The organism is Paraburkholderia sediminicola (genome assembly GCF_046027825.1).
In the GTDB taxonomy this organism is placed as follows: Bacteria; Pseudomonadota; Gammaproteobacteria; order Burkholderiales; family Burkholderiaceae; genus Paraburkholderia; species Paraburkholderia sediminicola_D.
This window is the reverse complement of the sequence record NZ_JAQQDU010000038.1, coordinates 1-57,671: the sequence shown is the minus strand read 5'-3', so window position 1 is coordinate 57,671 and position 57,671 is coordinate 1. Positions and strand designations below refer to the sequence as shown.

Here is a 57,671-nt window from a genome sequence, read left to right as displayed (position 1 = left end):
GCCCGTGCCTGGTGCGCTCGCCACCTGCTGGATCTCATCCGCACCGCCTTTGCGGGAGGGCGAAATTTTCCAGTTCGCCTTACCGGTTCTGGCGAGCACCAGGGCGCCGCTCTTGCCGTCGTCCGTGGCGTATTGCATGGCATCCAGGGACTGCTGGGCCGGCATCAGGATTTCCGTGGCCGGTCCGCTGTAGGAACCCATTGGGGCGGTGGCGTCGACGGTCATAAACAGGACCGGGCCCGGCACGCCATGCAACGGCGCGGTTTCCACGCGTGCGAGCGGATAGTCCAGTTGCCGCGTCGCCGCGATCGCGCCCGATGCCGACACCAACCGCAATTGCGCTTTCGCGAGCGGCTTCAGGTCCTTTCCGGGCAGACCTTCCTCGGCGGCGCCGCTGCCCCACATTTGCTGCTGCAGAGCCGGCGTGATGCGCTCGTCTTCGAGGAGTTCGATGGTGTCGCCCGCTGCGCCCGGCACGCGTTGCGCGACCCAATAGCCGGACGGCACGGCAGCGGCCGATGTTTGCGTGGTGGTCTGTGATCGGTCTTCCGCTTGAACTTGCGCCGTAGTTTGCGATGCCGCTGAGTCGTCGGTGAAAACCGGTGTGAAATCGATGTTCGGGATCACGAAGGTTTCGCTCGTCGCCGATCCGGGCTGCTGGTAGGTGACCACCGACGTATTCTTGTGCGCCGTCTGCACGTTGACCGTGATGCCCGGTTGAATATCGATGCAACCGCCCGATTGCGCCAGCGCCTGTTGAGCGGGTGTTGCCGCGGCCTCGTGGCTGCGGCTGTCGCCGTTGGGCAGCGTGAGCTGTGCGAGCGCCTGGGCCGATGCGCACATCACGCCTGGTTTGGTGGCGATCAGGTCGTCCGCCATGGCTTGATTGCCTAGCAAAACGGCCCCGGCGAGGAGCAAGGCAAAACGGGTATGCGACATCTACTGCCTTTTGTTGTAGGGTCCAGGCGCGGATTATAGAAAATACACACCGGCGCAACAAGGACGCTACCGGGGCGCGGCGAGCATGCGGCAAGCACGCAACAGGCGCGGATCCGCTTGCATGCTACGATGCTTCGCTCGTTGAAAAGAACGTCGGAGACATAGATGCGTCCAGAGAGTGCAGCCCGTTTCGATGAAGAGTTTGCGCCTCGCATCGCCGAGGCCATTGCCGCATGTTTTGCCACCACCGTGCATACCGAAGTGCTGCCGTTCGGTGGGCACGGGCATCCCACACGCGTGCGGATTCATGCCGTGCCGATCGAAGACCTGCGCCATTACCCGCATCCTTTGAATTTGTTCCTGACCTGGGATAGCGACGAGATTGAACGGCTGATGGGTGCGGAAGGGCCGGCGCGCTTTGCCGGCTATCTGGCTGCGTTGCCGCGCAAGCTCGAAGCCTGGCGCCATGTGCGCGAACTGGATTTTGTCTCGCACACACAGGCCGAGCCGGCGGTATTGCTCGGCGGCCTCGACTTCGAGTCGTAAGCGGCGTGTAATCGGCGTCGCGCAACGGGCAGCGTGCCACGAATGCTGTGCCGCGAGCACGACGCGGGAAGCACCGCGCAATTCACGCGCGGCGTTGATTCATCGGAGGGTTACGCCGCTGCGCCGATCTGGAAGAAGCTCACGCTTTGCACCAGACCCGATGCCTTGCTCTGCACCGCATCGGCAGCCGCGGCCGCTTGCTCCACCAAAGCCGCATTGCTTTGCGTCACCTGATCCATCTGCGTGACCGCATCGTTCACTTCCGCAATGCCCGCTGCCTGATCCACGCTGGCGGTCGCGATCGCCTCGACGATGCGCGTCACGCTGCCCGCGCTTTGCACCACGCCATCCATCGTATTGCTCGCGTGGTTGATCAACTGCGTACCGGCGTCGATCGTGGCAACCGACTCGCGAATCAGTGCCTTGATCTCGCGCGCGGCATCGGCTGAGCGTTGGGCGAGACTACGCACTTCGCTCGCGACAACCGCAAAGCCACGCCCCTGCGTGCCGGCACGCGCGGCTTCAACGGCCGCGTTGAGCGCCAGAATATTGGTCTGCGCGGCAATCGCTTCGACCACGGCGATGATATCGACGATGCGTTTGGACGCCGCGTCGATCTGGCCCATTGTGCGTACCGCGTCGGTCATCACGCTGCCGCCGTCGCGCGCCGCTTGCGCAGCGGTTTGCGCGAGTGTGGTGGCTTCGCGCGCGTTGCTGGCGTTGCGCTGAACCGAGTCGGTGAAATGCTGCATCGACGCGGCGGTTTCTTCGAGCGACGCGGCCTGTTGTTCGGTGCGCGCCGACAGGTCGAGGTTGCCCGCGGCAATCTCCTGCGTCGCCGACGAGATCGTGTGCGCGCCTTCGCGAATCTCGCTGACGATATGGCGCAAACGCTGGTTCATTTCATTGAGTGCGACCAGCAACTGGCCGGTTTCGTCGCGGCTCACCACGGTGACATCGGCGCGCAGATCACCTGCCGCAACCGCTTGCGCGACCCCCACCGCCTGCCTGACCGGCAATGTGATGCTGCGGCTCAGGAACCAGATCGCGAAGGTGCCCACGCCGAGCGCGCAGATCACAACCGACAGCAGCAGCGTGCAGGCGAGCGTGTACGCGCGTTCGGCGGCCTCGCTCGTGCGCACGTTGGAGTCCTGCGCCTGCTGCATCACCGAGGCGACGATGTCGTCGATAGCGGCGGTCGGCGCGCGGTCGATACCTTTGACCAGGCCGTCGACGACGTGCGCCGTATTCGGATCGGCCGCGTCATAGTGCTTGAGCGCGTCGAGGTAGCTATCCTGCAACGAGGCGTGTGTGGCGAGCGCCTTGTCGACGCCGTCCACGTTGGCGCCTAGTGCATTCAACTGATCTTTCAGTCGCAGCAGGGCGGCGTGCGTCGTGCCGCTTTCCTTGCTGAAGGCGTCGCGGTGTTGGGTGAACGAAGCGGGATCAGCGCCGCGCAGCAACAGGTCTTTCCATTCCTGCACCTGCTTCTTGAATTCGACCTGCGCGACCCGTGCGGTGTCGGCGGCTTGCGCATACTGGCCGAGCGTTTGCGCGGACTGAATTTGCAACGCATGCGTATTGGACAATGCATGCCAGCCTTCGAGACCTACCACCATCGTGGCGGCGAGCAGCACAGCGCCGAGCAGTGCCAACTTAACGGCGATCTTCAGATTTCTATAGAACGTCACTACGATTTCCTTTGGCGAACCTTAGTCCAGCTTGAATTGCGTCACGGCATTGGCAAGACTCACGGCCTGGCTTTGCAAGGCAGCGGCGGCGGCCGTGGATTCTTCGACCAATGCGGCGTTCTGTTGAACCATTTCGTCCAGTTGGCTGACCGCGCGGTTCACTTCCTGAATCCCACGTGTTTGCTCGTTGGCCGCCTGGGTGATTTCGGAAATGATGGTCGTCACGTTGGCGACGTTGCTGACGATCTCCGTCATCGTCGCGCCGGCCTGGCGCACCTGGCCCGAACCGGAGGTGACGCTCGCCACGGTCGATTCGATCAGCGCCTTGATTTCCTTTGCCGCCTGCGCGCTGCGTTGCGCGAGGCTGCGCACTTCACCGGCCACCACGGCGAAGCCGCGGCCCTGTTCGCCGGCGCGTGCGGCTTCCACCGCGGCGTTCAACGCGAGGATGTTGGTCTGGAACGCGATGCCGTCGATCACACCGATGATGTCGGAGATCTTCACCGACGCATGTTCGATCTCGCCCATCGTCGTAATCACTTCGGAGATCACCACGCCGCCGCGCGAGGCGACCTGCGATGCGGACACGGCCGTATCGTCGGCCTGCTTCGCGGCGCTGGCCGATTGCGTGACCGTCGAGGTGATTTCTTCCATCGACGCCGCCGTCTGTTGCAGGCTGGCCGCTGCGGATTCGGTGCGGCCCGACAAGTCGACGTTGCCCGCGGCAATTTCATTGGCGGCGACGCGCACCGATTCGCTGGCATCGCGAATCTGGCGCATCACGTGGCTGAGTTTGTCGATGAAGGTGTTGAACGAACGCGCGATCTGCGCGACTTCGTCGTTGCCGACGGCCGGCAGGCGTTGTGTCAGATCGCCTTCCCCCGAGCCGATCGCGTCCATCGCATCACGTACTTTCGACAGGCGCTGGAACGACACGGCGGTGACCGCGGCCACGATCGCGGCGGCGATGGCGGCGATCACGATCAAGGCGATCACTGAGGCGGTCAACAGCGATCGCATGCCCGCCGTCGCTTCCGATTTGTCGAGCGCAACGACCGCATACCAGTCGGTGCCGGGAATGGCCTCGGCGCGCAGCAGCTTCGTGCTGCCGCTCACGTTGACTTCGACCGGGTGCCCGGCGCTGAAGAACGCGGCCAGCTTGTCGCCGGTAAGCGCGGGCGCGAGGTCCGTTACGGGCTTCAAGGTCAGCCTGGCGTCCGGGTGCGCGACGATATGGCCGCTCGCGTCGATCAACATGCCGAAGCTCGCGGGCGTCGGATGAATCGCCTTGACGTTGGCAATCACGCTGTCCATTGCGACGTCGCCGGACACCACGCCTTTCACCACGCCGTCGCGTACCACGGGCGCAGCGAATGCGACCACCAGCTTGCCCGTGCCCACATCGACATACGGTGGCGTCACCACCGGCTTGCCGGCGGCTGCGGCCTGCTTGTACCAGGGGCGGCCGGTCGGATCGTAGTCGGGCGGAATGCCGGTCGGGTCGGAGAACTTCGCGGTCTTGTCCGCGTAGCCGACGTACACATTGGTGAACTTGCCGGCTGCTGCGATCTGCTTCAACGCGGCGGACGGATCGGGCTGCAGCACAGCGTCTTGCAGCGAATTGATCATCTGACTATTGGATGCGATCCAGTCTTCGATACCGTCTGCATGACCGCTTTCGACAGCGTTCAAACTGCTTTCAATAGCATCGGCGTTGTACGAGTTGGCGACGACATAGTTGAGAACCGCGTTAGCAGCGAGCGCAACCACAACGATGGCGACGCACAGGGCGACGATGCGCGCGCGAATGGAGGAGAACATGTCGGGAGTCTTTCGGAGTAAGCAGTGAGCCGTAGTCGGTGAGGCGGGGGCCTCATACGCGGTATACGGCGCGGCCAGTGGGGACTTGAGCGGGAAAATCTTACAGTTTGGGACGCTTACCGGGAAAACCGCTTGTGGCGGCGCGTCGCGATGCTTCACACTTTTTCTTTCGAAGCGGCTTTTTCAATAGATGCCGAAACAGCGGCTCTGTGATGGTCTGCCAGGCGCTGTATTCGTATGACAATAACGGTGGGCACGGCGCACGACGACGCGAATGCATAAAAAAAAACGGCCGCTGCTTTTTATCGCAGCGGCCGTTTTTTTGGCTACGGACTGAATTGAAAATTAGCTTCCCAGCGCCGGATCGCTCATGCTGCTCTTGCCGGTTTCCACGTGTCCGGCGAGGCGTCGCGCGAACGATGGGTCCGTATCGACCGTAATGACCAGGTCGTACCAGCCATAGGCGTTGCGCAGATCGAGGTACAACTGTTCAGTATCGCCGCCGCGTACCGAATGCTTGACCACGTTGTTCGCGTCATAGGCATTGACGATGGTGAACTGGCAGCGCGCGCTACCGACGTTCTCCAGGCGCAATTGCAGGTTGCCGTTCGCGACGTCGTAGCCTTCGGCGACTTCCGGCCGCGCGATATCGGAGCCGTTCCACCAGCTTCTCGCGACCGGCTTGCCCGCGAAGCGGCGCAGAAAACCGTTCGGGCCGTAGACCGTGAAATCGTACGTGCCGTCGATATTCAAAGGCAATTGATCTTGCAGCCGCTTGCCGGCTTCGACCGTATACGTAAGCGGTGCGGCGAGACCATTCGCGGCATAGACGAGAAACACGGCGCCCGTGCGGCCCGTGTTGACGAAACGCATCGTCAGCTTGTTCGCCGAGCCTTCACCGTGCACGCGCACGAACAATTCGTACGGCAGCGCGCGAGCCGGGCGCACGCCGGGCTCCTGCTTCGGCACGGCCTGCAGGAGCGGCGGCAGCGGCACATAGTCAGGATGGCGGTTCTGATCGGGCGGTACATAGCCGCTCGTGCTCGGCAGCGTCGGGAACGCGTCGTTCGGGGTGCTGAAGTTGAACGCCGACATCAGATCGCCGCAGACCGCGCGACGCCACGGCGTGATGTTCGATTCGCCGAGATTGTGCTGCTGGCCGAAGCGCTTTTCGATGAAACGGATCACCGACGTATGGTCGAACAGTTCCGAGCACACGTAGCCGCCTTTCGACCACGGCGAGACCACCAGCATCGGCACGCGCGGGCCGAGTCCGTACGGACCCGCCGGCGTACTACCGTTGCCCGCATAGTATTCATTGCTGGTGTCGACGGTGGACAAACCGTTTGCGCTCGTTGCCGGTGCGAACGGCGGCGCCATGTGATCGAAGAAGCCGTCGTTCTCGTCGTAGTTGATCAGCAGAACGGTCTTGCTCCACACCTCGGGATTCGACGTGAGGATCTGCAAGACCTGATCGATGTACCACGCACCATAATTGGACGGCCAGTTCGGGTGCTCGGAGTACGCTTCCGGCGCGACGATCCACGAGACTTGCGGCAGCGCATTGTTCTGCACGTCGCGCTTGAGGATGTCGAAGTAGCCGTCGCCGTTCGCCGCGTTGGTGCCCGTGCGCGCGTTGTCATAGAGCGGATTTCCCGGCTGCGCGTTGCGGTACTGGTTGAAGTAGAGCAGCGAGTTGTCGCCGTAGTTGCCGATATACGGGTTTTGCGTCCAGCCCCACGAGCCGCTTGCGTTGAGTCCCGTACCGATGTCCTGATAGATCTTCCAGGTGATGCCGGCGTTCTGCAGCACTTCCGGATAGGTGGACCAGCCGTAGCCGGCCTCCGCGTTGTCGATCACCGGTCCGCCGCCGCTGCCGTCGTTGCCAACCCAGCCGCTCCACATGTAGTAGCGGTTCGGGTCGGTCGGGCCCATCAGTGAGCAGTGGTAGGCGTCGCAGATCGTGAACGCGTCGGCGAGTTGGTAGTGAAACGGGATATCGTCGCGCGTGAGGTAGGCCATCGTCGTGGTGCCCTTGGACGGCACCCATTGATCGTAGCGGCCGCCGTTCCATGCAGCGTGCGTGCTGGTCCAGTCGTGCGCGAGGTCCTGCAGGAATTGCAGGCCAAGATTCGGCGCGGTGGGGCGGAACGGCAATACATAACCCAGATCCGCGGCGAGCGGCTGATACCACACCGGCAGACCGGTAGGCAGATTGATCGCGCGCGTGTCGCCGAAGCCACGTACGCCCTGGAGCGTGCCGAAGTAGTGGTCGAACGAGCGGTTTTCCTGCATCAGCACGACGATGTGTTCGACGTCGCGAATGCTGCCGGTCTTGTTGTAGGCGGGAATCGCGAGCGCGTTGCGAATGCCCAGCGGCAGCATGCTCAACGCGGTGGCGGAACCGGCGGCGTGCGCGGCGGAGCGCAGAAAATCACGGCGATTTTTTGAAGTCATGGTTTTGGCTTTCGATCTTCACAAGAGGAACGAACCAGGCGGCGCGCGAGCGTGAGCCGCGCGTCGCGTGGGGCACGGAACTCAATCTACGGTGTGGATGACGGGTGTGGCGAGCGGCGCCGAAGCAGCAGCGGACAGCGCCGCGTTGGCGCTTGATGCGGGCAGTGCGGGGGTTTGAATCGTGAGTACGGGTGATGCGGGTGAGGCGTACGGCGGGTTCGCCGGCAATACTTGCGTGGTGCTGCCGTTATCGCTGCCACTATCGGTAGAACTAACCGAATTCGTGTCTGCTGCCTTGTCGTCGTCGTTGCTGCAGGCGCCCAGCAGCGAACACAAAGACATGGCGATCAGTGCACCTGCCAAACGTTTGCGATGCAAGGCAACAGTCGGCTTCGACAGGACGGACATGAAATGTCTCCGGCACAGGGGAGGATGCTCCAGGGCATCCATGTGCCCAGGTCAGCGATGCGCAAGAATAGTCGCTTACCTGTGTAACTTTTGTGAAGATGTGGAAGTTTGGGTATTTGTTGAGACTTGGGCGGCCGTCAATCCTGGATCGCGACGATGGCTTCGATCTCGACGGTAATATTGCCCGGCAGGGAGCCCACACCGACCGCCGAGCGCGAATGCCGGCCGGCATCGCCGAATACATCGACGAAGAGATCCGAGCAGCCATTGATCACGCGCGGATGCTCGGTGAAATCCGGCGCCGCGTTGACCATGCCCAGTAGCTTGACGACGCGTTTCACCCGCCGCAAATCGCCCAGTTCGTTATGCAGTACGGCTAGCAGGTTCAGGCCGACCATCTGCGCGTGCCGGTACGCTTCGTCGGCGCTGACAGTGGCGCCGACCTTGCCGGTCATCAGCGAGCCGGTTTCGTCGAGCGGGCCCTGGCCGGATAGAAACAGCAGATTCCCCTCGCGTGTGCAGTGCGTGAAATTGCCGATCGGCGTCGGCACTTGCGGGAGCTTGAGGCCGCGCGTGTGCAGCCGGTCGTAGCAGTTCATCGATGGGGAAGTGATGGTGAGCGGTCTTTAAGGAATCAGCGTTGCGCGAGAGGTGCGGCTAAGTGCTTTGAGCGTTGGGCGATTACGCCGCCGGCTCCTGCTCGCGGTGCCGCCAGCCGAGGCGTGCTTCGATACGGGCGGCCACCGCCTGCACGGCTTGTGCGAAACGTTCGGTGCCGAGTGCGGCTTTTGCCTCGGGCATCACGATGGAAATCGTGAAGACGCACGCGCCGGTGTTATCGAGCACGGGCGCCGCGAGACACGCCACGGACGCATCCGATTCGCCAATCTGAATTGACAGCCGCGCCTCCAGCGCTTCGCGGGCAATCTGTGCGAGTACTTGCGGACGGGTTTCCGCGCGACCGGTAGGCGAGCTTTGCGCATGCTGCGCGAAGAACGCGACCCGTTCGGCATCGGGCAGGTGCCCGACGAGCAAACGGCCGGACGCGGTCCAGTTCAGCGGCACGCGGCTGCCTACGCGCGAGGTCACACGAAAATGCCCGGGACCTTCGGCCATTTGCTGCACGACCATCATGCCGTCTTCGAGTCCGCAGACCTGCACGGTTTCTTCGACTTCGGCAGAGAGACGCTGCATTTCTTCATGAGCGACCGCGAGGTAGTCGAGCGAGCTGGCGTACGTCAACCCGTAACCATACAGACGCGAGCCGAGCCAGATCGTGCCGTCCATGCGCCGCGCCAACAGGTTCTTCTCGACCAGATCGTTGATGATCGAATACACCGTGGACAGCGGCGCGCCAACCATGCGCGCGACTTCATAGGCGGTGGCGGGGCGGTTCGCTTGCTGGAGCGCGTCGAGAATCTGCACAGCACGATCGATCGCGCTGGTGCGCGTGCGTGGCGCGGCGCCTTCCTCCGGACTTTTAGCCGGGGTTTCGGCGGCGGCGGCCGTTGCAGGTGCTGCTTCGGACGCGGTAGGTCGGGACGTGCGAGCCATCGTGCTCCTCTGACGCAGGTTGTTTTTGTCCAGTTGACGCTGGGTGATTGTATGCTAGACTGATCCGTAATTACAACATATATTCCATAATTAAGAAATACCAGGTTGGAGGCGCTTCATGGACATTCGCTCTCGCTTTGGCTTACGCCCTGTCATCAATGCTTCAGGCACGATGACGAGTCTGGGCGCGTCCAGTGTCAGCGCACCGGTGATCGAAGCGGTAGCGCAGGTGCTGCCGCAATTCGTCGAGATCGACGATCTGCAACGCAGAGCTTCGGCGGTGATTGCCGATGCGTGTGGCAGTGAAGCCGGATACATCACCGCGTCGTGCTCGGCGGCGATCACGCTTTCCATCGCCGCCACCATGACGGGCGACGACCACGGCCTGATCGAACGGCTGCCTGACACGAGCGCCATGGAGCGTAATGAAGTCGTGATTCAAACGGGCCACCTTGTCAATTATGGCGCACCGGTGGACCAGGCAATCCGTCTATCTGGCGCGCGCGTCGTGCCGGTGGGTGCGGCGACAGAAGCGCACGGCTATCAACTGAATACCGCCATCACCGAACGCACAACCGCCGCGCTTTACGTGGTCTCGCATCATACGGTGCAATTCGGCATGACCCTGCTCGAAGAATTCATTGCGGTCGCGCACGCGAAAGGCGTGCCCGTGATCGTCGACGCGGCTTCCGAATACGACCTCAAGCAATTCATTGCAGCCGGTGCCGATCTTGCGCTCTACTCGGCGCACAAATTTCTCGGTGGGCTGACCGCCGGCATCGTCGCGGGTAAGAAAGCGCTGGTCCGTGCCGCGTATTTCCAGAATGGCGGCATTGGCCGCGGCATGAAAGTGGGCAAGGAAGGCGTTGTGGGCGCGATCGCCGCGCTCGAACAATGGCAGCGGCGCGACCATGTCGCGGTTCGCGCCCGCGAACGCGGTTACCTCACGCTGTGGCGCGAGACCTTGAATCGTTGCGACGGCGTCTGGGCGGAGATCGACGCCGACCCGACCGGCAATCCGCTCGACCGTCTGAAATTGCATATCGATCCCAGGCAGGCTCGTATCACTGCGTGGGATCTCGCCGATGCACTTGCGCGGCCGCCCGAAGGCGAGGCGCCCGTGATCGTGCGAGATCATGAGGCCGAACTGCATTTCTTTTTCCTCGACCCGTGCAATCTGCATCCGGGCGAAGAACAGATCGTACTGGCGCGGCTCACGGCCGAACTAGAGCGCGCGCGACAGTCGCCCGAACCTGTTGTCACGCCGTTCTACCAGCGCGACGCGCGCCGCATTGCCGCGCGCCGGAATTGGCCCGATTGATTTTCTCCCGGTTCATATCGATTCATCGATGACCGTTGTTTGACCGTAGCACCGGACTCCGTTCCGGTGCCGCTTTGACTTGCCCGCTTAGTACTACTGATATCGCCGGAACGTCACCGTGTAACCGGCGTCCGTCTTTCTATCGACTTGAGGAAACCATGATGCACAAACAGATTCTTCGTGCGGCCATCGCGTTCGCTGCTGCCGGACTCGCCGCGCAGGCCGCCCGCGCGCAAAGCAGCGTGACGCTGTACGGTATCGTCGATGCCGGCTTTACCTACACCAATAATCAGAAGGGTGAGAGCGCGTATCAGGCGACGCAGGGCAATGTGCAGGGTTCGCGCTGGGGCCTGCTCGGCAGCGAAGATCTGGGTGGCGGCAACAAGGTGCTGTTCAAGCTGGAAAACGGCTTCAGCCTGGAGAGTGGCGCAGCCGGTCAGGGCGGCCGCATGTTCGGCCGCAGCGCATGGGTTGCGCTTTCCAACAACACGGCGGGCACGATCACGCTCGGCCGTCAGTACAACAGCGTGCAGGATTATCTGTCGAACATGCAGATCAATGGCATCGGCGCGATGAGCCAGTACGGCAACGCGATCTACGACAACGACGATATCAACAACACGTACCGCACGGACAACGCGGTCAAGTACACCACGCCGACGTATGCCGGGTTCACCGCAAACGCGATGTACGCGTTCTCGAACACCGCGGGCCAGTTCGCCAACAATCGCGCATGGAGCGTCGGCGCCGATTACGTGAACGGTCCGCTGCACCTTGACGCGGCTTACTCGCGGGTCAATCAGCCGGCTAGCAACACCGCGGGCGCAGCGCCGTCGGACAACTACTACAGCACGAGCTCGTCGATTATCAGCGGCGTGCAGCGCAACCAGGTGTGGGGCGCGGGTGGTTCGTACGTGTTCGGCCCGGCAACCGTTCTCCTGCTGTACACAAACTCGCAATTCCAGTTGCTCAACGGCGGCAGTCTGCGTTTTGCCAACTATGAAGCCGCGCTTAAGTATCAACTCACGCCCGCTACGCTGCTCGCGCTCGGCTACATCTACACGACGCAGAACACCAGCGGCACGACGGCCACCAATGCTCACTACAACCAGTTGAGCGTGGGCGGCGAGTATTTCCTGTCGAAGACCACCGACCTCTACCTGAACGGCATCTACCAGCGCGGTTCCGGTTCGCACGCATGGATCGAAGGCATCTCGAACCCGTCGAGCAACAACGGCCAGTTCGTGACCGTCGCCGGCATCCGCCACAAGTTCTAAGTACGCCGCCCGCGCCGCTGCTCATACAACATTCCGCTTAACGGAAGCCGCAGCGCGGATCTTTCTCTTCAGGAGCACCTATGGCGACCGTTCAAGGAAGTCTGTTACTCGTCTATGCATTGATTGCCATCATCGCGCTGGTCGTGTTGATCGCGCGCTTCAAGATGAATCCGTTCATCACGTTGATGATGGTGTCGGTGGCGTTGGCACTGGCCGTCGGCATGCCGGCGACGTCGATTCTCAAGTCGTTCGAAACCGGTGTGGGCGGCACGCTCGGGCACATTGCCATTGTGGTCGGTCTTGGCACGATGCTCGGCAAGATGATGGCCGAATCGGGCGGGGCGGAACGTATCGCGCGCACACTGATCGACCTGTTCGGGCCGAAGAACGTGCATTGGGCGATGATGTGCATTGCATTCCTCGTCGGCTTGCCGGTGTTCTTTGAAGTCGGTTTCGTGCTGCTGATTCCGATCGCGTTCAATGTCGCGCAGCGGACCGGTACGTCGATGATTCGCGTCGGCATTCCGATGGTGGCGGGTTTGTCCGTCGTGCACGGGCTGATTCCGCCGCACCCGGCGGCTTTGCTCGCGGTCACGGCATACAACGCGGATATCGGCCACACGATTTTCTACGCGCTGATCGTCGGCATTCCGACCGCGGCCATTGCCGGTCCGCTGTTCTCCAAGCTGATCGCGCGCTTTGTCGTGCTCGAGGGTATCAACCCGATGGCGCAGCAGTTCATCGAACAGGACGCGAAGCGCTCGCATCAGGAACTGCCGGGCTTCGGCATCACGTTGTTGACGGTGTTGTTGCCGGTGTTGTTGATGCTGGTCGGCAGTTGGGCCGATGTGATCGCGCCGGCCAAATCGTCGCTGAACAACGCACTGCGTTTGATCGGGCACCCGGACATGGCTTTGTTGCTGGCCGTGCTGTTGAGCTTCTATACGTTCGGCAAGTCGCGCGGCTTTAACCGCGAGCAGATTCTCAAGTTCACTAACGAGTGTCTTGCACCGACTGCGAGTATTACGCTGGTGGTTGGGGCGGGTGCGGGTTTTGGGCGCATTCTGATCGATAGCGGTGCCTCGAAGGCGATCGTCGATGTGGCGACCGGCGCGCACGTTCCCCTGTTGATTCTCGCGTGGCTGGTGGCGGCGTTGATTCGTGTCGCGACGGGTTCTGCGACGGTTGCGATGGCGACGGCGGCCGGCATCATTGCACCGATCGCCGCGGCGGCGGCGGGCACGGTAGGCGGGGTGCGGCCAGAGTTGCTGGTGCTGGCCACCGGTGCGGGTTCGCTGATCCTCTCGCACGTGAACGACGGCGGCTTCTGGCTGGTGAAGGAGTACTTCGGCATGACCGTGCCGCAGACCTTCAAGACGTGGACTGTCTGCGAAACGATCATTTCGGTGACGGCGCTGGTCTTGACCTTGGGGTTGTCGACCGTGATTTAAGCGGGGAGGTTTTGTCGCGGCGTGTCTTGAGGATGCGCCGCGATTTTGCATTGCGCGCACCCGTTCGCATGCCTATCACCGCGATCTACCCGTTATAAAAGACGCGATTGTCTGGCGCGAGTGCCTGCAGTCTTGGTGAGTTTTAACGCTGACGCGAAACAAACGCGGCAATCGCCTCATTCAACGCACCCGGTGCATCGCGATGCGGCGAATGTCCGCAAGCGTCGAGTTTGACCAATTGTGCATGTGGCACGCGCTCGGCGATCGCATCGATCTGCGCCATCGTGCCGTAGTTGTCGTCGTGACCTTGCACTGCGAGCAGAGGTTGCTTGATGGTGGCCAGTTCATCGGTGATGCACCATTCCCTGAACGCCGGATTCAACCAGATATCGTTCCAGCCATAGAACGCGGAATCGACGTCGGCGTGATAGCGGCTGAGCTTGCTGCGCAGATCGGTGGTTTCGTAGAGCTGCTTGGTCTGCGCGATGCTTTCCACCGAGATATCTTCGACGAACACGTGCGGCGCGATGGCTACCGCGCCTGCCAATGCATCCGAATGTATCGCTGCGTAGAGCAGTGCGATCGAGCCACCGTCGCTATGGCCGATCAGCCACATACGCTTGCGCTCCTCAATGCTTATATCGAGCGCATCGAGCAAAGCGGGCAAGATGTCGCGCGCTTGCGCGGTCATGAAATCGACTGGCCATTTGACGCCGTGCTCACGCGGCGTAGAAAGTCCATAACCGGGCCGCGAGTAAACGAGGCCACGCATGCCGAGCCTCTCGCACAACGCTTGCGGCCAGTCGCGCCACATCGCAATCGATCCGAGTCCTTCGTGCAGAAAAACGGCGATCGGTGCATTGCCCGCTGCTTCATTCACCCACCGATATTCGATGCGCAAGGGGCCATGCGATGCCGTGGCGGGCAACTCAGCGAAGTCGCTAACAGAGTGTGCGGTTGCGGGGTTCTGCATGGATCACCTTATGACTGTTCGCGCAATTTGAAACGCTGAATTTTGCCGGTAGCGGTTTTCGGTAAATCGTCGACGAACAGGATATCGCGCGGATACTTATGTGGCGCGAGCCGGTCCTTGACGAAGGCCTTCAACTCATCCGCCAGTATCTCAGACGGCGCGAATTCGCGCTTCAACACCACGAACGCGCGGGTCTTGACGAGGCCGCCGTGATCTACGCCGACGACTGCCGCTTCGAGCACCGCATCGTGCTGCACCAGCACCATCTCCACTTCGACCGGCGATACATACTGGCCGCTCACTTTCAGCATGTCGTCGCTGCGGCCCGCGTACACGTAGCAGCCGTTCGCGAGGCGGCAGTACTTATCGCCGCTGCGAATCCACTCACCGAGGAACGTCGCGCGCGACTTCTCGCGATTGCTCCAGTACATCAGCGCCGCGCTCGGCCCTTTGATAAACAGATCGCCGACTTCGCCGTCAGGCACCGCGTGGCCGGCTTCGTCGCGCAGTTCGACTTCATAGCCGGGCACGGGGCGGCCCGTGGTGCCGTATTCGACTGCACCCGCGCGATTCGACAGGAAGATATGCAGCATCTCGGTTGAGCCGATGCCGTCGAGAATTTCGCAGCCGAAGTGCGCGGTGAAGCGCTCGCCAATTTCACGCGGCAGCGCTTCGCCCGCCGACGTGCACACGCGCATCGCGACATCCGCGCGCTCGGGCAGGTTGGGCGAGACGAGCATGCTCGCGTACAGCGTCGGCACCCCGTAGAAAATGGTCGGGCGATGTCGCACGAGGCGCGTGAAAATCGCATCGGCGGTGGGGCGCTCGGCCATCAATACGGCCGTGGCGCCGACCGAAAGCGGGAAGGTCAGACCGTTACCCAGACCATACGCAAAGAACAATTTGGCCGCCGAGAAAACCACATCGTTTTCGACGATGCCAAGAATCGGCTTCGCGTACAACTCGGTGGTCCAGTACAGATTCGCGTGCGTGTGGACGGTGCCTTTCGGCTTGCCGGTCGAACCCGACGAATATAGCCAGAATGCAATATCGTCGCCGCCCGTCGTACATGCTTTGGCGGCCGGCGTGGCCGCGTCGATCAGATCCTTGAGTCGCGGCGCCGTCAAAGACTCGCTTTCGGGCGGCTGTGAGACGATCAACTGGCAACCGTCGTGTTCGGCGGTAGCCAGCGCTTGCGTGACAATCGGCAGCAATGCACCGGATGCGATCACGGCGCGTGCGTGGCTGTGTGTCAGCATGTACACGTAGTCGGCAGCGGTGAGCAGCGTGTTCGCGACGACCGGCACAACGCCTGCATAGAGCGCGCCGAGAAAGGCGATGGGCAGTTCGACGGTGTCGAGCATTACCAGCAGCACGCGTTCTTCCGGATGCACGCCGAGTGTGCGCAATGCGCTGGCGAAGCGCCGGGCCCGTTCTTCGAGTTCACCGTACGTGGTGGTGCCGGTGTCGTCGATATAAGCGGTCTTGCCGGCGCGCGATTCATTCAGTCGAAACAGGTAGGCCGCGAAATTGAATGACGCCGGCGGCGGCTCGACCTTCACGGCGGGTTGACTCGCAGCGGGTTCCAGCAGGGCTTCCATATGTCTCCTCCATCGGGTGGGGCGGTCTGGCTGTTTTGTGCTCATGATCCGCGCGATGCTTTGCTTATTGCTTCCCTTGTGCCGCTACGCCGTGGGTAAATGGGTGTTAGGCGTCAGTGCGTCAATTGCTGCGCTCGATGCCTGAATGGCCGAGCGCCGATGATAGAACCCTAGCGCGCGTAGACCGCCGAGTTCTTCGCCGCCGCCCGCCCGGCCCGGTCCGCCATGCAGCGACGCCGGCATCACGTTGCCGTGGCCGGTTTGGCTCTGCTGGACTGACGGCGAGATCGCATGGACACGCCCATGCGAATCGGCGAGTGCCAGTGCGAGGCGGCCGAGATGCGCGTCGTCGTTCGAATAGATCGACGCAACGAGGGAGCCCTGGCCGCGTTGCGCGAGTGCGACGGCGTGCGCTTCGGGAAGGTCACCGCTCGCTGCGGCGGCGACGCGATAGGGCGCGACAGTCGCCACCGGTCCGAACACTTCGACGTCGTGCAGCAGCGTCGCGCTATCGGGTTCATTCACCACGAACAGATGCGGCGCGACGCAAGCCGCAATCGTTGCGTCCGCATCGATAAGCGGTGCTGCCGAGCCGTCATACGCGAGTACCGCTTCCTCGCGTAACGCGGCGATGCCGGCCAGCACGTTCTCGTACTGCTCGCGGCTCACGAGCGACCCCATTCGCACGGTGTCGTTGCGCGGATTGCCGACAGTGATTTTCGCGAGCTTGGCTTTCAGTGCATCGAGCACCGCTTCGAGCGATGCTTCCGGCACGAACGCACGCCGGATCGCTGTGCATTTCTGACCGGACTTCACGGTCATTTCCCGCACCACTTCCTTGATGAACAGTTCGAAAGAGGGCGTGTCGGGGGTTGCGTCGGCACAGAGGATCGCGCTATTGAGACTGTCGGCTTCGACATTCAGACGCGCGCCGCGCTCGACGAAAGCCGGATGCGCGCGCAGCGTTGCGGCGGTTTGCGCGGAGCCGGTGAACGACACGACGTCGAATGCCTGAATCCGGTCGAGCAGCCCCGCAGAACTGCCGCAGATGACGGACAACGCGCCGGGCGGCAGAATGCCTGCGTCGACCACATCGGCCACCATTCTTTGTGTGAGCCATGCCGTCGTCGTGGCGGGCTTGATGACGACGGGCACGCCGGATAGCAACGCGGGCGCTGCTTTCTCCCACAAGCCCCACGATGGAAAATTGAACGCGTTGATGAAGAGCGCAACGCCGCGCGTCGGCGTGAGCACGTGCTGAACGCTGAACGATTGGTCCTTGCTCAACGATACGGTGTTGCCGTCGCGCAGCGCATGCACGTCGCCGAGCGAGGCACCGAGTTTCGCGTAGTACGACAGCGTGAAGATTCCACCGTCGATGTCGACCGCCGAATCATTGCGTGTGGTGCCGGAGTTCGCGGTCGCGATGGCGTAGTAGTCGTCGCGTTTCGCCTGCAGCAGTTTGACGATCTCGGCGAGGCGGGCGGCGCGCTGTGCATAGGTCAGCTCACGCAAGGCGGCGCCGCCTTCTTCTCGAGCGAAGCGGAATGCCTGGGCGAGATCCAGGCCCTGGCTCGATACGCGCACAAGGGCGTCACCGGTGACCGGATCGGTCAGCGTCACGCCTTCACCGTCGCCCGCGACCCACTGGCCCGCAACGTAGTTTTTCAATAGTTCGGTCATGACGAGTCTCAGGCGGAAGGTGAGGTAGGGGTGAATTCGATCGCGCCTTGCGGCAGCAGATACAGCACCAGCGCCTGCCCATTCGCGACGGTCGGACGGTGCGCGCTGCCGGGGCCGTACACACACCAGCCGGCCGGATGACCGTCGAAGGTGGCGCCCTCGGTGAGCGGCATGATCAGATCGATTTCGCCGTGCGGATGCACGTGGTGCGGACCGGCAATATCTTTCATATCGACCACGTCGACGGAAAAGCCGTGGGTATGCGGCAGTGCCTTGAAGATCCGGCCATAGCGAATGCCGCCGCCTTCGCGGTTGCACAGCCAGCCTTCAGCGACGCCGGTGTGGCAGGCCTCCGCCAGAGCGCGGAAGGTCGTGCCGTCCGCGGGATACGTATCGTTGAGCCACGTGGCCAGCGTGCCGTCGAGCGGCCGACCGGCGAGTTGCTCTGTCACGCCGGCAATCAGGCGTTGGAAATCATGTGGGGACATGCGAGCCTCCAGATCGACGCAGGCACGCACCTTAATTCATGCGTGTTGTTGCGCCGTCTCCGTGACGCTGCCGAAAAACCTCGACAGCGTTTGTTATTGGATCAATATTTGGCGAAAATTAACCGTTCACCTGGCACCTGTCAAGCACTATAGTACATGTAACGCAGTTAAGAGGTAGTTAAACATGAACCAGAATTACACTCCCGCGCCGCTGGACGATCCTGCCGACGAGGACGCAAGCCGCGCGGGTCGAGCTGACAGCGGCGCCAACCCCGGGGCGGAGCGTGGCGGCGAGCGCGAGGAACGCGATCCCTTTCTGACGGCGATGGGTGAGCGCGTGCGCCTGCTGCGCGCGCGCCGCGGCATGACGCGCAAGACGCTGGCGACGGAAACCGGCTTGTCGGAGCGTCATCTGGCTAATCTGGAATCCGGCGTGGGGAATGCGTCGGTGCTGGTGCTGCGGCAGATCGCGGCGACGCTGAACTGCCCGCTGGCCGAAGTGATCGGTGACGAAACCACCGCGTCCGCTGAATGGCTGCTGATTCGCGAACTGCTGCAAGGACGTGATCAGGCAGCTTTGCAGCGCGCCCGCGTGGCGCTAGCCGAGATGTTCGCGCAAGCGCCGCGCGACCCGCGTCGCAAGGACCGGATCGCGCTGATCGGCCTGCGCGGGGCGGGCAAGTCGACCTTTGGACGGATGCTGGCTCAGGAGCGCAAGGTGCCGTTCGTCGAGCTCACGCGCGTGATCGAGCAGCTCGCCGGCTGTCCGCCGTCGGAGATTCATTCCCTCTATGGCGCGAGCGCTTACCGGCGCTATGAACACCGGGCGCTCGAGGCAGTGATTCAGGAGCACGAGCGCGCCGTGATCGCATCGCCGGGTGGCCTGGTGTCGGAGTCGGGCACCTTCAACGCGCTGCTGTCGCACTGCTTCACCGTATGGCTGCAAGCCACGCCGGAAGAGCACATGCGCCGTGTCGTCGCGCAAGGCGACCTGCGGCCGATGTCCGGCAACAAGGAAGCGATGGACGACCTAAAACGCATCCTGGCGGGGCGTAGCGAGCTGTACGGCCGCGCTGACATGACCTTCGACACCAGCGAAAGAACCCTGGCCGACGCCTACTTGCAGTTGCGCGACCGGCTTGCTGCAAGGCTCGCGGCGGAATCGCCGGATGACGCACCGGTCAGTTGACGTGCAGTGCGGTTCCAGGGTTTACGAGTAAATATGCACTAAAGTGCTTTACATGGGTATGACGATGCACTATTGTTCAAAAAAACAAGTTTTGCATCGTCCAGTCAGGAGACGCCCCATGTCCACAGCAGAAACCGCCATCGCGCCGGTCGACTACCGCACCGATCCCTCGCAGTACAAGCATTGGAAACTGAGCTTCAACGGTCCCGTCGCGACCCTCGGCATTGATATCGCCGAGGACGGCGGGATCCGTGACGGCTACAAGCTGAAGCTCAATTCCTATGACCTCGGCGTCGATATCGAACTGCACGACGCCATACAGCGCATCCGCTTCGAGCATCCCGAAGTCAAGACGGTGGTACTGACGAGCCTCAAGGACCGCGTGTTCTGCTCGGGCGCGAACATCTTCATGCTGGGTCTGTCCACGCATGCGTGGAAGGTCAACTTCTGCAAGTTCACCAACGAAACGCGCAATGGCCTCGAAGACTCGTCGCGTCATTCAGGTCTGAAGTTTCTCGCTGCCGTGAACGGTGCGTGCGCAGGCGGCGGGTACGAACTCGCGCTCGCGTGTGACGAAATCTATCTGGTTGATGACCGTTCGTCGTCGGTGTCGCTGCCGGAAGTGCCGCTGCTGGGTGTGCTGCCGGGCACGGGCGGCCTGACGCGCGTCACCGATAAACGCAAGGTGCGCCACGACCGTGCGGACATCTTCTGTACGATGGTCGAAGGGATTCGCGGTGAGCGGGCGAAAGCATGGCGTCTGGTAGACGAAGTCGTGAAGCCGAATCAGTTCGACCAGGCGATTCAGGCACGCGCACTCGAACTCGCCGCACAAAGTGATCGCCCCTCGGACGCGCAAGGCGTAACGCTTACGCGTATCGAACGCACCAATCGTGAAGACGGCCTCACGTACAAGACCCTGGACGTCACGATCGATCGTGCTAAACGCATCGCGACGTTCACGGCCAAAGCGCCGCAAGCGGAACAACCCACCGAGATCGAGACGATCGTTGCTGCCGGCACGAGCTGGTGGCCGCTGCAGTTCGCCCGCGAACTCGACGACGCGATCCTGTCGATGCGCACTAACGAGCTCAGTATCGGCACCTGGGTCTTCAAGACCGAAGGCGATGCCCGTAACCTGCTCGCTGCCGACGCCACGCTGATGCAACACAAGGACCACTGGTTCGTGCGCGAGACCATCGGCCTCTTGCGCCGCACGCTGGCGCGCATCGACGTGTCGTCGCGTTCGCTGTTCGCGCTGATCGAACCGGGTTCGTGCTTTGCAGGCACCTTCGCGGAACTCGCGTTCGCGGCCGACCGCAGCTATATGGCAGCACTGCCGAGCAATGAAGACGAAGAACCGGCGATCACGCTGACGGAAGTCAACTTCGGTCTCTATCCGATGGTCACGCATCAATCGCGGCTCGCTCGACGTTTCTACGAAGAAGCCGAACCGCTTGATGCGGTGCGCTCGAAGATCGGCCAGGCGATCAAGCCGGTTGAAGCCGAGCGCCTGGGTCTCGTAACCGCATCGCCCGACGATATCGATTGGGCCGACGAAATCCGCATCGCGCTCGAAGAACGCGCGGCGATGTCGCCGGATGCATTGACCGGCCTGGAAGCGAATCTGCGCTTCAACGGTCCGGAGACGATGGAGACGCGTATTTTTGGGCGTCTCACCGCATGGCAGAACTGGATCTTCAACCGGCCGAACGCAGTGGGCGAGAAGGGCGCGCTCAAGGTGTACGGCAAGGGCAGCAAGGCGCAATTCGACGTCTCGCGCGTTTGATGCTTTTCGACGCGACGTAACGTAACTGAACGCAGCGCCACCTGCCTGATACGCGCCTCTCATCCGCTAGCTCTGTATTCCGACCAAGGAACCGACCATGTCATCAATCAACTACAGCGAAAAGATTCCGAACAACGTCAATCTCGCCGACGACCGCGCACTGCAACGCGCGCTCGAACAATGGCAGCCGAACTTTCTGTCGTGGTGGGGCGATATGGGCCCGGAAGGCTCGCATGGCTACGACGTGTATCTGCGCACGGCGGTGAGCGTCGATGCGGGCGGCTGGGCGCATTTCGATCACGTGAAGATGCCGGACTATCGCTGGGGGATTTTCCTCACACCCGGCGAGCAGGATCGCAAGATTCATTTCGGCGAGCACAAGGGTGAGGCTGCGTGGCAGGACGTGCCCGGTGAGCATCGCGCGAACCTGCGCCGTATTATCGTCACGCAAGGCGATACGGAACCGGCTTCGGTCGAGCAGCAACGGCATCTGGGGTTGACCGCACCGTCGATGTACGACCTGCGCAACCTGTTCCAGGTGAATGTGGAGGAAGGGCGCCACCTGTGGGCGATGGTATACCTGCTGCATCGCTACTTCGGCCGCGACGGTCGCGAGGAAGCCGAAGCACTACTCGGCCGCCGTTCGGGCGACGAAGACAATCCGCGCATTCTCGGCGCCTTCAACGAGAAAACACCGGACTGGCTCGCGTTCTACATGTTCACGTACTTCACCGACCGCGACGGTAAGTTCCAGTTGTCGGCGCTCGCCGAGTCGGGTTTCGATCCGCTTGCGCGCACCACGAAGTTCATGCTGACCGAAGAAGCGCATCACATGTTCGTCGGCGAATCGGGCGTGTCGCGCGTGATCCAGCGTACCGCACAAGTGATGAACGAACTGGGTACGGACGATGTCGCGAAGATTCGCGCAGCCGGCGTGATCGATCTGCCGACCATCCAGCGCTATCTGAACTTCCATTACTCGGTGACGATCGACCTGTTCGGCGCCGATCATTCGTCCAACGCTGCCACGTTCTATAGCTCGGGCCTGAAGGGCCGCTATGAAGAGAACAAGCGCGATGACGATCATCAATTGCATGGTCAAAGCTACAAGCTGCTCGACGTGCAGGACGGCAAACTGGTCGAGCGTGAAGTGCCGATGCTCAACGCCATGAATGAAGTGCTGCGCGACGACTACATTAAGGATTCGGTGGCGGGCGTCGGCCGCTGGAACAAGGTGCTCGAAAAGGCCGGCATCGATTTCCGCATGACCGTGCCGCATAAAGCGTTCAACCGGCAGATCGGCACGTTTGCCAGCACCCGCGTGTCGCCGGATGGCCGCGTAGTGAGCGAGACCGAATGGGCGGCGAATGAAGCGAAGTGGCTCGCGACGCCGGAAGATCGCGCGTATGTCGCTTCGTTGATGGGCCCCGTCACCGAACCCGGCAAGTTTGCAAACTGGATCGCGCCGCCGGCAATGGGCGTGAACCGTCAGCCGGTCGATTTCGAATACGTGCGCTTTAACTGAGTAACACGATAAAACGTGCGGCGTCGTATTCGCACGAATATACGGTGGAGGAAGTCATGAACGGCCCAGTATCGATCGAAGTCCTCAGGCAGCATCTGATCGATCCGGAAATCTGCATTCGCTGCAATACCTGCGAAGAGACTTGCCCGGTCGATGCGATCACGCACGACGAGAACAATTACGTGGTCAAGGCGGATGTCTGCAACGGCTGCATGGCGTGCGTGCCACCGTGTCCGACCGGCGCGATCGATAACTGGCGCACGGTGCTGAAACTCGATGCGTATCCCATCGAAGAGCAGTTCAAGTGGGACGTGTTGCCTGAGCAGAACACGATGGCTGTGCCGGTTGCGGAAAATGTTACGGCCGAGGCGGGATCGTCAGGCGATACGCCGGCAGACGCAAGCGGTATTGAAGTCGATACCGTGCGCGGGTCGGTTGTGCCGCCGTGGTCCGCGGCGAAACCGTATGTGAACCTCTACACGCACAAGGCGCCGACTACCGCGACGGTGGTCGGCAACTACCGGCTCACCGACGGCTCGACCGATAGCGACATCCATCACATCGTGCTCGATTTCGGCTCGATGCCTTTTCCTGTGCTGGAGGGGCAGTCGATCGGCATCCTGCCGCCAGGAGCGACCGCCGATGGCCGCACCCATCACGCGCGGCAGTATTCGATCGCAAGCCCGCGCGACGGCGAACGGCCCGGTTACAACAACGTTTCTCTGACGGTGAAGCGCGTTTCGCAGCAGCACGGCGATGCGCTCGATGGGATCTGCTCGAACTATCTGTGCGATCTCAAGAAGGGTGACGTGGTCAACGTGATCGGCCCATTCGGCGGCACCTTCCTGATGCCGAATCATCCGAACTCGCATCTGCTGATGATTTGCACGGGCACCGGCTCAGCGCCGATGCGCGCGATGACCGAGTACCGTCGGCGTCGTCGTCTGAAAGGCGCGACCGGCAAGCTGATGTTGTTCTTCGGCGCGCGTACCAAGGAAGAGTTGCCATACTTCGGGCCGCTGACGAATCTGCCGAAGGATTTCATCGACACGAATCTGGCGTTTTCGCGCACGCCCGGTCAACCCAGGCGCTACGTGCAGGATGCGATGCGTGAGCGCGCGGTCGATGTTGCGCACATGCTGAAGGACGACAACACGCATATCTACGTGTGCGGGTTGAAGGGGATGGAAGACGGCGTGTTGCAGGCACTGAAGGAAATCGGCGAACAGCACCAACTCGACTGGGAAGCGTTGTGGGCGAAGCTCAAGCGGGAAGGGCGGCTGCATCTGGAGACGTATTGAACGACTGGCTTCGGGGCGGGTGCGGGCCCGCGCGCTTGCGGGCCAGAGTGAGGGTGCCCAGAACGATCACTGCGCCGCCTCCCAGTTGTCCTCTCCAACTGGAGCGGTGGGATTGTCGTAACGCATCACCGAGCCGCGTAGCACGTCTAGCGGACTGCGTTCTACGCCACGATAACGCCGCACTTCAAGCGCCGGCTTGCCACGGTCGGTGACGATCAAGCTTTCGCCGGACGCCTCAACCTGCCGGAACAATTCGAGCGCCTTGGCCTTGAATTCAGACTTCGATACCCGATTGCCTTGCACAATAGCTCCTATGGTCAATTGCCTACAGTCATTGATCGGCTGATCCTTTCTCTTGCGCCGGCGACACCGCCCCACACGCCCGAATTACCAACTGCACCACCTCCTCCGTCGTCGCCTCAAACGCCTTCTGCGTCAGCGCGCGTTTGCCTTTAAGCGCGCGAATCTGCGCGTCGAAGTCGGCGTAATGCTGGGTAGTTGCCCAGATCATGTACATCAGCGTTTGCGCATTCACCGGCGCCAGCAGCCCGCGTGCGATCCAGTCGTCGATCACCTTCACCCGGCTGTCCAGCCACGGCTTTACGCGCCCCGTGAGAATGTCCTCCATATGCTCCGCGCCGTGAATGATCTCGCTCGCCCACACTTTCGAGCCTAACGGCCGGCGGCGCGACAACTCCATTTTCGCGCGTACGTATCCGCCGATCGCTTCGACCGGATCGTCGCTGCATTCGAACGTATCCGCCGCGCGGTGCCAGTCTTCGAACAGGTCTTCCAGCACACGCCGGTACAACGCGAGCTTTGTCGGGAAGTAGTAATGCAGGTTAGCTTTCGGTAAGCCTGCACGCTCCGCGATCATCGCCGTGCTGGTTCCGTCGAGTCCTCGCTCCGCGAAAACCGCTTCGGCGCACGCCAATAAATGCGCTTCATTCGACTCGCGAATGTGCGCCTTGCGCCGCCGCAAAGGTGCACGAGTTTCGTCCTGGGTCTCGTCGTTTTCCGTGATGTCGGCAGCCACGTTGTTGTCTCTCATGTTGGCTTCATCGGCATGTGTGCCGCGTCGCGCTTCATTCTAGTCGTTTGAGCGCGGATGGACACGCGCATTCGAGGCCGTCGAAAAATGCGTGCTGCAGTGCAATGGCACGCTTCTCGCTATGTTTTCCACCGTACGAAAGGTGTTGATTTGGCGGGCTTAATCGTCTACAACCTGTCCAACTGGACAGGATTGAGAGAGCGAGAGACGCCCCAGGGTTTGCCCTCTGTATAAGAGGCGATCGAAGGCATCGAGTGTGCACCGCCGCCGTGCGGCCACGCCCCAAAACCCGCCGCCCGTGCACCAGTTTCATGTCGATTCACCGAAAGGAGCGAGACGAATGAACGCGGTATCCGAAGCGCTGAAGCACGCAGAACCCGCTACGTCGATCAAGGTCGACGGCAAGCGGCTGTGGGACAGCCTGATGACAATGGCGAAGATCGGCGCGACGCCCAAAGGCGGCGTCTGCCGGCTGGCGCTGACTGACCTCGACAAACAAGGGCGCGACCTGATCGTCAGTTGGGCGAAGGAAGCCGGCTGCACGGTCAGTGTCGATCAGATGGGCAATGTGTTCATGCGCCGCGCCGGGCGCAATCCCGATGCGTTGCCGGTCATGACCGGTTCGCACGCGGACTCGCAGCCGACCGGCGGCCGCTTCGACGGCATCTACGGCGTGCTCGGCGGACTCGAAGTGATCCGCAGTCTGAACGATCACGACATCGAGACCGAACATCCGGTTGAAGTGGTGATCTGGACCAACGAGGAAGGCTCGCGCTTTGCCCCCGCCATGGTCGCCTCAGGGGTGTTCGCCGGGGTCTTCACACTGGATTACGGTCTCTCGCGCAAGGACGTGGATGGCAAGAGCATCGGCGAGGAACTGAAACGTATCGGCTATGCGGGCGATCTGCCTTGCGGTGGACGACCCTTCTATGCCGCGTTCGAATTGCATATCGAACAAGGACCGATTCTTGAAGCTGAGCAGAAAACCATCGGTGTGGTGACCGATGCGCAAGGTCAGCGCTGGTACGAAATCACGCTGACGGGGCAGGAGGCGCATGCGGGTCCGACGCCCATGCCGCGTCGCCGCGATGCTTTGCTCGGGGCCGCGCGTGTGGTCGATCTGGTCAATCGTATCGGGCTGGATAACTCACCGTTTGGCTGTGCGACGGTCGGCATGATGCAGGTCTATCCGAACTCACGCAATGTGATTCCGGGGCGCGTGTTTTTCACCGTCGACTTCCGTCATCCGGATGATGCAGTGCTCGCGAAGATGGATGCCGCGCTGCGCGAGGGTGTGGCGAAGATCACAGGCGCCATCGGTCTGGAAACCGAACTCGAGCAGATTTTTTACTACGCGCCAGTCGCCTTCGACGAAGCCTGCGTGAAGTCGGTTCGTGCCGCGGCCGAACGCTTCGGTTATTCGCATCGCAACATGGTGTCCGGTGCGGGACACGACGCCTGCTATCTGTCGCAGGTCGCGCCGACTTCGATGGTGTTCGTGCCGTGCGTCGACGGGATCAGTCACAACGAGATCGAGGACGCTACCTTCGAATGGATCGAAGCGGGCGCCAACGTCTTGCTGCACGCGATGCTCGGACGAGCGTGCGAGCCGGTTTCATAACGCTTTAGCGGTAGCGGGGTTGATTCACTAGCCTCGCCGCAGTGCCCATAAAACATGCCGTCCCGGCTCCGCTTTAGCGCAGCCGGCGGGAACGGCTACGTCCTCACATCGAAGAAGGAACGTGTATGGCCATCAAGCAAACCGGCGATATTGCGACTCAGCGCCTATCGGCCGATCAACTGTCGTGCGAGTTCTCCGACATCGCGCCATTGCTCGACGCGAGCGCCGCGGCTGCGGCCGCGAGCCGCTGTCATTACTGTTACGACGCACCGTGCGTGAACGCGTGTCCGACGCAGATCGACATTCCCAGTTTCATTCGCAAGATCAGCAACGGCAATCTGAAGGGCGCCGCCGTCGACATTCTGTCGGCGAATCCGCTGGGCGGCATGTGCGCGCGCGTTTGCCCGACCGAGATTCTTTGCGAGGGTGCTTGCGTGCGCAACCATCAGGATGCGAAACCGGTGGCGATCGGCGCGCTGCAACGTCATGCGACCGATTGGGCGATGGCGCGTGGCGAGGTGCTGTTCAAGCGGGCTGCTGAAACGGGTCGGCGCGTCGCGGTGGTCGGTGCAGGGCCGGCTGGACTGGCGTGTGCGCATCGGCTTGCATTGGCCGGCCATAACGTAACCATCTATGACGCCCACGAGAAAGCGGGCGGTCTGAACGAGTACGGTATCGCGGCCTATAAAACCGTCGACGATTTTGCGCAGCGCGAAGTGGCGTGGCTGTGCTCGGTCGGCGGCATCGAGATCAAGCACGGCGTAACCCTCGGACGTGATGTGGATCTCGATGCGCTGCGCAAGCAGCACGATGCGGTCTTCCTCGCGATCGGTCTCACGGGCGTGCGCGCGTTGGCGATGGAAGGCGAGGACCTGAGTGGCGTGATGAACGCAGTGGATTTCATCGAACAGGTGCGCACGGCCAGCGACTTCGGCACGGTGCCGGTGGGGCGGCGAGTCGTCGTGATCGGCGGCGGCAATACGGCAGTGGATGCCGCCGTGCAAAGCCACAAGCTCGGTGCGACGTCTGTGACGATGGTGTATCGACGCGGCGTCGAGTCGATGAGCGCGACGTGGGCCGAGCGCGATTTCGCGCAGACCAATGGCGTCACGCTTGTCACGCACGCAGCGCCGGTGCGCTTGATCGGAGAAGGGGGCGTGGTCACGGGTGTCGAATTCGAACGCGCGTCAAGCGATGGCCATCAGGAGCGTTTCGTGGTCGAAGCCGACATGGTGCTTAAGGCAATCGGGCAAACGTTAGTGCCGGTCGGTATCGAGCGCGAACTGTTGACGTTGGACAGCAGCCGTATCGCAGTCGATGCAAACGGACAAACCTCGTTGCCCGGCGTTTGGGCAGGTGGCGATTGCGCGGCGACTGGTGGGATCGATCTGACGGTACAAGCGGTGCAGGACGGCAAGGTCGCCGCCGCCGCGATTGACGCTCAGTTCGCTCGCACAGCAGTCAAAGCCGCTTGAAGTTGCTTGAGGCCGCTTAGGCCACGCATTCAACCAGACAAAAAACAGCAGTCCCCAAGGAGCCGAACATGGCCGATTTGCGCTGTACGATTGCCGGCATCACGTCGCCGAATCCTTTCTGGCTCGCTTCCGCGCCGCCGACCGACAAAGCCTATAACGTGAACCGCGCGTTCGAAGCGGGCTGGGGCGGGGTCGTGTGGAAGACACTGGGCCTCGACCCGCATGTGGTGAATGTCAGTTCGCGCTACGGCGCGGTGCAATGGAATGGCCAGCGCATCGCGGGCCTGAACAACATCGAACTGATCACCGACCGTCCGCTCGACATCAATCTCAAGGAAATCGCTGAAGTCAAACGCGACTGGCCGGACCGCGCGATGATCGTCTCGCTGATGGTGCCGTGCAACGAACGCGACTGGAAGTGGATTTTGCCGCTCGTCGAAGACACCGGCGCCGATGCGGTGGAATTGAACTTCGGCTGCCCGCACGGCATGAGCGAGCGCGGCATGGGCGCCGCGGTGGGTCAGGTGCCCGAATACATCGAGATGGTCACGCGCTGGGTCAAGGAGGGCACGAAGCTGCCGTGCCTCGTCAAACTCACGCCGAATATCAGCGACATTCGCCTCGGTTCGCGTGCCGCCTATAAAGGCGGCGCGGACGGCGTCTCGCTGATCAACACCATCAACTCCATCGTTGCGGTGGACCTCGACGCGATGTCGCCCTTGCCGATGGTCGACGGCAAAGGCACGCACGGCGGCTACTGCGGTCCGGCTGTGAAGCCGATCGCGCTGAATATGGTGGCTGAAATTGCGCGTGACGTGGAAACGCCGAACCTGCCCATTTCCGGTATCGGCGGCATTTCGACATGGCGCGATGCGGCCGAATTCATGGTGCTCGGCGCGGGCAGCGTGCAGGTCTGCACGGCGGCGATGCACTATGGATTCCGCATCGTCTCCGATCTCGCGGACGGCCTGTCGAACTGGATGGACGAAAAAGGCTACGCCACGCTTGACGACATTCGCGGCCGCGCCGTGCCGAATGTGACCGACTGGAAGTACCTGAACCTCAAATACGACATCAAGGCGCGCATCGATCAGGACAAGTGCATCCAGTGCGGCCTCTGCCATATCGCGTGCGAAGACACCGCTCACCAGGCGATCATGAAAGAAAAAGATGGCGTCCGGCATTTTGAAGTGATGGACTCCGAATGTGTCGGCTGCAATCTGTGCATGCACGTGTGCCCGGTTGAGCAGTGCATCACGATGGAGCGCGTGGACAGCGGCGAGTACGCGAACTGGACCACGCATCCGAACAACCCGGCGCGGGTGAATGCCGGTGAAAGCGAGACGTCAGAGAAGGCTGAAGCGGCCGAGCGTGCCCACGCTCACGCGGCAAAGGCAGCCTGAAACATGAGCTACCTGCAGGAAAAGAAAGGAAACGAAACGAAGCGCTTGTACTGAACCTGTAGTTTCCCCAAGGCCTGACGCGCCACCAGAAGCCGCGCAGGCCTCAACGATCAGTGGAGATCTTTCGATGAAGCAGACAGTGCAACCCGTCGACCCGCAGTTTGCGGCCGGCGCGCAGGGCAGCAGTCTTTACAACGACGACCTTGCGCCGACCGGCGTCGCACAGCGCACGTGGAGGTGGTATCACTTTGCCGCGCTGTGGGTCGGGATGGTGATGAACATCGCCTCGTACATGCTTGCGGCCGGTTTGACGGAAGAGGGCATGTCGCCGTGGCAGGCTGTGGCGACCGTGCTGCTCGGCAATCTGATCGTGCTGGTGCCGATGCTGCTGATCGGTCACGCGGGTGCGAAGCACGGTATTCCCTACGCGGTGCTGGTGCGCTCCTCCTTCGGCACGCAGGGTGCGAAATTGCCGGCGATGCTGCGGGCGATCGTCGCGTGTGGCTGGTACGGTATTCAGACGTGGCTTGGCGGCAGCGCGATCTACACGCTGCTGAACATTCTCACGGGCAACGCGCTGCACGGCGCGGCGTTGCCGTTCCTCGATATCTCGCTTGCGCAGCTCGCGTGTTTCCTCGTGTTCTGGGCACTGCAGATTTACTTCATCGTGCACGGCACCGATTCGATTCGCTGGCTCGAAAGCTGGTCCGCGCCGATCAAGATCGTGATGTGTATCGCGCTGGTGTGGTGGGCGACGTCGAAGGCGGGCGGCCTTGGCTCGATGCTGTCGGCGCCGTCGCAATTCGTGGCGGGCGGCAAGAAGGAGGGCATGTTCTGGGCGACCTTCTGGCCCGGCCTCACGGCGATGGTGGGCTTCTGGGCGACGCTCGCGCTGAATATTCCCGACTTCACACGCTTTGCTAAAACGCAGCGCGATCAGATCATCGGGCAGTCGATTGGTTTGCCGGTGCCGATGGCCTTGCTTTCGGTGATCTCCGTGGTGGTGACGTCGGCGACTGTGGTGATCTACGGCAAGGCGATCTGGGACCCGATCGACCTGACGAGCCGCATGACCGGCATCGGCGTCGGCGTTGCGCTGATCATCCTGACGCTGGATACGATGTGCTGCAATCTCGCGGCGAATCTCGTCGGCCCGGCTTATGACTTTTCGAGCCTGTGGCCGAAGGGTATTTCGTATCGCGTAGGCGGCATGATTACTGCGACCATCGCCATTGTGATGATGCCGTGGAAAATTCTTGCCACCACCCAGGGCTATATCTTCACGTGGCTGGTCGGCTACTCGGCTTTGCTCGGTCCGGTAGCGGGCATTCTGATGGTCGACTACTTCCTGATTCGCGGCACACGGCTCGACCCGCGTGAACTGTTTGACGAGCATGGTGAGTACAGCTACACCGGCGGCTGGAACATCGGCGCGGTGGTGGCGCTCGTGATCGGGGTGCTGCCGAATCTGCCGGGCTTTTTGCACACCGCGTTTCCGGCATCGTTCCCGAACGTGCCGGCGATTTTCAACACGCTCTACACGTATGCCTGGTTTGTCGGACTCGCGTTGGCGTCGATCGTATACAGCGCGTGGATGAAGCTGAGCAAAGGACCGAGTGCGCGCGTGGCGAATGCCTGAGTGTGGCTAGGTGTGCCTGGGCGGATGCATGAGCGAGTGCATGAACTGCGCACTCGACGAACGAAGTAAGTAACACGGAAACCAGCAGTACATAAGGAGGCGGCAACATGACGACCCTGATTCGCGGCGGCACGATTATCGACGCGGAGAGCACGTATCGTGCGGATGTGTTGTGTGCGGACCCGCAGGACGGTGGCACGATCCTGCAGATCGGAGCGGACCTGGAGGCGCCGGCCGGCGCCACGATCGTCGATGCGGGTGGGCAGTATGTGATGCCCGGCGGCATCGATCCGCATACCCATATGGAATTGCCGTTCATGGGGACCACGGCCAGCGACGATTTCTACACCGGTACGGCCGCCGGTTTATCCGGCGGCACGACCAGCATCATCGACTTCGTGATTCCGAGTCCGAAGCAACCGTTGATGGAGGCCTTCAAGGAATGGCGCGGTTGGGCTGAAAAGGCTTCGGCAGACTATGGCTTTCACGTTGCGGTGACGTGGTGGGACGATTCGGTCTATCGCGAAATGGGCACGCTGGTGCATGAACACGGTGTGTCGAGCTTCAAGCACTTCATGGCCTACAAGAACGCGATCATGGCCGATGACGAAGTGCTGGTGAACAGTTTTTCGCGTTCGCTCGAACTCGGCGCGCTGCCCACCGTGCATGCGGAAAACGGTGAGCTGGTGTTTCAGTTGCAGCGCCAGTTGCTTGCAAAAGGCTTTACGGGTCCCGAGGCGCATCCGCTGTCGCGGCCGCCTGAAGTGGAGGGCGAGGCCGCCAACCGTGCGATCCGCATCGCGCAGGTGTTAGGCGTGCCGGTGTATATCGTCCACGTGTCCTCGAAAGATGCAGTCGACGCGATTGCTCGCGCCCGCAACGAAGGTCTTCGGGTGTTCGGCGAAGTGCTGCCGGGCCATCTGGTGATCGATGAGGCGGTGTATCGCGATCCCGACTGGACCCGCGCCGCAGCGCACGTGATGAGCCCGCCGTTCCGTTCCGGGGAGCATCGCGAGGCCTTGTGGCGGGGTTTGCAAGCGGGGCAACTGCACACCACCGCGACCGATCACTGCGTGTTCTGCGCGTCGCAGAAGGCGATGGGCCGCGAGGACTTTACGAAGATCCCGAACGGCTGCGGCGGCGTCGAAGATCGTATGGCGGTCCTCTGGCATCACGGTGTGAATTCCGGGCGTCTCACGCCGAATGAATTCGTGCGCATCACGTCGACCAACGCCGCGCAGATTTTCAACCTGTATCCGCGTAAGGGCGCGGTCCAGGTGGGCGCGGATGCCGACCTGGTCGTGTGGGATCCGAAGGCAAGCAAAACCATTTCGGTGAAGACGCATCATCAGAAGGTTGACTTCAACGTGTTCGAAGGGATGACGGTGCAGGGCGTGGCGATGCATACGCTCACCCGTGGCGCGCTGGCATGGACCGATGGCGAGCTGCGAGCCGTGCGTGGCGCGGGGCGTTATCTGAAGCGGCCGCCGAATCCGGCTTACTTTGATGCGATCCGGGTGGCCAATAAGCGCAAGGAGCCGCATCCGGTAGAACGGTAAGGCGTTTGCAATCTGACGGGCGGCCCCTCAGTGCCGCCCGTGCCGTCCGTTTTTCAACGCCGCGCATTCGCCGTGGCGACCCCCTCCCGCGTTTTCCCCGATGGCGCCCGGTACGCGTTCCATGGTGCGATGCATGCCGCGTCTGTCATATCTGTTGAAAAGTCGAATTCAACGTTGCATGAGACGCCTTGGCTGTCCGCTTAGCACGTATGCGCATATTGATCGAAAAGCTGATCCTTTGTAAAAAGACAGGCCGTTTGCTACAGTCCGCCCACTCTGCCGGGCATGACCGCCGGCGGAATGCCGAATACAAAACCATGCAACCGATGTAGCAAACTTTACGGAGCCACCAGATGAAGTCGATTCGTTCCATTCTGCTGATCGCGCTGCTGCAAGCGGTGACCCTGAGCCCGGCATTCGCCGCTGACGAGCTCGCGCAGATCAAGTCCGCGGGCGTGTTCAAGATCGGCACGGAGGGCACCTACGCACCGTTCACGTACCACGATGAGTCCGGCAAGCTGACCGGCTTCGACGTGGAGATCGGCACGGAGATTGCGCGGCGCCTGGGCGTCAAGCCGCAATTCGTCGAAGGCAAATGGGACGGTCTGATCGCCGGTCTCGATGTGAACCGCTACGACGCGGTGATCAATGAAGTCGCTGTCACCGACGCGCGCAAAGCGAAGTACGATTTCTCGGACCCGTACATCACGTCGCATGCGGCGCTGATCGTGCGGTCGGACAACACCACCATCAAGACATTTGACGACCTGAAGGGCAAGAAGTCGGCGAATACGCTGACCAGCAACTTCGGCAAGATCGCAGCTGCGCACGGCGCGGAGGTGATTCCCGTGCAGGGCTTCAACGAATCGGTCGATCTGTTGACCTCGGGCCGCGTCGATGCGACGGTCAACGATTCGCTGTCGTTCCTCGACTTCAAGAAGCATAAGCCGGATGCGAAGGTGAAGATCGCCGCGCTCGATACGTCGTCCGATAGCAGCGACAAGTCCGCGGTCCTGATCCGCAAGGGCAGCCCGGAATTGCAGGCGGCAATCAACAAGGCGCTCGCCGACATGAGAAAAGACGGCACTTACGAGAAGATTTCGCAGAAGTACTTCGGTAAAGACGTCTCCCAATAAGCGCCACGTGCGAGTCTGAATCATGCCGGCATGGTTGCATCTGATGGCGCAGTCGCTGTGGCCGCTGCTGTATGCGGGGCTTGTCTTTACCGTGCCGCTCACGCTGGCATCGTTCGCGATCGGGATCGTGGTGGCGTTTGTCGTCGCGCTGGTCCGGCTATTCGGGCCGCGCTGGGCGGTGGCGATCGTGCGCTTCTACGTGTGGCTGTTTCGCGGCTCGCCATTACTGGTGCAACTGTTCGTGATTTTCTACGGACTACCCAACGTGGGCATCGTGCTCGATCCGTTGACGGCAGCGATCATTGGCTTTTCGCTGAATGTCGGCGCGTATAACTCGGAAGTGATACGCGGCGTGATCGAGTCGATTCCGAAGGGGCAGTGGGAGGCGGCGTACTCGATGGGTATGACGCGCCAACAGGCGCTGCGCCGCGCAATCCTGCCGCAAGCGGCACGCGTCGCGCTACCGCCGCTGTCGAACTCGTTCATTGCGTTGGTGAAGGACACCTCGCTCGCTGCGGTACTGACGGTGCCTGAGGTGTTTCAGGCGGCGCAGCGAATCGCGTCGGTGACCTATGAACCGTTGATTCTCTACACGGAGGCGGCGCTGGTGTATCTCGTGTTCAGTTCGGTCCTGTCGTCGGCGCAAGTCCGGCTCGAGCGCAAGTTCGGCCGTCACGCACTTTTCCAGGCGGGCAACTGATGATTCGACTGGAAAAAATCGACAAGCACTTCGGCGAGAATCGGGTGCTGAGTTCGGTGGACCTGCAACTCGCGCCGGGTAATGTGACAGCGCTGATCGGCCCTTCCGGCAGCGGCAAGAGTACGCTTTTGCGTTGCGTGAATCTGCTGGAAATCCCCGAGGCCGGCTCACTCGAACTCGGCGACCAGCGGCTCGAATTCAGCCGCGATCACAAGCCATCGCGCGAAACGGTGCTGACGATTCGCCGCCGCACCGGCATGGTGTTCCAGAATTTCCAGTTGTTCCCGCATCTGACGGTGCGCCAGAACGTCATGGAAGGCTTGCTGACCGTGCTGAAGTGGGACAAGGAAAAAGCGTGCGTACGTGCGGACGAATTGCTCGAAAAGGTCGGCATCGCGCACAAGGCGGACGCGTGGCCCTCTACGCTTTCCGGCGGCCAGCAGCAGCGCGTAGCGATTGCGCGGGCGTTGGCACCGTCGCCGGAAGTGTTGTTGTGTGACGAGCCCACATCGGCGCTGGATCCCGGTTTGGCGGCGGAGGTGGTGGACGTCCTCAAGCAGCTCGCCACGGAAGGCATGACGATGTTGATGGCGACACATGATTTACGTCTTGCCGCCACGATTGCGCGCGACGTGGTGTTTCTGAATAACGGCGTGGTGGTCGAGCAAGGCCCGTCGCGGGACATTTTCATGAATCCGCGCGAGCCCGAAACCGCACGCTTCGTGTCCACGCTGACACATAGTTTGCCGGACGCGTGGACCGAGCAGGGCCGGCCTGAGAGAAGCTAAGTCAGGTTCTCCTGGTTGGCTGGAAGCCGCAAATGATTCCACGCTGCCAGCCCGGCAAAAACCACCCCGGCAATACTCACACCGATCCATCCGAAGATCGGCCAAACCACCGCGCCGACCCCCGAACCAATGGCGCCGCCAATAAAATACGCGACCATATAGACGGTATTCACGCGGCTCCGTGCTTCGGGCTTCAGTGCGTAAATCCGCGATTGATTGGAAATCTGTGCGGCCTGCACGCCGATATCGAGGATGATCACGCCGATCACCAATCCAGCAATGCTTTTTGCCGACAAGGCAAACACCACGAACGAAATCGCGACCAGCACAATCGATACGGTGATAATCGTCCGCGGTCCGCGCCGGTCGGAAAACTTGCCGGCGAGCGGCGCGGCCATCGCCCCCGCTGCGCCGACAATCCCGAACAGGCCCGCCGCCTGCGGCCCAAGATGAAACGGTGCGCCTGCCAGCAATAACGCCAGCACCGACCAGAAGATGCTGAACGCCGCGAACATCGCCGCCCCGGTCAACGAGGCTTCACGCAGCGCGCGATGCTCGACCACCAGGTGCCACATTGAAACCAGCAGCTTGCCGTATGGCAAGGTCGACGTCGGCTTGCTCTTCGGCAGACGCATGATGATCACCACCGCCAGCACCAGCAACGCGACGACGGAAGCGCCGAATACAGCACGCCAGCCGAAATACTCGGCGACAATGCCTGCCGCGGTCCGTGCCAGCAGAATCCCCAGCAGCAATCCACTCATCACCGTGCCGACCGCATGGCCCCGCTCGGATGCGGGCGCGAGTTCGGCCGCGAACGGCACCGCCTGCTGCGCGATGGTGGCGAGCACACCGATCGCGAGACTCGCGATAATCAGCACCGACAGCGTCGGCGCCGCGGCTGCCAGCACGAGCGCAACGCACATGCCCGCGATCTGCAACAGGATCAGGAGGCGTCGATCGAAGCGATCGCCGAGCGGCGCTAACAACAGCATCCCGGCTGCGTAGCCGAGCTGCGTCACGGCCGGCACCGCGCCGACCCACGACGCGCTGTTCGGGAACGACAGCCGGAAATCGTCGAGCAGAGGCTGGTTGTAATAGATGTTGGCGACTGCCACACCGGCAATCGTTGCGAGCAGAAGCAGCAAGCCGCGCAATGACCGGTCGGCCGAAGCGGGAGTGGAAGCGTCGGATGTGGACATGAGTGGGGACCGTCGATGGACCGGCCCATGCGCGGTCCTCAAGCGTGCCGATCATACCGGAGAGGGAAGGATCGTGCTGACCGCCGCCGAGGCCACGGTTCGGCGCTAGGGCGACGTCAACTCGAAACGGCAGCGAACCAGCGGTGGCTCAGGTGCGGAACGATCGTGAACGATGATCGGAAAACGCAAAAGTGTCGCGGATGACTTCGAGCGCAACGGATTTTGAAGCTCTCCTGGTGTTGTCAAAACACCTAAGGCCGCGCGATTTTGATTTGGAGTTGAAATAAAAAGGTATCACGACTCGCCTGTCATGACGGTCGGTCATTGACCCGAAGCAGTCTTACAAAAGCGCAGAGGGGATTGTCGCGTCATCGAGCGAGAGCGGCCATACGGCTGTCGCCAAATGGGCGCTTCTGTTCATGACCTGTCCCAATACGACTTATTCGAATTGGGACAATGCAGCGTTCGTTGGGCATGAAAAACACCCCAAAGATTGGACTAATGTCCAACTTTTGGGGTGCAATTCACTACCGGGATTTTTTTCGGGGGTAGTGCGTCCACTACCCCAGGCTTCTGAACCTGCGATTAGAACCGGTGGTAGATGCCAACGTTGGCTTGAACCTGGTTGCCGCCCGATGCGGTATTGCCGAAGTCCGCAGCCGAAGCCTGAGCGCCCTGAGCATGAACGTAGGCACCCATGGCGTATACCGAGGTAAGCTTCGACAGTGCGTACGTAGCACCCAGCGACGCCTGGTTGATCGAAGCCATCGTGCGGCCCTCAGCGGCTTGCGCAGGCGTGGCTGCCGAACCGTAGACGTACGTGTACCCAGCAGCCAGCGACAGCGCCGGGGTTGCCTGGTACTGCAGAAGGGCACCCACCACGTTGAAGTGGATCGACTGTTGGCCATCGTTACCCTGGTACTGAGCGTTCGAGTAGCGCAGGCCAGCCGTGTACGGACCAAACTGGTATTGGCCAGCGATTTGAGCGATGCCCGCGCTCTTGAACGCATTGCCACCGTAGTAACCCGAGCTCGGATAGCCTAGGGCACCACCGAACGACGGTTGTGCCGTTGCGTTCTGCCAGCCGTTCTCACCCTGGTTTGCAGCATGGAAGTAGCCGCCAGCGACCGTCAGACCACCTTGAGCGTAGTCCGTAGCCACCGACCACGATTGACCCGAACCCATAGCACCGGCAACGCCGCCGAACGAGTACGCGCCTTCAGCCTGGAAGCCGTGGAAAACCGGCGAAATGTACTTGACGGCGTTGTTCTGGTTCGTCGTGTTGTCGTTGTTGTCCACGTCGCCCGGGGTCGAGAACGTCGAAGCCGAAATGCCGTCGCCCGTCAGGCCTTGAACCATTTCCGTCACGGCATCGATCTGGCGACCCAGACGCAGGGTACCGTACTGGTCCGAAGCGAGGCCTACGTAGGCCTGGCGATTGAACAGCGAACGCGAGGAGCCAATTGGGCCCTGGCCGCCGATGCCACCGGTCGCAATGTTGAAACCATTTTCGAGCTTGAAGACCGCCTTGAGGCCGGCGCCGAGGTCTTCCTGACCCTGGAGGCCCCACTTGTTCGACCCTGAGGCACCGCCAACGAGGGCGACTTCCGAGTGGCCATTAACGTTCGAGGTGTAGCTGATACCTGCGTCTAGCATGCCGTACAGGGTGACCGACGACTGTGCCATTGCTGCCGAGGATGCGGCGAAAGCGGCAACAGCGATAACCGTTGCCTTGATGGTGCTGTTCTTCATCTGTAATTCAGTGTCCCTGAGTATCTTTTGGATTGGTTTATTCGTTACTGCGCGCCGGAGGATACGGCACCTCCTGCAAACTCAAGAAAGGAAAAAAAAGACTGTCGCAAAAACGTAACAAAAGGAGCAATGTCTTGCGCGGCGGGCGATCAATGGACTATTCCGTGCCAAGTCGGCAACGGCGGATGGGCAACCGCGATCACCCGCCGAATCTCTCCACAAAGCTATTCTGGATTGCCTGCAAGCGCGGGCGCCCGTAAGGCCAGTTCATCAACCATGATCAGCAGATCATCGGCAGTCAGCGGGCTTTCAGCCATGAGCATGGCAGATCTTCCGCGGTGGTAGACCTTCAGCTTATGCGACAGCGGGGGTAATTGCGCTAAACCGTAAGGCCTTAACGCCGTACGCGGCGGCTTGGGTCGCGCTGGCTAGGGTCTACGCCGAGTTCTTTCAGGCGAGTGCGGAGTCGCTGGTTATCGGCAAACAGCCCGGCAAACGCCAGCACGAACAGAAGTAGATAGAACCACTCGCCTGAGTAATGAATCAGTCCCCACGCGGCACCGGCACATGCGATGGCCGCCAGCAGAAGCGCCGCCTTATCCACTAACCAGTTCATGCCGCCGCCCGTTGACCAGACGGTTGCACGCGCGATGCCAGAAACGCGTAGTTACCGCGCGATGGGCTATCTATTACGACCTCAGGGTGACGCTGGATGAATGCCAGCATCGATTGTGGAATCACCAGCCCCACGCGAGCGGCTGTAGTCCGTGCAGTGGCCGCAGCACTAGCCCCGCTGGTGCAGGTCAGGCTGGCGTTGGCGGCGACGACCAGCGAGCCAACGCATGCGCCCACGTAGAACGATGCACTCAGCGCACCGACGACCGATAGCACTTCAAGTGCGGTAGTCGCGTCGATCAACTCCGCGACGGTTGCGCCCGGTCCCAGGGTCTTCAACGCGCTCAGCATCGTGGCGATATTCGAAGCCGCCGCCTGAATGGAGCCAAACAGACTGCTAGGAGCAGGCAGACCCAGCGCGCTCATGTTCGCTGTAAATGCCTTGCCAAAATCGCCGCCGGTAGTCGCCATAGCACGTGCTCTGCATTCAACGGTGGAGCATCGATTTTAACTGACGAATAAGGCGAATTATCCGGCGCACCGTAGTTGATGCGTCATGCATCAGGCACGGCTTGAATCTGGGAGGCTATGCTGAAACTGGGTTATCAGACAGGCTTTGCACCTGTCATTCCCCCCTGAACCATCGCCACCCGATAAAACCCCGCAAAGTGACTTTGAACGGCTCAGTTCGTTAAGGCTTGTTCGACGCCTGCCAACACGCACAGAGGCTCCGTCACATTCCTGCGGCCGATGGCAGGCATCGAATAACCCTTAACGCCTCCCGCCTGACGCGAGTGGTCATTCACGACCGGCTTCATCCCTGCTCGATGCCAAGCAGTTGCGCGTCCAGCCGTCGCGCTAGCGCCGCGCCGCCTTCGCGCATCACTGCATCGTGGTTCCATTGGAAAACCGGTCGCAACAACGGCGCCAATGCATTCATCCATGTGCGCTTCGTATGCACGCACCAGTCATAGCGGACCGCGGTAAGGTTGCGTCCATCGGTCGAAAAGCTCCAGCGACCGGTGCCTTCTACGTCGCCGCTGGCTTCCCCTTCCAGCGCAACCAACGGGTCGACGCGCGTCACCCGCATGTCGAACACGAGGCGATAGGGCAACCAGCCCTTCCACGTATAGCGTTGTACGACGCCCACTCCCTGATCGGAACCTGCCTCTAGCTGGTCCACGCGTTCGACGTTACCCCACCACTCGGGCCAGCGCGCCGAATCCTGGATTGCCGCCCAAACTTCCTGCACTGGCGCGTCGATGCGCCAAATGGTGGAAAAGCGGTATTCGACCGTTCGCAAGCTGCCTCCATTCTTGGTATTTTTCTATAGATTCTAGAGCCTGGTTGCGCCGTAGAGCTGTGCTTTACCGGCATGTCTGGGACATACCGTCCCAAGTACTCGCCACCGGAGGTCGTCACGCACACAGGAGAATACTGCACGCGAAGCACAGGTGAGGACTCGTCTCAATGCCCGTTGCAGAAAACGGCGGTGAGAAGAAGGGGAACCACTTCCCGAATGACAGCGTCGCTACCCGCCTGGCGTGCGCGCGCCTCAACTGACTCGGCAGGGCCGGTTACGACCACGCCGTACGCTGAGGCCGTCATCGGCTCTCCGCCGCCCGGTTTGAACATCGGATCGCCTTGCTCATACCCGAAGACGGCATAAACGTGAAAGCCGAATGCAGTCAGGTTGCTGCCGTGCGTTGGCCGAAATGCGTTGACTGAGTTCGCTTCAACGCGCATTGGCTTTGGATCGATAGACTGGCCGTCCAGAAGTGGGGCGATGAACGCGTGCGCGCTCGATTTGCAGTCGAGTTGTGGATCGAGCGCATGGGCATGGCACAGGACAGGAGAGAACCCGATGCCGAATGACGTTAGCACGGTCAACGTTCTGGAAATGGAGTGTTTCATCGTGGTCGCACAGGTGGTTCTGTCACACCACACACCCGCATGCCTGGCGGCAGGCGCGCAGACAGTGAGCGATTGGCTCAGCCAGAAATTGTGAGCTACGCCGCGCGCTGGTTCAACCACACCCGGCCCGCGGCCGTCATGTTGATGACACCACACACACGCGATTCGTATGCAAGCCCGAAGCTCAATAGTTCTTCCGCTATCGAGCGCGGCGTCTCTGCCAGGGAATCTGGAATTCGATCAAGCGATTTGAGCGTCTGGACGGCCTCGGGGGAGAGTTGGATGACCATGGCGGCCTCCTGTTGTTTTGGTCATCATGGACCGAACGAACTTTCGCCGTCTGTACGGTAGCGTCTACTTAAACCCCCCTTTCTGAAAATTATCCCAGGTGCCGTCATCCTGAAGATCGCTGGGACGCAGGGGCCGGAAGATTCGTTCTCACAAAGGGTCAGCTACGTCTGTACGGTAGTGGGCAAAGTGCCTTGCTCAACGGGTCAATTCGGTATTCCTGTCCCATCGCGCGATCGATCCAGCCGTCAGTATGGTCGACGTAAGGCACGGCGCCTACTCTTCCGGAGGGACACGCCTGACAGACAACGACGCTGTGTCGCCGCGGCGAACCAGCCGTGTTCAACGTGATCATGACAGGGAGCCCCTATGTCCGATCGAAAAGACGCGCTGTTGAGCGCGTTGCGAGATGCTTACGCAATGGAACGGTATGCTGAGGGATTGCTGAGAATCCACGCGACCGGCTCGACATCACATCCCGACGTCAATGCGCGCATTGAAGCGCACCAGACGGAGACACTCGCATACCAGACATCGTTGGCGAGCTGCATTGCGCGCATCGACGAGAGTAGTGACACGCCGCAGGCACTTACCGATGACTTCGAGGTGTCTATTCAGACAAGTGCCGTCGCTCGTTCGCCGGACGAGCTGGTAGGGAACCTGCAAAGTCTGTATGTGTTCAAGCATCAGGAGATCGCGTCCTACACCTCATTGATCGCCATCGCTGAAGCCAGCGGTTTCTTTGAGACCAAGGTCGCGTGCGAGGCCATTATCCTGGGACAGATCGCCATGGCGGACTGGCTACTTGACCGTCTTTCTGCAGCCGCGACGGCGTATCTGGGGCGCGATGCGTCCCCGGACAAGAGCTAAATCATCCTTGCGAAGATGAGGGCGAGTGCCACTTCTGGCGCGAGATATTCTCCATCGTTTTTCCTGGCGGTTCGCGACCGACTCGGCCTTCAATTTGCGCAGTGGCGCAGAAAGAATGTGTGCGGAATGTGTACGCCACGAACGGGAAAAAGGACGGCATCCCGCTCATTCCCGTGACCCGAGGCGGCTACCGCTAGTTCACATACGGACAATAGGCAACTGCGATTCTCCGTCTCATACTCGCGTCGGGTCGCGCCGACTGCCAGAGATCCAGGGACGCTAAAACAAACGCGGTGAGAAAAAACAGCATAAGCGGGTTCATACCTACCATCCGGTCGTGAAGACTGCTGCTGTCGCGTCCGGCGGATCGGACGTGAGTATTCCGTGCGCCTTGATCGTCTCGTCACGAAGCGCACGAGATATGAAGTGCAAGATGCACGCAATTGCCGGGAACGTCAGTACGGTTCCGTACCAGATCTTGCCGCCGGTCCACACCATGTCGAGCGTGCCCTGTCACCGGAATCTTTGCGCCAACGTGCGAACTATTTTCATGCCATTGCCCGCTAGCGTACCGAGTTGACGGTGAAATGAGCATAGTGTCGTTAAACATAGCGAGGACCTCCCGGCCACCGCCCTGAGGGAAATGCGAAATTCCGCAACGCGTCGCCCTCCCGCCAGCAAAGTCCTGATTCGTTAGCGCTGACTGCCATCAGGAAGCGGATCAAATCTGAGGGTTGCTCACGACGACGTGAGTGATTCAAATATGTCCAAGGAGGAAATCACCATGAAATACTTCAAACCTGTTGTCGCTGCGCTGGCGGTGTTCGCGTTGGCTGCATGCACGGGGCCGGCGGGATCTCAAGGCCCCACAGGCAATAATGGCCAGAAAGGCGACATGGGATACGGCGGCACGCCAGGTGCAACCGGCGCGACTGGCGCAACAGGCGACACGGGATACACCGGTGCGACAGGCGATACCGGGGCAACCGGTAACACGGGAGCAAGGGGTAACACCGGCGCTAGAGGAACAACCTCCACCAACGGCACTGTGGTGATCGTCCCGAACAACTGAGGATCGCGCGACCGGCGATGGATCAGATCCCACAATACTCGAGCTGGCACCGTTTGACGCGTGGGCGGTCGCCGGTTCGACATCCGGAATCGGATTGAGCACCACTCGACATCAACGCATACGTCTCCATCTTGATCACTCGAACCAAGCCGCTCGGAGATTTCCATCGCCATTCCTTCAGAATTCCACGCGCGGCGTCTCGTGACACTTTTTATTTACCGCTGAGATTTTTTATTTTTACGCTCGACGAGCGTGGTGTAGCGGCCCTCGAACGCCTGGCAAACAAAATGAGATGGTCGTTCGGTTTTCGTTCGTAGAATCGGCATGCGGAATAAGATCCATCAGGTGACCGAATTCATGAACACAATCTCCAAACCCGAACGCCGGCGCATCGGCGGCTGGCTGTTTATCGCCCTGATCTACATTGCCGCATGGGCGCTTTTAACCGCGGTCGCGTTGCGCGATCCGCTGAAGCTGATGCTCGAATGGGAGCTGCTGGCGGTATTCGTCCGCCCTGAAACGCATGGCTGGTATCGCACCGTGATCGCGATGGTCGGCTGCGACGTGATCATCGGCGCGTTCATTGTTGCTGGCGCAGGCTGGCTGGCATTGCTGATGCGGCGCAGATCGGTGCGCTTTCCAGTGCAGGTGCAGGCGTGGTTATTGGTCATTGTCGTCATGCGGCCCATTGCCTACCTGCTCGGCGACCACATGACCCACGCCATTGGCATCGCCATCACCATTCCATTCGACGGGTTCATTCAGGCCGCCGTCGCCGCCGCGCTCGGGATACCGTATTTCAGGCTGTCCCGGCGCGTACAGCAAACTTTCGTCGTCGCCTGAACCCGCGAGGCGACACCCTCAATCGATCAGGTCGCCTTCAGGTTCGTAAAACGGATACGGGCCGTCAGCTTTATCGACATACGCATGATGTGTGACGATGCCCGTCGCCGGATCGTAGCGATGCAGCGCGTAAGCGGGCGGCTCCATGACGAATGCGGAGGGCGCATCCTCGCGCAGATCGAGCCCGACCTGATGCGCGGGCGCGGGCACCGCCGACGCAATCGTGCCGCCAAACCGCACGAACATCGGCCGATGCACATGGCCGCAGATCACCCGTTCGACATTCGGATAACGCGCGATCAACGCGGCGAGCTTGTCCGCGGCAGCGGGATCGAGCCGCAATTCATCCATGTGTCCGATTCCGCAGACGAACGGCGGATGATGCAACGCGACCACCGTTGGCCTGCCTTGTGCCGCTTCGAGTTGCGTCTCGAGCCACGCGAGCCGTGCGTCGCACAGATTGCCGGCGCTTTCCCCCGGCACCATCGAATCGAGCGCGATTAGTCGCAGCGGTCCGACGTCGACCGCGTAGTGTACGAACTCCCCACCACTGTGCAATTCGGCGCGATCGGGAAACGCTGCGCGCAATGCCGTGCGTTCGTCGTGATTGCCCACCATCAGGAAGTACGGAATCTCGAGCGGCGCGAGCAAGGTCTTGAGGTGTTCGTACTGTTGCGGATCGCCCTGATCGACGAGGTCACCGGTCATGATCACGGCGTCGGGACGCGGTTCCAGCGCATTGAGCGCGGCGACAGTGCGCGCGAGATAGGCGCCGGTATCGACGCGACGGTAAGCCAGCGCGCCGGGTCGTTTGATATGCAGGTCGCTAATTTGAGCCAGCAGCATGGGGAATTCCTTTGTATGGTGCGCTAGAAGCACAGCGCAGCGTCATTACGATAGCGCAATCAGCGCGTCCTGCGCGATCGAAATCCCGACCGGCGTGCTGCGCGCAAGTTCTACCCGGCCCGCGACGTCGATCAGCAAAACGTCCGGTGCGGCGCCACCGATTGTGAGCCGGGTGCGCTCGCCGAGAAACGCCGTGCTTTCGATATTGCCGCGCAACTGGGCGCTGGCCGGATCGGCGAGGGTCGCGTCTTCGGGGCGGAAGAAAATCTCGTGTGCTGCGCTGGCGTGCGCGGCGTCTGGGGGTAGGGGTACAGTACCGCCGGTCGTTCTCAGCAGACCATCGCGCCGCTCGCCCGCCAGCCGGTTGATCGTGCCGACGAACTGCGCGACCGTGCGATTCGCCGGACGATAGTAGATGTCGCGCGGCGACCCGATCTGTTCGATGCGCCCCGCGCTCATCACGACGATGCGGTCGCCGAGTTCCATCGCTTCGGCCTGGTCGTGCGTCACGTAGACGGTCGTGATGCCCAGCTCGCGCAGCAGCGTATTCATCTCGCTGCGCAAGGTGTCGCGCAGACGTGCATCGAGGGCGGTCAGCGGTTCGTCGAGCAGCAGCACGCGGGGTTGCACGGCGAGTGCGCGGGCCAATGCAACACGCTGACGCTGGCCACCAGAAAGCTGATCGATGGGTTTGTCCGCGTGCGCGGTGAGACGCATCATCGTGAGCAGTTCGTCGACGCGTTGCCGTGCGGTCTCAGTGGGTACCCGTTTGATCTTCAGTCCGTAGCCGATGTTGCCGCGCACTGTCAGGTTCGGAAACAGTGCGTGGCTCTGGAACACCATGCCGACCTGGCGTTTCTCGATCGGCAGCGCGGTGACGTCTTCGTCGCCGAACGCGATGCTCCCGCCGGCGTCGGGTGTTTCGAGGCCCGCGATCATGCGCAGCGTGGTGGTCTTGCCGCAACCGGATGGGCCGAGCAGCACCAGTGTCTCGCCCGCGCCGATGTGTAAGTCGAGTGGCTCGAGCACACGCGTGCCGCGAAACGTCTTCGCGCATTGCGTGAGTGTTATGGGAACGGAGTCGAGTTTCATGGTGTGGATGTCGGTGTAGGCTTTGGACGGGCGGCAGCAAGGCGTTTTTTCCCCGCGCCGCGTTGGCCGGTCGCATCGACGCCGAGCCATTGCATCGCGACGAGCAGCGGCATCGTCATGATGAAAAACAGAATCGTGTAGGCACTGCCGATCTCGATGCGTAACGACGCATAGGTGTCGGCGAGACCGACCGGCAGCGTCTTGGTGTCGGGCGTGTGCAGCATCCACGTCAGGTTGAATTCGCCGATCGAGAGCGTAAGCACCGCCAGCGCACCGGCGACGATCCCCGGTCGTGCATTCGGCAGCACGATTGTTATGAAGCGCTGAAAGAAGCTCGCGCCGAGGCTCGCTGCGCCTTCTTCGAGTGTGCGCAGATCGCTGCTTGCGCACACGGCAGCGACCGCGCGCACCATGAAGGGCAGGGTGAACACCACATGCCCGACGATGATAAACGCGACGCTCATGCGAAACATCGTGAAGCCGCCGTAGACCACCAGAAGTGCAAGCGCGGAAGCGAGGCCGGGCAGGGCGATCGGCAGCACCAGAAACTCTTCGATGATGCGCGAGAGCCGCGTCTTGCTGCGCGCCAGCACGTAGCCGGCGGGCACACCGGTCAAGAGCGTAATGCACAGGGTTGCTGCCGCTACTTCGAGCGAGAGAAACACCGAGTCGTGATACTGCGTCCACACTTCGCTAAGCCAGCGCAGTGTGAGTCCGCTCGATACACCCTTGAAGTAGTTGACCGTGAGTCCGGCCATGATCGACATCACCACCGGCACGATCAGAAACGCGCACAGCAGCAGCGTAACGAGCCACTGGCCGGCTGCCAGCCATGTACGTGATGTGGGTACCCTAAACTGCCGTGCGCGCGGCTTGGTGGCCGTCTGGGTTGGAGCGGTGACGGAATTCATCGGAGTCTTGTCATCGGGTTGGGGAACACCGCTCATGCGCTTGCCGCGACAGCCGAGCCGCTCACGCTGCGAGCGAACGCCAGCACGGCCCATGTGACGATGCCGAGCACGATGGACAGGCCCGCGGCCGTCACCATGTTCGCGTTCAGCGTGAACTCGGTGTAGATGGTCATCGGCAATACGTCGATGTCGGTGGCCAGCGTGAAGGCAGTGCCGAAGGCGCCCATCGCCGTCGCGAAACAGACGGCGCCCGCCGCGATCAGGCCCGGCGACAACGCGGGCAACACGATGTCGCGCGTAATACGCCACGGCGATGCGCCGAGCGAACGCGCGGCCTCTTCAAGCGAGGCATCGAGCTTGGTTGCCGACGCCATCACCGTGACGATCACGCGGGGAATCGAGAAGTACAGGTAGCCGAGAAAGAGGCCGCTCATCGAGTAAGCGAACACCCAGCGGTCGCCGGTGAGTTTCAGCGATAACGCGCCGATCAAACCCTGGCGTCCTGCGAGCATGATCACCATGAAGCCGACCACGACACCTGGGAATGCCAATGGAAACGTCAGCAGAGCGAGCAGCGTGCGCTTGAGCGGAAACTCACGTCGCGCCAGCAGCAAACCGGCGATCACCGAGAGCACCAGCGTCGCCGCTGTGACGGCCGCGGACAACACGACGGTCGCGCCAAGGCTCGACATGTAGCGCGGATTCGTCAACATCGCGCGATAGGTCGAGAAGGCGTGGCCGTCGCCGCTGATTTGCGCGAGCGCACCCATCGGCAGCAGCCAGAACGCGATGAAAACCGCCAGCGCCGGCGCGATCAACGCGATGCGCCAGCGCAGCGGGAACGTGACGTCGTTCAATGCATCACCTGTAGATAACGCTCGCCGAAGCTCGACTGCTTTTCGGCCATCTTGCCGAAGTCGACCGGCTTGGCGCGGGCATAGTCGCTTGCGGGCAGGAATTTGGCGGCGATTTCCGGGGTCATCGCATTCGCGCGCACTGGACGCAGATAGGCTTCGGCCCACAGTTTCTGACCTTCATCCGAGAGCACGAAATCCAGCACCTTCTTGCCGTTCGCTTCATGCGGCGCGCCCTTCACGAGACTCATCACGTACGGTACCGAAATCGTGCCTTCCTTCGGAATCACGAATTCGACGTTGGCGTGATCCTTGTACTTCGCGCGGTAGGCATCGAAGTCGTAGTCGAGCAGGATCGGGATTTCGCCGGACATCACGCGTGCATAGGCGGTCTGTTTCGGCACGATCGGTGCGTTGGCCTTCAGCTTGCGGAACCAGTCGAGGCCCGGCTCGAAGTTGTCGAGCGTGCCGCCAAGCGCCTGATTCACCGCGACGGCGCCCGCATAACCGACAAACGCGCTCGACGGATCGAGGTAGCCAATCATGCCTTTGTACTCAGGCTTCAGCAGGTCGGCCCACGAACGCGGGACCGGCTTGCCTTCGAGCGCATCCTTGTTGACGAAAAAGCCCAGCGTTCCCGAGTGGATCGTGAACCAGTAGCCTTGCGGGTCCTTCAGGTTCGCCGGAATGTCGTCCCAGTGCGCGGGTTTGTACGGCTGGATCACGCCTTTGTCTTTTGCCTGGAACGCCGACGACACGCCGAGATACACCACGTCCGCCACCGGGCTCTTCTGCTCGGCCATCAGCTGCGCGATCGACTGGCCGGAGTTCTTGTTGTCGAACGGTACGCGGATGCCGGTTTTTTGCTGGATCGCCTTGATCTGGCTCGCCCAGTCGGCCCATTCGGGCGGGCAGTTGTAGCAGATCGCGGTTTCGTCGGCATGAGCCGCTTGCGGGGCGACGGCGGCTAGCGCGGCGGTGACGATCATGCCGGCCGACAGCGCGGTGGCCGTGGTGCGGGCGAGGCGGCGCCAGAGCGGTTTGATCGAAGAAGCAAAGCGTGTTGACGAGCGGATCACTGCGGGTCTCCTGGAGAGGAAGAGAGCGGGTGGTTCGGGGTTCGAAGTGGTAACGGCTTATGCAAACGGCTCTTCGGCCGACGTCGAAGCATGCGTCGATGGACTGTCGACGCGGCTCGAAATCGCCGCGATGGTGGCACCTTCGCGTACGCGGTGCGGCAAGGTCAGCGTGCGCGACGTTTCACCGGACGCGTCGTAGGTACCGGTAACGCGGGCTAGCAAACGCTCCCAGGCGGCGCAACCGATCTCACGATTCGGCGCGCAGACGCTTGCCAGCGGCGGCGACAGCAATTCGCCCATCGCGAGTCCGTCGAAGCCGAGAATCGACATGTCGCGCGGAATCTGCAGACGCGCCCGGCGCAGGCCACGCATCACGACCATGGCGAGCAGATCGTTACTGCAGAATAGGGCGGTCGGGCGGTTCGGGCCGCTGGTCAGATGAGCGAGTACGGACGGCGACAGTTCGTCGGCGTTGAAATCGACTTCGAGCGCGGGGGCGGGGGTGAGACCGGCCTGTTGCATCGCCTGCGCGTAGCCGAGATGCCGCTGACGGGCGCGGTCCGAGGCGGCCAGCGTGCCCGCGAGCATCAGGATGCGGCGATGGCCGTGCGCGATCAACGTGCGTACGCCGTCGAACGCGGCGAGGCGGTTGTCGACCGAGACCGACGGACGCCGCACGGTGTCGTTATGCATCAGCACATAGAGCAGGCCGGCGCGGTCGAGTTCGTCGAGCAGCGGATGCGTGTCGGCATCGGCGACGGTCAGGATGAGGCCTTCCACGCGATGTTCACGCAGCGTCTCAATGGCGTGGCGTTCGCGGTCGGCATCGTACTGGGTGGTCATCAGCATGAGCCGGTAGCCTTGCGCCGCGGCGAGCTCGTCGATACCTTGCAGGCATTCGGCGAACACCGGGTTGGCGATTGTCGGCAGGATTACGCCGATGAGGCGCGTGCGCTCGCCGCGCAACTGCCGGCCTAGCGGGCTGGGGCGGAAGTTGAGGGCGTCGATGGATTGACGCACTTTGTCGAGCGTGACCGGGTTCACGGTGTGCGGCGCGTTGATCGCGCGCGAGACCGTGGCGATGGAAAAGCCCGCATGGGCGGCGACATCTTTGATCGTTGGGATCATGGTTTCCGCTCAAAATGTAAACGTTTTCGTGAGCGGATTATCGGGAACGTTTGTGACTTGCAGATGACTCCAATTTTTGTCGTAGCGGGGCGACGGTGGGGGTGGATGGCGGCTGGATTGCGCCGGTTTGGTGCGCTCGCCGGGCAATGGTAGAATTCGCGTCCACGCGTGGTTCTGACCCCTGCCGGGGTGATGAAATTGGTAAACATAGCGGACTTAAAATCCGCCGCTTCACAGCTTGCCGGTTCGAGTCCGGTCCCCGGCACCAAGTCGTATTCCGCACGATTCCAATAAAATCCTGAAACCCGCGATAGCTAAAGGCTTCGCGGGTTTTTTGTTCCCCTGTGTTCCCGGGTTGTCGGTGTGCAGCCGGTGGTAGTTGGTATTTCGCTATGCCATCAAGGCAAACGGGAATGGCGCTATCTCGTCACCAGGACAAAGACAGCGCACCTTGTGCCGCTTGCGACGCAGGCCGTAGCAATCCTGCGAGAGTTGCAAGCTCTAACCGGCAACCACCCATACGTGTTCCCAGGCGCGCGAGATCGTCACCGCCCCATGAGTGACGCCTCGATCAATGCCGCGTTGCGTCGGCTCGGCTACGACGCCCGTACCGAGATTGCCGGCCTCGGATTCCGGGCGATGACCTGGCTAAAACCGGCTAACTATCGTCGCCGATTAGCCATCGGTAGTAAGCGTTGTCCGGGTCCATGCGTACGACATTGTCGATGTCCTGCGCCCACGCATCCCGATCGCCTTTATAGGCGTCCAGCCCCGCTGAATAGAAACTCTGTAATGCGCTGCGCGAGTTCTCCATGGCGGTGCGGAACGCGTCGTCGGCGCCCTGCAACGGCGGCTCCGTGTGAAGGGCAAGCAGGTGTGCCAGCGTCGTCGGAAATGCGTCGCGATGAACCCACGTGGCGTATTCGATGCGCGGTTGATCGTCCGTGACCGGCCGGGCGTCCGCGGCGTAGTATGCGAGGCCGGCGCGGTCGGTGATCCAGGTCGCCAGCAGCGCCGCCGGCGACGCAATGCCGACTTCGCGCAGTGCCGCGGCGACCTGCGGTTGCGCAAAGCGCGCCTCGATGCGCGGCACGTCCAGTTCGAGCGGCTGTATCGAACCGACCAGCATCATCTCGTGCAACTCGGTGGTCCACAATGCGGCGTGCGGAAACACCTGGATGAAGCTCTGGATCAGCGAGCGCGTGTCCTCTTCATTCTGCGTCGGCAACGGCAGCCATTGCGCGACGATGCCGCCTTCCTGCAGGCGCGACGCCGCCAGGCGGTAGAAGTCCGACGAGTACAGATTGACGACACCCGCAGCCGAGGGCGGCGGCGGTTCGAGCGTGATCAGATCGTAGCGTTCAGCATGGCGAAGCAGTTCGCGCCGTCCGTCACGCAGCCGGATGTCCATGCGCGGATCGGTGCTTACGGCGTAGTTGCCCTTGAACTGCGGCGAAGCACGCACGACGGCCGGCAACAGTTCGGCGACCGCGCGGTGTTCCAGGCCCGGCCAGGTCAGCAGCGCGCCACCGGTAATGCCGGTGCCGAGCCCGATCACCAGCGCCGTGCGCGGTGTCTCGCGGTGGATGATCAAAGGCAACAGGGCTTGCAGGCGCATATATCGCAGCGATGTCATCGTATCGCCGGAGTTGGAGACGCCCTGAATATAGAGCCGCCGGAACTGGTGCTGGCCGGCGTTTTGTTCGACGACCGCCACCGTGCCGCCCGCGCTCTCTTCGTAGAAGGTGAGATTACCGCCGCGCGATTCGGCGAGCAGCGTGGCGAGCCGGTCGGACGGCGTCACGATCACGGTGATGAGCGTCAGCACGGCGAGGGCAGGCACACTCCAGCGCGCGAACGGCCGCACGTTCGAGCCGCGCAGCACGGCGATCAGACTTACTGCGCCCGCGAGGATGGCAAGTGCCGCGAGGGTGTGAATGAGGCCCAGCTTCGGCACGAGCACGAAGCCGGTCAGCAGGGTCCCGGCGATCCCGCCGGCGGTATTGAGCGCCACGACGGCACCGACGTCGCGCCCCGTGTGCCGGTTGTCCACGTTAAGCCGCAACGCGAAGGGGAACGCCGCCCCCAGCAGCAAGGTAGGGACGAAGACGACGCACACGGCGGCTACCGCGAAGCCCGCGCACATGGCCGTCAACAGACTGCCGGTGGCGCCGAGCGTGGCTTCTCGCGCGAGACTTTGCCATTGCAGCAGCCCGTTGCCCAGCACGGCGACCTCCAGCAGCGCGACCAGTCCGGCCGACACGATCAGCACCGCACACACACCCCACGGATCGCGCGCCCGATCGGCGTAGCGCGACGCCAGCGCGCTGCCGAGCGTGAGGCCCAGCAGATAGGTGGCAAGCACCACGGCGAACGCAAAACTGCGGGTGCTGATGAATTGCACGATCACTTGCGACCACACCACCTCGTAACCGAGCGCGACGCCGCCGGCCAGCGCGTAGAGCACGAGCGCCGTGCGGGCCTTCGAGGGTCGCGCGGCGCGTGCGGTGTCGGCCGGGGGCGGTACGTTGTGCGCGGTCCGCGCGGCAGCAGCCGGGGACGATACGTCGTGCGCGGTGTCCGCCGTAGACTGCCGTGGAGCGACGGCAGGTGAGGGCGATTCGGCAGCCGGCACGAGGGCCTGCAGCGTGCGTCCAAGCAGTGCGGCGACGAGCGCTGCGCCGGCATTCAGCGTCGCAGCGGCGCAGGCGCTGCCCAGCACACCGAGCCATGGAATCAGGACAAAACTCGCGGCCAGCGTGCCGGCAATCGCGCCGGCCGTATTGGCAGCATAGAGACGGGCGCCGGAGCGGCCCATATGGGCGGCGGCGGGGCACAGCGCGCGCATCAGCACCGGCAGCGTGCCGCCCATCAGGACGGCAGGCAAGCCGACGAGAGCAAAGGGTAACGCCCAGGCAAGCGGACCGATTCGATCTTGCAGCAAGGCGAACGGCGCCGCAGCGTGCGGCAGCAGCCACGTGCTCGCGAGAGCCAGCACCAGCACGCCGGCTTCAAGCAGCGCGTACAGGCGCAAGGGTCGCGCGAACCGGTCGGCCAGTCTGCCGAAGATCCAGCCACCTATTGCAAGGCCCGCGAAAAAAGCACTGACGCCGGTGGTGACGGCTTGCACCTCGACGCCGACCACCAGCGCGAGCTGCTTGATCCACAGGACCTGGTAAATCAGCGATGCGGCGCCCGAGGCAAACAGAAGCAGCAATGGCCAGGCGATCGGCAAAGTTGGGCCGTCGGCTTCTTGCTGGGGTTCGTGCGAGTGTGTATCGCCGCGACGCTGTGCGTGTTCATGTGCGCGGCGCTCACGGCGTGAGCTTTTGGCACGGTTGGCCAGCGTTTGGGTCATGGGATGATGTGCGTCGGGATAATGTGAACTGATCTGGATCGGCTTGACGCGGCGTGCCCGATCAGGAAGTTGCGCCTGCCAGTTGAAGCCGGCAGGCGCAATCGCACTACATATTACTCGAGGCCGCGCTTCTTGAAGGACTCGTCAATCTTCTTGTCGACCTGCCGGCGCACGCCGTCCACGCTGAAGCTGGCGGGCCGCTGGCTCGGCGGATACTGAACGAATGTCTGCAGGAACGTCGACGCTTTCAGCGTCGCGATGCCGTTCAGATAAACATTCTTCGTTTCCCAGTCGTTGTACTGGTCCGAGGTGATATCCGCCCGCTCATAGGGGTCCATGCGCAAATTGAATAGCTTGGGCAGGCGCAGGCAGATAAGTGGGTCCTCCCAGATATTCAGGTTGCCCTTGGCGCGCTGCTCGCAGAACACCGCCTTCCAGGCGTTGCCGTCCTGATCCCAGCGCATGGCGACCAATTGTCCGTCGTCGTCGAAATAGTAGAACTCGGTGCGTGGATCTTTGGTCGTTTGCCCTGTCAGGAACGGTAACTGGTTGTACCCGTCGAGGTGATCCTTGAAGGTGGTCCCACCGGCCTTGGGCGCCCATCCTTTCAGGAGCCGGTCCTTCACGCCGGTGTCGCCTGCTGCGGCAAGCAGAGTCGGGAACCAGTCGAGGCCCGAGAACATCTGGTTGGACGTCTCGCCCGGTTTGATATGCCCTGGCCATCTCACCATCGCCGGCACACGGAATGCACCTTCCCAGTTGGAGTCTTTCTCGCTACGGAACGGGGTGGTTGCAGCATCCGGCCAGGAGAACTGATTCGGTCCGTTGTCGGTCGTGTAAATGACGATCGTGTTTTTGGAGATGTTCAGATCGTCCAGCAGCTTGAGCAACTTACCGACATCCTGATCGTGCTCCCACATCCCGTCGGCGTATTCATTGCCAGGCATGCCGCTCTTGCCTCTGAACTCAGGGCGAACGTGCGTGAAGACGTGCATGCGCGTGTAGTTCATCCAGACGAAGAACGGCGTGCCGTTCTTGACCTGTTTGCGGATGAACTCTTCCGCATGGGCGCCGGTTTCGTCGTCGATGGTTTCCATGCGTTTGGCGGTGAGCGGACCCGTATCCTGGACCTTGCCGTCGGACGTGCTATGAATGACCCCACGCGGCGAGAAGTTCTTCACGTACGGGTCGTTCTTGTCCTTCGGCCAGTACGGGCGCTCGGGTTCTTCCTCGGCATTCAGGTGATACAGGTTGCCGTAGAACTCGTCGAACCCGTGATTGGTCGGCAGGTACTCGTTCTTGTCGCCAAGGTGGTTCTTGCCGAACTGACCGGTCGCATAGCCGAGCGGCTTGAGCGCCTGAGCGATGGTGATGTCGCCCTTTTGCAGGCCGACCGGTGCGCCGGGCGCGCCGACTTTGGATAGCCCGGTGCGCAGCGGAGTCTGGCCGGTGATGAAGGACGAACGCCCTGCGGTACAACTGTTCTCGGCGTAATAGTCCGTGAAGATCATGCCTTCATTCGCGATGCGATCGATATTCGGTGTCTTGTAACCCACCACACCGCGCGAGTAGGCGCTGATATTCGTCTGCCCGATGTCATCGCCGAAAATCACGAGAATGTTCGGCTTCGACGAGGCTTTGGCGGCTGGTGGTGGCGCGCTCGTGGCCGCGGGTTTGGCCGGCGCTGGAGTCTGCGCAGGCGCGTTAATGGATGGAAAAATCAGGGCAGCGAACGCAGCAAGCGCGACGACAGTCGCCCCGGCTGCGTAGCGGCCCTTTCTATGGAACATTCTCATCGTGTCGCTCCAATGGCGTTGACTTCTGTTCGCCCGTTACGCGTTCCTTGCGCGCGGGTTGCCTCGTAGCGGCCGCGACCTGCACGCGACTCGCGCTCTCCCACGTCCGCCTATTGCTTCGGCGCGGGATAGATGGTTTGCCAGTCATCCTTCATGCTGACCACGGTCCAGCCGTCGGCGATCGCTTCGTCCCAGGCCTTGTCGAGCTTGCCGATCTTCGACGTGCGGTCGTAGGCGAATTCACGTACTGCGTCGTCGTGATGCACCAGCAAGGCGAGGTGCGGGCCGCTGCCGGACGCGGTGTACTGCAGCATCTGCAAATCGCCGTCCGAATTGCCGAACGCGAGAATGGGCTTGCGGCCGATGTTCCGATAGATGCCGACCGGTTTGCCGGGACCGTCGTCGACGAAATCGATTTTCGGCAGGCGCACCAGCGTGCCCTGACCGTCATGCATCTGGTACTGCACAACCTGGCTCGAGCCGATCACCTGCTCGGGCGGAATGCCGTACGCCTTCTCGGCCCACGGCCGCATGAATTCGATAGTGCCGCCCGACACGATGAAGGTCTTGAAGCCGTTGGCGCGCAGATAGGCGAGCAACTCCAGTTGTGGTTGATAGACGAGGTCGGTGTACGGGCGATTGAATTTCGGATGCCGGGCGGTGGCCAGCCAGTCGCGGATGGTCTTGTCGTAGTCGTCCACGGTCATGCCGCTATTGGCGACGGCGACCAGTTGCAGCACCTGTTTCTGCAGGCCCTCCAACGCGCCGTAGTCTTTGGCGACCAACGCTTTGAAGGCCGGATTGTTCTTCCACTCGGGATGCTTCGGCGCTGCCGCTTTCACCTGGTCGAGCATGAAGGCGAACTGGAAGTAAATCGGCTGCTCGCTCCATAGCGTGCCGTCGTTGTCGAACACAGCAATGCGCGCGGCAGGCGGCACGTAGTTCGGCGAACCTTCGCGGGTGACGTCGGCGACGAATTTCTGGATCGTCTGCTTGGCCGGTCCGTCACGCCAGGATGGCAGAGCGGCGGCCGGCATGACTGCCGTCGGCGCTGAGGCGTTCGTGCTGCCAGGCGTTGTACAACCGGCAGCGCTCAACGTGACACCGAGTACGACAAGGGCGACGCCGAACGCCGACCTGAATCCAGGGGGGATCACCCCCACCGCACGTTCCGACCGCTTCGACTGACCGCTTGTTTGCATCCGACCTCCGTTCCGATTGCACAATTCCACGCCCCGCGGGCAACAGCGCACGGGAGAAACGAGTACAACTCGAAGGGCAGAGCGCCCTAGCTTCCGTCAGCACCTGCTGCGCGGGCCGACTCCTGGCGTGCAAGCGGTTGCTTCCAGGTGTCTTCGTCCATCACGAGGCGAAAGCCGAGATGCGACATGCTGTTGTAGGGGTCGGTGCCGCGCCGCGCGCTCGGACGGTAGCTCAGGCAGTAGGCTTCATTGCAGAGGAACGAGCCGCCGCGCGTTACGCGCTTGGGGGCATCCACCGGTACGCCCTGATCCGCCGGGTCCCACGAATCTTGCGGGCCAACCGGGTTGTCGATCACGCTGGTGCTCACCGCTTCACGCCGGAACTGGTCGGCGCGATACCAGTCGGCCACCCACTGCCAGGCGTTGCCGGTCATGTCCGACAGGCCATAGCCGTTAGCCGGAAAGGTGCCGACCGGACTCGTACCGAGTGCGCCACCCGCTTTCGGGCTGACCACCGGGAACGCCTGCGGCTCCTGACCTTGCCAGACGTTGGCCATCTGCTTGCCGTCCGGCGCGAACTGATTGCCCCACGCGTAAGTGGCCTGCTCGAGCCCGCCGCGTGCGGCGAATTCCCATTCGGCTTCAGTGGGCAGGCGTTTGCCGGCCCATTTCGCATAGGCCTGCGCGTCTTCGTAGGAAACCTGAACGACCGGGTGATCGTCTTTGCCGACGATGTTGCTGTCCGGCCCGGTGGGGTGACGCCAGTTCGCGCCAGGCACATAACGCCACCATTGCGAATAGTCTTCGAGCGGCACGGGATGGTTGGTGCCGACGAACACCATGGCGCCGGCCACCATCGCGCTGTCAGGCGGACGCGGCGTATCGGGCGGCAACTGTACTTTCAGGGTGTCCCAATCGGGTTTCTTTTCAGCGGTCGTGACGTAGCCGGTGGCTTCGACGAATTTGCGGAATTCGGCGTTGGTCACGTGATGACGGTCCATCCAGAAGCCGTGCACGCGCACCTTGTGGGCAGGGCGTTCATTGGGCTGTGCCTGCTTTGAATCGCTGCCCATCAGGAACTGGCCGCCAGGAACCCAGGCCATGCCGAGCGGGCCATGCGTTCCGTCGCCGTAGACGACTTGCGAGTGAGGCTGGCTATGTGAGGCGAAAGCCCAGCTGACTGCTGCGCCTACGCATGCAGGTAGCATGACCAGAAGCACGCCCCAAAGGAGCAGCTTGCGATAGCGGGGGGCCGGCGCCGGAGTTGCGGAGGGCGTGCCTTTAGAGCGGGCAGCCGTTGCCGTGCCATGTTTTCCTGAACTCATCATCCGTTCTCTCACGCGGGTACAGCGGCTGGCCCTTTAGCAGGCGTGGACCAGTTCTCTTTGATGCAACACCAGTGCTCTTTGGTATAGCAGAAGCTTAGCGATACGGAATAACGAATGATGCGGTTAAGAAATATG

Annotated in this window: 49 protein-coding genes, 1 tRNA gene and 1 pseudogene (1 of these 51 running past the window's edge); 21 read left to right on the top strand and 30 right to left on the bottom strand. The window is 61.9% G+C overall.

Going from position 1 to position 57,671, the window contains the following annotated elements; translation table 11 throughout:
• Positions 1–879, bottom strand: the 5' portion of a protein-coding gene (locus PQQ96_RS21220) for a hypothetical protein (protein WP_408296058.1). It extends 126 nt beyond the left edge of the window; only the first 879 of its 1,005 coding nucleotides appear in the window; its start codon is at positions 877–879; the stop codon falls past the left edge of the window.
• Positions 880–1,104: 225 nt separating this feature from the next.
• Here PQQ96_RS21220 and PQQ96_RS21215 point away from each other — a divergent pair, with 225 nt between their 5' ends.
• Entirely contained in the window at positions 1,105–1,485 is a 381-nt protein-coding gene (locus PQQ96_RS21215) for a DUF5594 family protein (protein ID WP_408296055.1), read from the top strand.
• Between the two features lie 110 nt (positions 1,486–1,595).
• Here the strand turns inward: PQQ96_RS21215 and PQQ96_RS21210 are convergent, their stop codons facing one another.
• The 6 genes from PQQ96_RS21210 to PQQ96_RS21185 all read right to left on the bottom strand — a co-directional run bounded on the left by PQQ96_RS21210 (position 1,596) and on the right by PQQ96_RS21185 (position 9,416).
• A complete protein-coding gene (locus PQQ96_RS21210; RefSeq protein WP_408296052.1) occupies positions 1,596–3,176 on the bottom strand; it encodes a methyl-accepting chemotaxis protein in 1,581 nt (526 codons plus the stop codon).
• Between the two features lie 21 nt (positions 3,177–3,197).
• Complete coding sequence (locus tag PQQ96_RS21205; protein WP_408296049.1) at positions 3,198–4,997, bottom strand: methyl-accepting chemotaxis protein; 1,800 nt, start codon at positions 4,995–4,997, stop codon at positions 3,198–3,200.
• A 345-nt stretch (positions 4,998–5,342) separates the two neighbouring features.
• Positions 5,343–7,454, bottom strand: a complete 2,112-nt coding sequence (locus tag PQQ96_RS21200; RefSeq protein ID WP_408296047.1) for a phosphocholine-specific phospholipase C — start codon at positions 7,452–7,454, stop codon at positions 5,343–5,345.
• An 81-nt stretch (positions 7,455–7,535) separates the two neighbouring features.
• Entirely contained in the window at positions 7,536–7,862 is a 327-nt protein-coding gene (locus tag PQQ96_RS21195) for a hypothetical protein (protein ID WP_408296044.1), read from the bottom strand.
• A gap of 137 nt (positions 7,863–7,999) precedes the next feature.
• Entirely contained in the window at positions 8,000–8,461 is a 462-nt protein-coding gene (locus PQQ96_RS21190) for a RidA family protein (RefSeq protein ID WP_172309843.1), read from the bottom strand.
• A gap of 82 nt (positions 8,462–8,543) precedes the next feature.
• Positions 8,544–9,416: an IclR family transcriptional regulator gene (locus PQQ96_RS21185; protein WP_408296041.1), complete on the bottom strand. Its 873-nt coding sequence runs from the start codon at positions 9,414–9,416 to the stop codon at positions 8,544–8,546.
• A gap of 118 nt (positions 9,417–9,534) precedes the next feature.
• On the opposite strand from PQQ96_RS21185, the gene PQQ96_RS21180 reads away from it, so the two are divergent.
• From PQQ96_RS21180 to PQQ96_RS21170, 3 genes are all read left to right on the top strand, one after another.
• Complete coding sequence (locus tag PQQ96_RS21180; protein WP_408296039.1) at positions 9,535–10,737, top strand: aminotransferase class V-fold PLP-dependent enzyme; 1,203 nt, start codon at positions 9,535–9,537, stop codon at positions 10,735–10,737.
• 158 nt (positions 10,738–10,895) lie between these two features.
• Positions 10,896–12,014, top strand: coding sequence for a porin (locus PQQ96_RS21175; RefSeq protein WP_494478204.1), 1,119 nt, complete (start codon positions 10,896–10,898; stop codon positions 12,012–12,014).
• Positions 12,015–12,094: 80 nt separating this feature from the next.
• Entirely contained in the window at positions 12,095–13,465 is a 1,371-nt protein-coding gene (locus PQQ96_RS21170; RefSeq protein WP_408296036.1) for a GntT/GntP/DsdX family permease, read from the top strand.
• Between the two features lie 142 nt (positions 13,466–13,607).
• Here the strand turns inward: PQQ96_RS21170 and PQQ96_RS21165 are convergent, their stop codons facing one another.
• From PQQ96_RS21165 to PQQ96_RS21150, 4 genes are all read right to left on the bottom strand, one after another.
• Positions 13,608–14,438, bottom strand: coding sequence for an alpha/beta fold hydrolase (locus tag PQQ96_RS21165; protein ID WP_408296034.1), 831 nt, complete (start codon positions 14,436–14,438; stop codon positions 13,608–13,610).
• Positions 14,439–14,446: 8 nt separating this feature from the next.
• Complete coding sequence (locus tag PQQ96_RS21160; RefSeq protein WP_408296031.1) at positions 14,447–16,039, bottom strand: benzoate-CoA ligase family protein; 1,593 nt, start codon at positions 16,037–16,039, stop codon at positions 14,447–14,449.
• A gap of 84 nt (positions 16,040–16,123) precedes the next feature.
• On the bottom strand, positions 16,124–17,722 hold the full coding sequence (locus PQQ96_RS21155) for a 3,4-dehydroadipyl-CoA semialdehyde dehydrogenase (RefSeq protein WP_408296028.1): 1,599 nt from the start codon (positions 17,720–17,722) through the stop codon (positions 16,124–16,126).
• A gap of 8 nt (positions 17,723–17,730) precedes the next feature.
• Positions 17,731–18,210 (bottom strand): DUF4863 family protein, encoded by a 480-nt coding sequence (locus PQQ96_RS21150; protein WP_408296025.1) that lies wholly within the window; start codon positions 18,208–18,210, stop codon positions 17,731–17,733.
• A 184-nt stretch (positions 18,211–18,394) separates the two neighbouring features.
• On the opposite strand from PQQ96_RS21150, the gene PQQ96_RS21145 reads away from it, so the two are divergent.
• From PQQ96_RS21145 to boxA, 4 genes are all read left to right on the top strand, one after another.
• A complete protein-coding gene (locus PQQ96_RS21145) occupies positions 18,395–19,399 on the top strand; it encodes a helix-turn-helix transcriptional regulator (protein WP_408296022.1) in 1,005 nt (334 codons plus the stop codon).
• A 118-nt stretch (positions 19,400–19,517) separates the two neighbouring features.
• The gene (gene boxC / locus PQQ96_RS21140; protein ID WP_408296020.1) at positions 19,518–21,188 is read left to right on the top strand and encodes a 2,3-epoxybenzoyl-CoA dihydrolase; all 1,671 of its coding nucleotides are present in this window, start codon (positions 19,518–19,520) and stop codon (positions 21,186–21,188) included.
• 97 nt (positions 21,189–21,285) lie between these two features.
• The gene (gene boxB / locus PQQ96_RS21135) at positions 21,286–22,713 is read left to right on the top strand and encodes a benzoyl-CoA 2,3-epoxidase subunit BoxB (RefSeq protein WP_408296017.1); all 1,428 of its coding nucleotides are present in this window, start codon (positions 21,286–21,288) and stop codon (positions 22,711–22,713) included.
• Between the two features lie 56 nt (positions 22,714–22,769).
• Entirely contained in the window at positions 22,770–24,014 is a 1,245-nt protein-coding gene (gene boxA, locus PQQ96_RS21130; RefSeq protein WP_408296014.1) for a benzoyl-CoA 2,3-epoxidase subunit BoxA, read from the top strand.
• A 66-nt stretch (positions 24,015–24,080) separates the two neighbouring features.
• On the opposite strand, the gene PQQ96_RS21125 is transcribed toward boxA, so the two are convergent.
• Together PQQ96_RS21125 and PQQ96_RS21120 are read right to left on the bottom strand one after the other, a co-directional pair.
• Complete coding sequence (locus PQQ96_RS21125; RefSeq protein ID WP_408296011.1) at positions 24,081–24,317, bottom strand: type II toxin-antitoxin system Phd/YefM family antitoxin; 237 nt, start codon at positions 24,315–24,317, stop codon at positions 24,081–24,083.
• 28 nt (positions 24,318–24,345) lie between these two features.
• Positions 24,346–25,065, bottom strand: a complete 720-nt coding sequence (locus PQQ96_RS21120; protein WP_408296008.1) for a TetR/AcrR family transcriptional regulator — start codon at positions 25,063–25,065, stop codon at positions 24,346–24,348.
• Positions 25,066–25,405: 340 nt separating this feature from the next.
• On the opposite strand from PQQ96_RS21120, the gene PQQ96_RS21115 reads away from it, so the two are divergent.
• The 8 genes from PQQ96_RS21115 to PQQ96_RS21080 all read left to right on the top strand — a co-directional run bounded on the left by PQQ96_RS21115 (position 25,406) and on the right by PQQ96_RS21080 (position 35,386).
• Positions 25,406–26,686 carry a Zn-dependent hydrolase gene (locus PQQ96_RS21115; protein ID WP_408296005.1) on the top strand — a complete coding sequence of 427 codons (1,281 nt, stop codon included), beginning with the start codon at positions 25,406–25,408 and terminating at the stop codon, positions 26,684–26,686.
• A 125-nt stretch (positions 26,687–26,811) separates the two neighbouring features.
• Entirely contained in the window at positions 26,812–28,161 is a 1,350-nt protein-coding gene (locus PQQ96_RS21110) for an NAD(P)-dependent oxidoreductase (RefSeq protein ID WP_408296002.1), read from the top strand.
• A 68-nt stretch (positions 28,162–28,229) separates the two neighbouring features.
• Complete coding sequence (gene preA, locus PQQ96_RS21105; RefSeq protein WP_408295999.1) at positions 28,230–29,564, top strand: NAD-dependent dihydropyrimidine dehydrogenase subunit PreA; 1,335 nt, start codon at positions 28,230–28,232, stop codon at positions 29,562–29,564.
• Positions 29,565–29,691: 127 nt separating this feature from the next.
• On the top strand, positions 29,692–31,203 hold the full coding sequence (locus PQQ96_RS21100; protein WP_408295997.1) for an NCS1 family nucleobase:cation symporter-1: 1,512 nt from the start codon (positions 29,692–29,694) through the stop codon (positions 31,201–31,203).
• A 107-nt stretch (positions 31,204–31,310) separates the two neighbouring features.
• A complete protein-coding gene (hydA, locus tag PQQ96_RS21095; RefSeq protein WP_408295994.1) occupies positions 31,311–32,762 on the top strand; it encodes a dihydropyrimidinase in 1,452 nt (483 codons plus the stop codon).
• Positions 32,763–33,115: 353 nt separating this feature from the next.
• Positions 33,116–33,898 carry an amino acid ABC transporter substrate-binding protein gene (locus PQQ96_RS21090; protein ID WP_408295991.1) on the top strand — a complete coding sequence of 261 codons (783 nt, stop codon included), beginning with the start codon at positions 33,116–33,118 and terminating at the stop codon, positions 33,896–33,898.
• Between the two features lie 22 nt (positions 33,899–33,920).
• A complete protein-coding gene (locus tag PQQ96_RS21085; RefSeq protein ID WP_408295988.1) occupies positions 33,921–34,598 on the top strand; it encodes an amino acid ABC transporter permease in 678 nt (225 codons plus the stop codon).
• Complete coding sequence (locus tag PQQ96_RS21080; RefSeq protein ID WP_408295985.1) at positions 34,598–35,386, top strand: amino acid ABC transporter ATP-binding protein; 789 nt, start codon at positions 34,598–34,600, stop codon at positions 35,384–35,386. Before PQQ96_RS21085 ends, PQQ96_RS21080 begins: the two co-directional genes overlap by 1 nt.
• On the opposite strand, the gene PQQ96_RS21075 is transcribed toward PQQ96_RS21080, so the two are convergent.
• The 7 genes from PQQ96_RS21075 to PQQ96_RS21045 form a co-directional block, all read right to left on the bottom strand.
• Positions 35,383–36,588 carry an MFS transporter gene (locus tag PQQ96_RS21075; RefSeq protein WP_408295982.1) on the bottom strand — a complete coding sequence of 402 codons (1,206 nt, stop codon included), beginning with the start codon at positions 36,586–36,588 and terminating at the stop codon, positions 35,383–35,385. The two genes, PQQ96_RS21080 and PQQ96_RS21075, sit on opposite strands and share 4 nt — an antisense overlap.
• Before the next feature lie 585 nt (positions 36,589–37,173).
• Positions 37,174–38,340 (bottom strand): porin, encoded by a 1,167-nt coding sequence (locus PQQ96_RS21070; protein ID WP_408295979.1) that lies wholly within the window; start codon positions 38,338–38,340, stop codon positions 37,174–37,176.
• A 394-nt stretch (positions 38,341–38,734) separates the two neighbouring features.
• Positions 38,735–38,956: a hypothetical protein gene (locus PQQ96_RS21065; protein WP_408295976.1), complete on the bottom strand. Its 222-nt coding sequence runs from the start codon at positions 38,954–38,956 to the stop codon at positions 38,735–38,737.
• A complete protein-coding gene (locus tag PQQ96_RS21060; protein ID WP_408295973.1) occupies positions 38,953–39,426 on the bottom strand; it encodes a hypothetical protein in 474 nt (157 codons plus the stop codon). The genes PQQ96_RS21065 and PQQ96_RS21060 overlap by 4 nt, the downstream gene beginning before the upstream one ends.
• Positions 39,427–39,769: 343 nt before the next feature.
• The gene (locus tag PQQ96_RS21055; RefSeq protein WP_408295971.1) at positions 39,770–40,258 is read right to left on the bottom strand and encodes an SRPBCC family protein; all 489 of its coding nucleotides are present in this window, start codon (positions 40,256–40,258) and stop codon (positions 39,770–39,772) included.
• Between the two features lie 164 nt (positions 40,259–40,422).
• Positions 40,423–40,869, bottom strand: a complete 447-nt coding sequence (locus PQQ96_RS21050) for a hypothetical protein (RefSeq protein WP_408295968.1) — start codon at positions 40,867–40,869, stop codon at positions 40,423–40,425.
• Positions 40,870–40,964: 95 nt separating this feature from the next.
• A complete protein-coding gene (locus tag PQQ96_RS21045; protein WP_408295965.1) occupies positions 40,965–41,159 on the bottom strand; it encodes a hypothetical protein in 195 nt (64 codons plus the stop codon).
• Positions 41,160–41,526: 367 nt separating this feature from the next.
• Between PQQ96_RS21045 and PQQ96_RS21040 the strand changes: the two genes are divergently transcribed.
• The 3 genes from PQQ96_RS21040 to PQQ96_RS21030 all read left to right on the top strand — a co-directional run bounded on the left by PQQ96_RS21040 (position 41,527) and on the right by PQQ96_RS21030 (position 43,942).
• Positions 41,527–42,027: a DUF892 family protein gene (locus tag PQQ96_RS21040; protein WP_408295963.1), complete on the top strand. Its 501-nt coding sequence runs from the start codon at positions 41,527–41,529 to the stop codon at positions 42,025–42,027.
• A 784-nt stretch (positions 42,028–42,811) separates the two neighbouring features.
• Positions 42,812–43,099 (top strand): collagen-like protein, encoded by a 288-nt coding sequence (locus PQQ96_RS21035; protein ID WP_408295961.1) that lies wholly within the window; start codon positions 42,812–42,814, stop codon positions 43,097–43,099.
• A gap of 357 nt (positions 43,100–43,456) precedes the next feature.
• Positions 43,457–43,942 carry a DUF2569 domain-containing protein gene (locus PQQ96_RS21030; protein ID WP_408296126.1) on the top strand — a complete coding sequence of 162 codons (486 nt, stop codon included), beginning with the start codon at positions 43,457–43,459 and terminating at the stop codon, positions 43,940–43,942.
• An 18-nt stretch (positions 43,943–43,960) separates the two neighbouring features.
• On the opposite strand, the gene PQQ96_RS21025 is transcribed toward PQQ96_RS21030, so the two are convergent.
• From PQQ96_RS21025 to PQQ96_RS21000, 6 genes are read right to left on the bottom strand one after another with little or no spacing between them, the layout of a single operon-like run.
• Positions 43,961–44,788 carry a phosphodiesterase gene (locus tag PQQ96_RS21025; RefSeq protein WP_074282838.1) on the bottom strand — a complete coding sequence of 276 codons (828 nt, stop codon included), beginning with the start codon at positions 44,786–44,788 and terminating at the stop codon, positions 43,961–43,963.
• A 45-nt stretch (positions 44,789–44,833) separates the two neighbouring features.
• Positions 44,834–45,880, bottom strand: a complete 1,047-nt coding sequence (locus tag PQQ96_RS21020) for an ABC transporter ATP-binding protein (RefSeq protein WP_408295958.1) — start codon at positions 45,878–45,880, stop codon at positions 44,834–44,836.
• The gene (locus PQQ96_RS21015; RefSeq protein ID WP_408295956.1) at positions 45,877–46,791 is read right to left on the bottom strand and encodes an ABC transporter permease; all 915 of its coding nucleotides are present in this window, start codon (positions 46,789–46,791) and stop codon (positions 45,877–45,879) included. The genes PQQ96_RS21020 and PQQ96_RS21015 overlap by 4 nt, the downstream gene beginning before the upstream one ends.
• Before the next feature lie 32 nt (positions 46,792–46,823).
• On the bottom strand, positions 46,824–47,648 hold the full coding sequence (locus PQQ96_RS21010; protein ID WP_408295953.1) for an ABC transporter permease: 825 nt from the start codon (positions 47,646–47,648) through the stop codon (positions 46,824–46,826).
• A complete protein-coding gene (locus PQQ96_RS21005) occupies positions 47,645–48,724 on the bottom strand; it encodes an ABC transporter substrate-binding protein (RefSeq protein WP_408295950.1) in 1,080 nt (359 codons plus the stop codon). The genes PQQ96_RS21010 and PQQ96_RS21005 overlap by 4 nt, the downstream gene beginning before the upstream one ends.
• 57 nt (positions 48,725–48,781) lie before the next feature.
• The gene (locus PQQ96_RS21000; RefSeq protein WP_408295947.1) at positions 48,782–49,852 is read right to left on the bottom strand and encodes a LacI family DNA-binding transcriptional regulator; all 1,071 of its coding nucleotides are present in this window, start codon (positions 49,850–49,852) and stop codon (positions 48,782–48,784) included.
• A gap of 183 nt (positions 49,853–50,035) precedes the next feature.
• Between PQQ96_RS21000 and PQQ96_RS20995 the strand changes: the two genes are divergently transcribed.
• A tRNA-Leu gene (locus PQQ96_RS20995) sits at positions 50,036–50,120 on the top strand.
• Between the two features lie 137 nt (positions 50,121–50,257).
• Positions 50,258–50,494, top strand: a pseudogene (locus PQQ96_RS20990) (integrase); the annotation flags it as partial.
• Positions 50,495–50,510: 16 nt separating this feature from the next.
• Here the strand turns inward: PQQ96_RS20990 and PQQ96_RS20985 are convergent.
• The 4 genes from PQQ96_RS20985 to PQQ96_RS20970 form a co-directional block, all read right to left on the bottom strand.
• Positions 50,511–53,210 (bottom strand): fused MFS/spermidine synthase, encoded by a 2,700-nt coding sequence (locus tag PQQ96_RS20985; protein WP_408295945.1) that lies wholly within the window; start codon positions 53,208–53,210, stop codon positions 50,511–50,513.
• A 113-nt stretch (positions 53,211–53,323) separates the two neighbouring features.
• A complete protein-coding gene (locus PQQ96_RS20980) occupies positions 53,324–55,006 on the bottom strand; it encodes an arylsulfatase (RefSeq protein WP_408295942.1) in 1,683 nt (560 codons plus the stop codon).
• A 110-nt stretch (positions 55,007–55,116) separates the two neighbouring features.
• Complete coding sequence (locus PQQ96_RS20975) at positions 55,117–56,208, bottom strand: HAD family hydrolase (RefSeq protein WP_408295940.1); 1,092 nt, start codon at positions 56,206–56,208, stop codon at positions 55,117–55,119.
• A gap of 86 nt (positions 56,209–56,294) precedes the next feature.
• The gene (locus tag PQQ96_RS20970) at positions 56,295–57,533 is read right to left on the bottom strand and encodes a formylglycine-generating enzyme family protein (protein ID WP_408296123.1); all 1,239 of its coding nucleotides are present in this window, start codon (positions 57,531–57,533) and stop codon (positions 56,295–56,297) included.
• Between the last annotated feature and the right edge of the window lie 138 nt (positions 57,534–57,671).

Bases quoted from the DNA above. Each gene is read 5' to 3' on its own strand.
- PQQ96_RS21215 (WP_408296055.1), top strand. From the start codon at position 1,105: ATGCGTCCAGAGAGTGCAGCCCGTTTCGATGAAGAGTTTGCGCCTCGC.
- PQQ96_RS21205 (WP_408296049.1), bottom strand. From the start codon at position 4,997: ATGTTCTCCTCCATTCGCGCGCGCATCGTCGCCCTGTGCGTCGCCATC.
- PQQ96_RS21200 (WP_408296047.1), bottom strand. From the start codon at position 7,454: ATGACTTCAAAAAATCGCCGTGATTTTCTGCGCTCCGCCGCGCACGCC.
- PQQ96_RS21195 (WP_408296044.1), bottom strand. From the start codon at position 7,862: ATGTCCGTCCTGTCGAAGCCGACTGTTGCCTTGCATCGCAAACGTTTG.
- PQQ96_RS21190 (WP_172309843.1), bottom strand. From the start codon at position 8,461: ATGAACTGCTACGACCGGCTGCACACGCGCGGCCTCAAGCTCCCGCAA.
- PQQ96_RS21185 (WP_408296041.1), bottom strand. From the start codon at position 9,416: ATGGCTCGCACGTCCCGACCTACCGCGTCCGAAGCAGCACCTGCAACG.
- PQQ96_RS21180 (WP_408296039.1), top strand. From the start codon at position 9,535: ATGGACATTCGCTCTCGCTTTGGCTTACGCCCTGTCATCAATGCTTCA.
- PQQ96_RS21175 (WP_494478204.1), top strand. From the start codon at position 10,896: ATGATGCACAAACAGATTCTTCGTGCGGCCATCGCGTTCGCTGCTGCC.
- PQQ96_RS21170 (WP_408296036.1), top strand. From the start codon at position 12,095: ATGGCGACCGTTCAAGGAAGTCTGTTACTCGTCTATGCATTGATTGCC.
- PQQ96_RS21165 (WP_408296034.1), bottom strand. From the start codon at position 14,438: ATGCAGAACCCCGCAACCGCACACTCTGTTAGCGACTTCGCTGAGTTG.
- PQQ96_RS21160 (WP_408296031.1), bottom strand. From the start codon at position 16,039: ATGGAAGCCCTGCTGGAACCCGCTGCGAGTCAACCCGCCGTGAAGGTC.
- PQQ96_RS21155 (WP_408296028.1), bottom strand. From the start codon at position 17,722: ATGACCGAACTATTGAAAAACTACGTTGCGGGCCAGTGGGTCGCGGGC.
- PQQ96_RS21150 (WP_408296025.1), bottom strand. From the start codon at position 18,210: ATGTCCCCACATGATTTCCAACGCCTGATTGCCGGCGTGACAGAGCAA.
- PQQ96_RS21145 (WP_408296022.1), top strand. From the start codon at position 18,395: ATGAACCAGAATTACACTCCCGCGCCGCTGGACGATCCTGCCGACGAG.
- boxC (WP_408296020.1), top strand. From the start codon at position 19,518: ATGTCCACAGCAGAAACCGCCATCGCGCCGGTCGACTACCGCACCGAT.
- boxB (WP_408296017.1), top strand. From the start codon at position 21,286: ATGTCATCAATCAACTACAGCGAAAAGATTCCGAACAACGTCAATCTC.
- boxA (WP_408296014.1), top strand. From the start codon at position 22,770: ATGAACGGCCCAGTATCGATCGAAGTCCTCAGGCAGCATCTGATCGAT.
- PQQ96_RS21120 (WP_408296008.1), bottom strand. From the start codon at position 25,065: ATGAGAGACAACAACGTGGCTGCCGACATCACGGAAAACGACGAGACC.
- PQQ96_RS21115 (WP_408296005.1), top strand. From the start codon at position 25,406: ATGAACGCGGTATCCGAAGCGCTGAAGCACGCAGAACCCGCTACGTCG.
- PQQ96_RS21110 (WP_408296002.1), top strand. From the start codon at position 26,812: ATGGCCATCAAGCAAACCGGCGATATTGCGACTCAGCGCCTATCGGCC.
- preA (WP_408295999.1), top strand. From the start codon at position 28,230: ATGGCCGATTTGCGCTGTACGATTGCCGGCATCACGTCGCCGAATCCT.
- PQQ96_RS21100 (WP_408295997.1), top strand. From the start codon at position 29,692: ATGAAGCAGACAGTGCAACCCGTCGACCCGCAGTTTGCGGCCGGCGCG.
- hydA (WP_408295994.1), top strand. From the start codon at position 31,311: ATGACGACCCTGATTCGCGGCGGCACGATTATCGACGCGGAGAGCACG.
- PQQ96_RS21090 (WP_408295991.1), top strand. From the start codon at position 33,116: ATGAAGTCGATTCGTTCCATTCTGCTGATCGCGCTGCTGCAAGCGGTG.
- PQQ96_RS21085 (WP_408295988.1), top strand. From the start codon at position 33,921: ATGCCGGCATGGTTGCATCTGATGGCGCAGTCGCTGTGGCCGCTGCTG.
- PQQ96_RS21080 (WP_408295985.1), top strand. From the start codon at position 34,598: ATGATTCGACTGGAAAAAATCGACAAGCACTTCGGCGAGAATCGGGTG.
- PQQ96_RS21075 (WP_408295982.1), bottom strand. From the start codon at position 36,588: ATGTCCACATCCGACGCTTCCACTCCCGCTTCGGCCGACCGGTCATTG.
- PQQ96_RS21070 (WP_408295979.1), bottom strand. From the start codon at position 38,340: ATGAAGAACAGCACCATCAAGGCAACGGTTATCGCTGTTGCCGCTTTC.
- PQQ96_RS21065 (WP_408295976.1), bottom strand. From the start codon at position 38,956: ATGAACTGGTTAGTGGATAAGGCGGCGCTTCTGCTGGCGGCCATCGCA.
- PQQ96_RS21060 (WP_408295973.1), bottom strand. From the start codon at position 39,426: ATGGCGACTACCGGCGGCGATTTTGGCAAGGCATTTACAGCGAACATG.
- PQQ96_RS21050 (WP_408295968.1), bottom strand. From the start codon at position 40,869: ATGAAACACTCCATTTCCAGAACGTTGACCGTGCTAACGTCATTCGGC.
- PQQ96_RS21045 (WP_408295965.1), bottom strand. From the start codon at position 41,159: ATGGTCATCCAACTCTCCCCCGAGGCCGTCCAGACGCTCAAATCGCTT.
- PQQ96_RS21040 (WP_408295963.1), top strand. From the start codon at position 41,527: ATGTCCGATCGAAAAGACGCGCTGTTGAGCGCGTTGCGAGATGCTTAC.
- PQQ96_RS21035 (WP_408295961.1), top strand. From the start codon at position 42,812: ATGAAATACTTCAAACCTGTTGTCGCTGCGCTGGCGGTGTTCGCGTTG.
- PQQ96_RS21030 (WP_408296126.1), top strand. From the start codon at position 43,457: ATGAACACAATCTCCAAACCCGAACGCCGGCGCATCGGCGGCTGGCTG.
- PQQ96_RS21025 (WP_074282838.1), bottom strand. From the start codon at position 44,788: ATGCTGCTGGCTCAAATTAGCGACCTGCATATCAAACGACCCGGCGCG.
- PQQ96_RS21020 (WP_408295958.1), bottom strand. From the start codon at position 45,880: ATGAAACTCGACTCCGTTCCCATAACACTCACGCAATGCGCGAAGACG.
- PQQ96_RS21015 (WP_408295956.1), bottom strand. From the start codon at position 46,791: ATGAATTCCGTCACCGCTCCAACCCAGACGGCCACCAAGCCGCGCGCA.
- PQQ96_RS21000 (WP_408295947.1), bottom strand. From the start codon at position 49,852: ATGATCCCAACGATCAAAGATGTCGCCGCCCATGCGGGCTTTTCCATC.
- PQQ96_RS20985 (WP_408295945.1), bottom strand. From the start codon at position 53,210: ATGACCCAAACGCTGGCCAACCGTGCCAAAAGCTCACGCCGTGAGCGC.
- PQQ96_RS20980 (WP_408295942.1), bottom strand. From the start codon at position 55,006: ATGAGAATGTTCCATAGAAAGGGCCGCTACGCAGCCGGGGCGACTGTC.
- PQQ96_RS20975 (WP_408295940.1), bottom strand. From the start codon at position 56,208: ATGCAAACAAGCGGTCAGTCGAAGCGGTCGGAACGTGCGGTGGGGGTG.
- PQQ96_RS20970 (WP_408296123.1), bottom strand. From the start codon at position 57,533: ATGAGTTCAGGAAAACATGGCACGGCAACGGCTGCCCGCTCTAAAGGC.